This window comes from Nocardia flavorosea NBRC 108225 (assembly GCF_001613385.1).
GTDB lineage: Bacteria > Actinomycetota > Actinomycetes > Mycobacteriales > Mycobacteriaceae > Nocardia > Nocardia flavorosea.
The window spans coordinates 1-55,751 of the sequence record NZ_BDCG01000029.1; the positions used below are offsets into that span (position 1 = coordinate 1).

Below are 55,751 nucleotides of genomic sequence, written 5' to 3' on the forward strand. Positions count from 1 at the left end.
ATCCGCGTAGGCGCGCCACCAACCGCCCCCGTTGGTGGACGATGTGCGGATCTCCTGCGCCAGCGCGAGTAGGAGCCGTCGCTCGGTATCGGTGGCCTTGTAGGCGTTCGCGAGCGTGTTCAGCAGCATATCGGTGACCTTGGTGATGCGGCCGTCTTCGAGTCGGCCATAGGTCTGGGGACTCGTCTCGGCGATTCGGGAGGCCGCCGTTGCGGTGAACCCGTTGCGTTCACGAAGTTTTCGCAGCTGGCGGCCCAGAGCGCGCCGCGGAAGGGTGGATCCAGGGGGCATCGCTTCTTACCTTCGCTAATCGGATCGATGGAATATGGATGCGTCCATGGAGAAAAACCATGCTGTCGGCCATGGAAACTCCACGGTAGCTCTGTCGAAGTCGTTGCGGCAGAGATCTACTGAGGACGCACCCGGCGCAGGCCAGCCTCAGAAGTGCTGGGGGACACCGGTTCAACGCCCGGCGCGCCGCGAGCTGGTGGTCCGACATTCACAGTTCGGCTGCTGATGCACTGTCGGACCCTGCGCCGGGTGCATGCCAAGACTATTCCGGAAGCAGAGGATTGACCATGCCTGTCAAAGGATTACGGGGACTTCTTCCATCAGACGCGGCAGCACCGGATCGACTCGCCGCCCGTACGCCGGGAGTGGCCGGCGTTCCGGACGGTCCCGCGGCGATGCTACCGCCGATCGAACGGTTGGAACGTATCGCGTACGCCCTTCGGTGCTGGTGTGCCGAGCCGGGAGGTCCGCGTGGCGATTGCTGAACTTCCCGCCGCGATAGCTCTGATCCGGCGCGATGTGCCGATACCGGCCGTCGATTTGAGCGAGCTGGCGGCGCGGCAGGGGTATCGGCTCGTATTCACTGTTTTCACCGGAGCGGGCCCGTTCGTGACCGCGCTGGCTGTGGCCCGGCACGTGGAGGACTACGCCGCCGAGGCTGTGGTGGTTCCCGGTTTCGAGCATGCGGATGCGGTGCGGCAGTTCGTCACGGACCTTGCGGTGCTGATCACCCCGATGCGGTCGTACCCACGTGGTCACCGCTGGATCGGTGCCGACCGGCCGTGGGAGAGACCAGGGGATGGTTGATCTGGCGCTGGCCCAGTTGGTCCTGGGCCTGGCGGGCCTCACGGTCGCCCTGTGGTGGCCTGAATAGCTCCTGTGCGCCCCGGCCATGGACGTTGCGGTGGCGAGTCCGAGAGTCCGTGGTCGGGATCGCGGTGTCCTGCGTGAGCGTCGGTCCCAGTAGTCGGACACCGACGGAGGCCGAGGCCCGGCCATGGTGGCGCTGCACGGGAGTGCGACCTGTGCTAGTTATGCTCGAAGCGGACAGGATTGCTGCTTTGCGCGAAACAGCCGCCATGATCACTCGATTGTTCGCCGCCGAAGCTGCGCTTTCCCGCACCGGTTCCTCGACTCCGGTGGATCTGGGTGGGATTGCATGGCTATCGGAGTTCGACAGCGATGACCGACGAGTCCGATTTTTGTGGCGGTCGACGTTCCGCGAGAGAGCGACACGCCGCCTGACATTGCGGATACCCGACCCAGGTAGATATCACGGAAGCAACTGGAAGGCCGCCGTATGACGCGGCCGGACCGCGCCGAAGTGTCGCCGATCGACCGTGGCAATATGCTCGATACCCAGTCGCTCGGCCGCGGCAACTACTGAGGCGTCAGCCGTCCCCAGCGGCCAGTCGCGGTATCGGGCGACAAGCTCGGCGATGCGCAACCAGTCCTTGGGGTGTACCGGTTCCACCTCGAACAGGCCCTCGGCGAAATCGCCGAGAAAGCGCACCTCCGCTTCAGAACCGAGGCGGGTACCGATGAGGTAGGCCGCCTCGGTGATCACCAGCGTGGGGACGACCAATGGTCCGCGATGGTTCTGGAGCAACTCCAGGCAGCTGCGGTGATGTGCGTCGTCCGCATCGACGTAGGCATACAGTGGACCTGCGTCGACCATGAGCCGGGCTATCGGTCCCACTCCCCGCGTAAGATCTCCTCTACTCGCTCGGAGATATCCGACCGTCCACTACGGCCGGCGCCGGCCGCGCCGAACCTTCTTGCTCCAGCGTTCGGCAGGTGTGCTGCTAGTGCTTCCCGTGTCCAGTCGGAAACCGTCATATCCCGCCGAGCCGCTTCGTGGCGTATTCGGCCGTCCAGGTCATCTGGAAGTTTGATGGTCGTCCGCTTCATGGTATGCCAGCATACCCTTGAGTGTCGGCTCTGAGCCAGTGCCGCGGCCCGCGCACAAAAGTGAGTCGCCAGTGGTCGATCTTCGGAGGGGCGCCGTGCCGTCGGTGGTTACGGCCGGTCGAAGCGGCCGGACTCCGCGGCGGAAAGGAACGCGACCCACGCAATATCGGTGACATGATCCGGACGAACCGGATCGGAACCGCAACATCAGTACAGAAACGAGGCGTGATCAGCGTCTTCTGCCCGCAGGACATATCGTGTGCGAGGGTTGATCGCTATGCATGTGGTTCTACGGCGGTCGGCGACGAGCGCCGGAGGAATCCTGGAACGAGGAGAGCCTTGGTGGAAACAGCGTTGGATACCGCTGGTCTCGTGGGGTACCGCTATCGCGTACCCGACTACTACGAGGTGGGGCGGGAGAAGATTCGCGAATACGCACGGGCCGTCCAGGATCACCATCCGGCGCATTGGAGCGAGGATGCGGCGTGGGCGCTCGGGCACAGTGAACTGGTCGCGCCGACCACCTTCGTCTCGATCGCCGCGATGCTCGCCAACCGCAGGCTTTTCCAGGAGATCATCACCGGCTACGACGTATTCGTCCAGACCGATCAGGTCTTCGAATTGCATAAGCCGTTGCTCACCGGCGACCGGTTGACCGGCGATGTCGAACTCTCCTCGGTGCGCACCATAGCGGGCAAAGACCTGCTCACCGTTACCAATACCTTCACCGATCAATCCGGCGACGTCGTGCACATCATGCATACGACGGTGGTCGGCGTCGCCGGAGAAGAGGTGGACGTGGGTATCGGCGCCGCGATCGAGCGCGTGCTCATGCACGGTCTCGAGAGGTCGCCGTCCACATCGGCGACGCTTGACGGGGTGGACGGGCATCCGGTTCCGGACGGCGGACTGCGACTTTCCACGGTTTCTCGCACACGTGCTCCGCGCACCACACTCCGGTTCGAGGACGTCGCGGCCGGTGACGAACTCGCCCCGCGAACCGTGCGGCTGACGCGGGGAGATCTGGTGAATTACGCAGGGGTATCGGGTGACGCGAACCCGATTCATTGGCACGACGACATCGCCGCGCTCGCGGGCCTGCCGGATGTGATCGCCCACGGCATGCTCACGATGGGGCTGGGGGCAGGATTCGTCACCGAGTGGCTCGGCGACCCAGGTGCGATCATCAGGTACAAGGTACGGCTGTCGAACTACACGGTCGTCCAATCCGGTTCTACGGGCAGTCTCGAGTTCACCGGCCGAATCAAATCGGTCGACCCCGCGACCAGGAGCGCCGTCGTCGTCATCGTCGCGAAATCCGCGGGCCGCAAGATCTTCGGCCTCGCCACCGCGGACGTCCGTCTCTCATAGTCCACCGGACTGCAGGCCCGAATCCGAATCCGGGCCCGGATCCGAGGCGGGCCGTCGGTGATGGGTCACGGGGTCACCCGGACCGTACGGGCAGCGCACCCAGCAGCAAGGTCGGACTCGACCTCGATCCCGCGACCGCCGCCGCGGTATCGGTTGCTGGAAGCACTGCTGCGCGGGCGGTGGTTGCGGTAATCTCATTCCGGGTTAGCGCAGGCTAACCTTGTATCGGGCTGGATGAGGTCGAGCTGTGGAACTGAATAGGCGTCGTATCTTCAAGGTCGGCCTGGGTCTGGGTGCGGTGGTGCTGGTTGCCGGGTGCGGTGACGGTTCGTCACCTTCCGAGGGGACCGACGGCCCGCCACAGCGAGGGGGAACGCTGCGGGTCGGTGCGATCGGTAAATCGTCGAAGATCGAGCGTGACCCGCATCAGACATTGAGCAACGAGAGTGATTTCCTGATCGCCTCGCTCGTCTACGATGCGCTGACCGTTCCCGGCGCGGATCCCAATGTGGCTCCGCGGCTGGCGTCGGCATGGGAAGCCGATGCGCAGCAGCGGAGATGGACCTTCACGATCGCGGAGGGGGCGCGGTTCCACGACGGCCGCCCCGTGACCTCCGACGATGTCGTCTGGTCGCTGCGCCGGCTACGGGAGATCGCGGGCGAAACCAAGGTACCCGTACCGTCCCGCGACGCTATCCAGCCCGCCGGTGCGAACGCGGTGGTATTGACCTGTGCGGCACCGAACAGCCAGTTACCACTGCTGCTGCGGATGATGACGTTCGTGGTACCCGCGGGGACCACCGATTTCACCGCGGCCGTGGGCACCGGACCGTTCCGGCTGGAGTCTTACGACAACGGCAACGCACGCCTGGTGCGCAACGAGAACTGGTATCGGGAAGCCCCGTTGCTGGACGCCATCGAGGTCACGCTGTTCGAAAGCCCCGAATCGATGGCCAACGCGATCATGGCGGGCCAGATCGATCTCGCCTCCAGTGTGGGCGCGGTGGCCGGGCGGACGGCGGAAACTCGGGACGATCTGGAGGTCATCCGTCGTCCGGACGATGTCGCGGTGGCGATCGCGATGCGCACCTCCGACGGACCGTTCGCCGACCCCCGGGTGCGGGAGGCGTTGCGGCTCGCGGTGGATCGCGAAGCGATGGTGGCGCAGGTGCTGTCGGGGTACGGCAACGTGGCCAACGATATCCTCGGCACCGCCGACCCCGAATACGATACGTCGATCCCGCAGCGCGAACGCGACCTCGACCGCGCCCGGGCCCTGCTCGCCGACGCGAAATTCGATACCGCGAAGACGTATCGCCTGCTGACGAAACAGGAAGCGGTGGGCGAGGTCGAATCGGCGAAGGTTTTCGCGAGTCAGGCCGCCGAGATCGGGCTGAAGATCGAGGTCGTCGTCCAGGAGTCGAATGCCTTCTACGACGAGACCTGGCTGACGGCGCCGTTGTACACGGTGAACTGGGGCACCAACGATTCGGTGGTCTTCTTCGCCAGCAAGGTCATGTATTCGCGGACGAAATGGAACGAGACCGGCTTCCGCGACGCCGCGTTCGACAAGGCCTACACCGAGGCCCTCGCCGCACCGCCCGGCGCGGAGTACAGCGCCGCCTGCCGGAAGATCCAGCGGATCCAGCACGATCACGGCGGATACCTCGTGTGGGGGATGGCCGACGGGATCGATATCGCTGCCCGGTCCTTGCACGGCCTGCCGACACTGGGCGGATACGGTCGCGTGCAGCTCGAGCGGGCGTGGTTATCGCGTTGACCGTATTCGCCGTGACGGTGGCGCGTCGCATCGGACTGCTGATCGCCCTGCTCGCAGTGGTGTTCGTGGTCGTCGACCTGCTGCCCGGTAACGCGGCCCGGGCCGTGCTGGGGCGGGATGCGAGCGCGGAACGGGTCGCGGCCAAGGAGCACGAACTCGGCCTGGACCGGCCGCTACCGGCCCGCTTCTGGGAGTGGTTCAGTGGCGCGATCACGGGTGATTTCGGGACCACCGCGCGCGGGCAGCCGGTGAACGAGCTGCTGGCGGACAAGTTCCCGCAAACACTGCTGCTGGCTTCCCTCGCCCTGCTTGTCACGGTGACGGTCGCGCTGTTGCTGGGACTGTGGTGGGCTGCCCGGCCCGCCGGACGCTCCGCGCGGGTATTGCAGCCCGGTTCGGCCTTCGTGATCGCGGTCCCCGAATTCGTCATCGCGACCTTGCTCGTTCTCGTCTTCTCCCTATGGCTGGGCTGGTTGCCTGCGGTGACCTTCACGGACCGGTCCGGCTACCCGGCCGGTGTCGAAATGCTGATCCTGCCGGTGCTGGCCCTGGCGATACCGCAAGTGGGCTGGAACCTCCGGGTCGTCCGAGGCGCGGTGACCGATGCCGCCGCCGCGCCGCATGTGGAAAGCGCGGTCTTGAACGGTCTTCCGGAGAGGACGGTGCTGCTGCGTCATATCCTGCCGTTCGCGTGGCCGACCATCGCGATGTCGTTCGCCACCTCCGTCGGCACCCTGTTCGGCGGGGCGCTGGTCGTGGAGACGATCTTCAACTATCCGGGTATGGGCGCCGTGGTCGCCGGTTCCGTGTCGGATCGCGATACCGCGCTGGTCGCGGCCGTCGTTGCCGTCACCGGGACGACGATCATGGGCGTTCTGCTCGTGGCCGATGCCGTGCGGGCCTGGTCGAACCGAGGCCGCCCGTGACCCTGCCGATCACCGCTCGCCGGCTCCGGCCCGCCACCGCATACCTGCGGCTCGGGTTGCCCGCGCTGACCGCCGTCGTGGTGCTGGTCGTCGCGATACTCGGGCCGATGCTCGCGCCCCGCGCCGTCGACCATCCGGTCGGGATAACCTTCGCGGAACCGAGCGGGGAGGCGTGGCTGGGCGGTGACCGGCTCGGCCACGACGTATTCAGCCAGCTACTGCACGGCGGATGGGGACTGTTGCTGGTCGCCGTGATCATCGCGCTGCTGGTGACCGGATGCGCGGCGGTGCTCGGTTCTGTCGCCGCACTGTATCCGCGGGTGGGTGCGTGGATCGAACGGGCCGCGGACCTGGGCATGCTCCTACCGCCGGTGCTCGCGATGCTGCTGTTCATGCTTTCCTGGCCGGAATCCGGTGCGGTAGGTCTCGTGATCATCTGCGTTGTCGCCGGAACGCCGTATACCGCGCGTGTTTTCGCGGCCGCGGCCACCGGGGTGGCGGCCTCCGGTTTCATCGAGGCGGCTCGGGGCCGCGGGGAGGGCCCGGCGTATCTCGTGGTCCGGGAATTGCTGCCGAACCTGCGCGAAACACTGCTCACCCAGCTGGGTCTGCGTTTCGTGGAGGCGATGTATCTGGTGAGCACTGCCGCGTTTCTGCAGTTGCCGACCACGCTCGGCGATGCGAACTGGGCGGTCATGGTCCGCGAGAACGCCTCCGGAATCCTGCTCAATCCGGCCGCCGTCTTGGCCCCGAGCCTGGCCATCGGATTACTCGCGGTGAGCGTGAACAGTGCCGTAGCGGCCTTCGGGCGGGGGAGGCGCAGCGTATGACCACGGGTGTTGTGGTCGAGGAACTCTCGATCCGTGCACGTACCGGCGCCGAACTACTGGTGCCCACGTCGTTCCGGGTGGAGCCGGGCACGATCACGGCGATCACCGGACCGTCCGGCGCCGGGAAAACGACCCTGATGCGGGCTGTGCTCGGTCATCTGGCCGCGGGCACCATACGGGTGAGTGGTTCGGTTCATATCAGCGGACAGGACATCTTCGCCCTTGACCGTGCGGCGTTGCAAACCTTCCGTCGTGAGCACCTGGCCTATGTCGGCCAGGATCCGGGCGCCGCGCTGAACCCGGCCATGCGTATCCGTGCACTCCTCGCCGAGGCAGCGGGGCGGTCTGCTCCCGCCGAACCAGCCGCGGCGCTCGAACGGGTCGGGTTGCCGCAACATATGCTGCGCAGCCGGCCCGGGGAACTGTCCGGCGGCGAACAGCGCCGGGTGGCGCTCGCCTCGGCGCTCGTCCGCGGAGTCGCCGTGCTCGTCGTCGACGAACCGCTCGCCGGACTGCACGAACAACTGCGCAACGATATCGCGGCCCTGCTGCGATCGCTGGCCGCCGAGGAGAAGGTCGCCGTACTGGTATCCGGCCACGACACCGCGACCCTGCATCGGCTCGCCGACGAGGTGATCTGTCTGGGCGAGCCCCGGGCGGCGTTGCTCAGCCGGCTGCCGGCAACCGCGGTCCCAGGCCCGGTCGTGGATGAGGTCGCGCTGCGTGCTGAGGCCATAGCCGCGCGCGCGGGCAGCCGCCTCCTGCTGGAATCGGTCGACCTCACCGTCGGCGCAGGCGAATCGGTCGCGGTGGTCGGACCATCGGGGGCCGGAAAGACAACAATGGCGCGGGTACTCGCGGGCCTTCATCCCCAGGCGTCGGGGCGCCTCGAGGTGAACGGCCGCCGATTGGGGGTCGGAGCCGCCCGCCGTTCCCGCCGTGACCGCCGGCGTATCCAGCTCATACCCCAGAACCCACTGTCCACACTGAACCCGAAACACACTGTGTTACAGACGCTGTCCCGTCCATTGCGGCTGAGCGGAACGCGGTCGCGCGAGGTGGCCGGCCGCGCGGCAGCACTGCTGCAGCAGGTGGAACTGGACCCCGCGACGCTGCACCGCTACCCGGACGAGCTGTCGGGCGGCCAGCGGCAACGGGTGGCGATCGCCCGGGCGCTGGCCGCCGCGCCCGAGGTACTGATCTGCGACGAGATCACCTCCGCCCTCGACGCCGATACAGCCGCCGCGATCATGGGGGTGATCGACCGTACCCGCGCCGACCGCGGGATCAGTGTTCTCGTGATCAGCCACGATATGTCGGTGGTGGCCGGACACTGTCACCGGATATTCGTCCTCGCCGGCGGCCGGGTGGTGGAAGCCGGTGATACCGCTGCCGTACTCGCCGAGCCCAGCACTCCCCAGACGCGGGCCCTGCTGGCCTGAGCCAGAGCAGATCCCGGTGTTCCAGGACGGAGCAGGTAAGCGGTGTCGACGTGATACACCCTCGGGGCCCGGCAAGCGGAAACCCCGGGTGACTTCGCAACCGTCCCCTCACCGCAGCGTGACCGGCTCCTTTCCGGGGCGCTGGAGTGGTATCGGCGCTGAGCGCGAGCTGGGTTCAGGCGAGGCGGTCGAGGAGGGCAGCCAGTTCACGGGCCCGGAGGACGACACCGGCGTGGCCGGCGTCCAAGGTATGCACGTCGAACGGATTGCCGGGCGTGAGGCGGTCGGCGTCGGCGATCATCTTCGTGACCAGGGCGGGGGAGAGGACGTTGTCCTGGGCGAGACGGATGTAGCTGCGGGGTACGCGGCCCCAGGTCTCGGGCTGGACGCGGGTATCGGCGAACTGGGTGCGGGCGCCGTCCTCGTGCTGCATACCGAAATTCAGAATGGCCAGGGTCTGCTCCAGGGTGGCCTCGGGCATGTTGAGCATCCGGAAATCTTCGAGCGCTTCGATATCGGCCGACCGCAAGTTGAACCTGATGATGCCCGGCGGAACCGCCTCCAACCCGAGGAACAGCGAATGGTCCGGGTTCGCGGCCGGGATATCCTCGGCTGCTTCGGGAGTCTGCGCCAAGGCCATGGCGCTGGGGGCTTCCGGCGTGGAAGGGCAGAACGCGGAGAGGTAGACCAGCCGGTGGATCGCCTCGGGGATCTTGTTGGCGACCATACCGATCGTGACCCCGCCGAGGCTGTGCCCGATCAGGACCACCGGGCCGTGCCGCTGCACCTGCTGCACCACGTCGACCACATGGGCAACATTGTCCTCCACCGTTATTCCGGCCAATGGTGAATCCGCGGCGGTGAATGCGGCGAGGTCCTGCGGCGCCTGATACGACAGCGGAAACGGTGCGTCCAAGCCGTGGCCGGGGAGGTCGACCGCCAGACTCCGGTGGCCGAGCAGGGCCAGTTCGCGGACCACGGGTGTCCAATAGAAGCTGTTGCAGGTCAGGCCGTGCACGAAAACGAATGTCGGTGCGGCGGTGGCGGTTTCCGAACATCGTGCGGTCTCGGGCACGTATCCCCCAGAGTGAGAAGCGGTAGACAACGGATTCTTACCCGTCCGGAACCTCCGTCAACCCTTCACTGCTTCGGCTGCCCGCCCCGACACAGTGCGACCCACTCTTGTTGCTCGATTCGAGGCTGCTATTCGTCGGTCGCAACGTGCATGTCCGGTCGGACTGGTTCGTCGAACTAGCGTCGACATGCTTCCATTTGTAGTATGTATGCTACGAGCAGCAATAGTTGTTCGTAGATCGATAGGGGATAACCATGCCGAAGATCGGACGATTCACCAGCGACGAAGCGAAGGTCGAATACCTGCGCGTCTACGACGCCTTGGCGCAGCGGTGGCCGGTTCCCTCGACGGTCCTCGACATCGAAACGTCGTTCGGGACGACGCGTGTGCGCAAATCCGGAACCGGCGAAGGGGAACCGGTATTTCTGCTTCCCGGCATCATGGGCAACGGCTTGGTGTGGCACCGGTTCATCGAGGACTTCGCCCGGGACCGGGTGGTGTACACGCCGGATATCATCGGCTGGCCGGGCCGCTGTGTGCAGACCGCACCTGTGCGGGACGGTGCCGATGTGGCGAAGTGGGTGGTCGAGACACTCGACGGACTCGGCGAGGACCGAGTTCACCTGGCCGGAAATTCTCTCGGCGCGTGGCTGTCCGCCATGGTCGGCGTCCACTACTCCGATCGCTTGTCGAGTCTCACCATGTTCGAGCCCGGCGGCGCAACCTTCGCCAGGCCGAAGTGGAGTCTGTTGGTCAAGTTTCTCCTCGCCGGTATGCGCCCGACTCCCGAACGTATGCGCAAGCTCAACGCCTGGCTCACGCCTCGGGTGGAGTACACCGACGAGGAATTCGCGATGGTGATGGCGAGCTTGAAGTTCCGGACCGGGATGCCGTGGGATCGGTTGCTCACCGACGCGGAACTGGCGGCCATCGCCGTCCCGGTGCTGGTGCTGTTCGGCGCCGAAACGGTGGTCAACGATCCTGACATCGGGGCGGCTCGCGCCCGGAAGCAGATCCCGTCGGTCGATGTGGAGATCTATCCGAAAATCGGCCACGACCTGCTGTGGGCGAACCAGGAGGTGGTGATCCCCCGGTTCCTGGAATTCGCCGATAAGCACGATCGGTTCCGGAGGTGACCGTCACGGAGTACGGCGATGCCGGGTCAGGTGGTGGGGAAGAGCTGGTCGAGGTGGTAGCGCACGAGTTCGGTGGCGGCGGCGGTGGTGTGCTGGCCGGCGAGTAGGCCGGTGCCGAGGCCGTTGGCCAAGGCGACCAGCCGGGCGGCTTCCTGTCGGGGGTCGAGGCCGGGGACGAGCTCGCCGTGGTCGGCGGCGCGGATGAGAGCGTCGGTGAGTTGTTGCTGGAGGCGGCCGATTCCGGCGGCGAAATCGGGGGTGGCCAGCTCCGGGTCGGTGAGGGCGAGCATGGCGTAGGAGGTGCCGACCAGGTGGAAGGCGCGGCTGGGTTCGTCGGTCGGCAGGGCCTCGGTGAGGAAGGCTTCGACGAACGCGCGCGGCGGGACCGGGTCCGGCAGGCCGGCGAGTCGTTCGGCCCAGCGGCGATGGGATTGTTGTTCCAGGTGGTGCAGGGCGCCGGTCAGGAGTCCGGATTTGGTGTGGAAGTAGTACTGCACCAGGCGAAGTGAGACCCCGGCTTCGGTGGCGACCGAGCGCATGGTGGCCGCGTGCAGGCCGTCGCGGGCGGCGACCCGGACGAGCGCGTCGGCGATCTGCGCGCGGCGGGCGGTGTGGTCGGCGGTTCTGGGCACCGGGTTCTCCTGCTCTCCAGAAGTTGATACATTCGTATACGGTACATATGTATCATAATGGAGGTAGGTATGCGGGTCGGCCAGGATCGTGCGGTACCCGGTATCCCCGATTCGGTGCGGGGAGCCGCGGTGCTGACCGTTGTGTGCGCGGCGCAGTTCATGGTGGTGCTCGATATCTCGGTGGTGAACGTGGCACTGCCGTCGATCCGCACCTCGCTCGGGTTGAGTGACGTCGCGCTGGGCTGGGTCGTCAACGCGTATGCACTGGTATTCGCGGGTCTGCTGCTACTGGGTGGACGGCTGGCCGATCTGTTCGGGCGCCGGCGCATGCTGCTGGCCGGTCTCGGCGCGTTCGCTGCGGCGAGCCTGGCGGGTGGGCTGGCGGATTCGGGGGCGTGGCTCATCGGTGCGCGCGCGGTGCAAGGCCTGGGCGCGGCGGTAACGGCGCCGGTAACACTGGCGATTCTGACCGCGACCTTCGCGGAAGGGCGGGCCCGGACCCGGACGCTGGCAGTGTGGACCGCACTCGGTCTGGCGGGCGGTACCGCAGGCAATCTGCTCGGTGGCGTACTGACCGAATGGGGGACGTGGCGATCGACCTTACTGATCAATGTGCCGATCGCGCTGGCCGCGATCATCGTCGCGGGGCGGGTGATCGCCGTGGACCGCCCCGTGGCGCCGCCCCGGCTGGATATCGCGGGGGCGGTGCTGGTCACCGGCGGGCTCGTAGCCCTCGCGTACGGCATCGGCGAAGCCGCCACCCACGGCTGGGCCGCGGCCCCGGCAGTGGCCGGGATCGGTGTGGGTGCGCTGTTGTCGATGGCGTTCCTTCTGGTGGAGGCCGGATACGCGGTATCGCCGCTGATTCCGGTGCGGCTATGGCGGATCCGGTCAGTGGTCGCGGGCAACGTACTACTGCTCCTGGCAGGTGCCTGTTTGAATCCGATGTGGTTCCTCCTCACCCTGTCGATGCAGGCGGGACTCGGCTACGGTCCGCTGCAGACCGGTCTCGCGTTCCTGCCGCATACCGTGGTCGCGATCGTGATCGGCGTGTGGGTCACACCGTGGCTGATGCGTCGTGTCGAGGGGCGGGCGCTGATCGCGCTGGGCGCTCTCATGGCCGCTGCCGGGTTCGTGTGGCAGGCGCAGCTGACTCCGGACAGCGCCTATATCGTCGGGATACTGGGCCCGGCAGTCGTTTTCAGCGTCGGTGCCGGACTGCTGAACACTCCTGTCACGGCTGCGGTGATGTCGGGCGTCGCCCAGGGGGATGCCGGTGCGGCGGCCGGGTTGATGAACACGTCCAAACAGATCGGGGCCGCCCTCGGTCTGGCCGTGCTGATCACGGTGGCCACACCGGGCACCCTCGCCGGCTACAACCACGCCTTCGTGGCGATTGCGGCGGTCATGGTGGTCGTCGCGGCGGCTGCGGCATTACTCCCCGCTGCGCGTGACAGCCGTACTCGGTGATGCGGTGGGGGCCCCACATCACCGAGTGGTGGCGCCCTCAGGCCTCGGTGGAAGTGTCGAAGCCTGAGGGGGCCGGAAGTCGGCGGCGTGGTCGTCGATCCAGTGTCGATAACCACGCGGTGCCTCGTCGTCGTAATCGGTAGGGACGGGGGTGGGGTGAATGGGCTCTGCCAGCGCGTGTTCGTAATACCGGAGCAATGATTCCGCTATCCGCGGCGGTAGCCCCTGGGCGATCATGAGTTCCCGGCCCGTAGCGGGATCGACCTCCTCGAATCGGATGTCCGAACCGATCGCCCGGCCGATCAGGTGCGCCTGCTCGGCCGGAGTGCGCAGTTCCGGACCGGTCAGTACGGGAGCAGTGGCGAGTAGGTCGTCGGAGGTCAGGGCGCGGACGGCGGCCGCCGCGAGATCCCGCTCGTGCAGCGGAGCGATCGGGACATGTCCGTGGGCGGCCCGCACGACGCCTTCGCTGCGGATGGTGGTCGCCCACTGCCGGGTGTTCGCCGCGAACATGCCTGCCCGCAGGAACGTCCATTCCAGTCCGGTGGCCGCGACGTGCTGTTCGAGATCGCGGTGGAGGATGCCGGTGTAGTTCGCGGGATGGTCGTCGAGGACCGATGACGATGAGAGCACTACGATTCGGCGCACGCCCGCGGAGGCCGCCTGGTGGAGGAACTCTTCCGCGCGATCGTGCACCGCGGCGGGGTTCAGGAATATCGCCCGCACGCCCGCGAAGGTCTCCGCGCCGGTGGTGGCGGGCACGATATCGGTTCCTGCCGGCAGCGCGGCTGTGGCCGGATTCCTGCTGGTGGCGCGGACCGCGGTGCCCATCGTGAGCAAGCTCGTCACGATATGCGCGCCGACGTTTCCCGTGGCCCCGGTAACCAGATACATTTCTTCGCTCCTTCGGATTTCGGCACATCGGGCAGCGGATGTCCTCATCGGGCGCGTTCTTCCAGCCGTGATCCACGCCGTGGGGACAGTGACAGGAGATCGGTGGGGCCGTCGAGTTCGATCCGATGCAGCCGATCGCGGGGCACGATGCACGCTTGACCGGCCGCCAGGGCGAGCGGTCCTCCTCGGCGCCGGTACTTTCCGGGTGGAAGTACATGCGTATCCCGCCGGCGAGCACGGCCACCAATTCGTCACCCGACGGGTGGACCTCCCAGTGGTCTCCGTGGGCGTCGGCGGTGGTTTCCAGGTGGAAGGCGGTCAGCGTCCAGCCGTCGATATCGCCGATCATCCGGCGGGGTTCATCGAACATCGTGCCGTCGCGCAGAACGCGGACGCCGCGCTGGAAAAGGTCGATCGGTATGGGTGGCATCTTTTTCTCCATCTCGTCCTCGCCGTGCGCCGGGGACGCTCGTTTTTATACGTGTATAAAAACTAGCGGAGCCGCGCCCCGCTTGTCGAGGGGTCGTGCCAAGATGGCTGGGTGACCACTCGCACCGGACGCCCACCACGCTTGTCACGGGCCCAGATCCTGACGGCAGCCGGCGAGCTGATCGACAAAGACGGCGCGGACGCGCTGACCATGCGGCGGCTAGCGGCCCGGTTGGGCGTCACGCCGATGGCGGTCTATCACCATGTCCGGAACAAAGAAGAGTTGCTGCTACTTCTGTTGGACGAGGTTGCCGCGGGCATCCGGCGTCCGGAGCTGCCCGGAAACCCGCGGGAGCGAATGGTGCTCGCGGCGCGGGCCATGCACGACACCCTGGTGCAGGTTCCGTGGGCGGTCGAGGTGCTGACCGCCGATGACCTACTGTCTCCGGCTGCTCTGTGGTACCCGGAGCAGATCATCGACGGGGCTGTCACCTGCGGTCTGTCCACCGAGGACGCCGTATACGCGTACCGGACGATCTGGTACTACACCGCGGGGGAGATCCTGGTCCGTGCCGCCGCATCGCGGCGCCGTGCGGCCGATGACCGGCCGACGATGCGCGACAAGATATTCGGCTCACTGGACCACTCCGAATGGCCTCGTTTGGCCACCGTGGCCGACCGCTGGGCCGAACTCACCGAAGCCGATATCTACGAACAGGGCCTGCGTGCCCTGATCGACGGCCTGTTGACGGATCACTGAGGGCCGACCGTCCCGGATGCAGCGAGACGCCGACACCGGGCGGCGTTTTCTGCCGGGCGCTGTTCCGGCCGACACATCCGGGTACCGGCGGGCGATATAGGAGATGGGTCGGGAAATATGCCCGAGATCGATCCGCTGGAAGGAGGTGGGAGCGATGGGTTCCTTCGGCCTCGATGTCGGTGTGGGTATCGACCTGTTCCTCAGGTGGCTCGCCGTCATGTTCGGGCTCGATATCGGCATCAGCTGATATACGAGTCCGGTGTCACGCCGACGGCAGCTGTCCCTTGCCGGATAGTTGCTTCTGGGGGAGCGGGGACCGCGGTGGCCGCCGGGGTGCCATCGCTCGACCGCTCTCAGTCCTTGTTCACGTAAAACACGATGCGCTCGCGCCGAGTGCGTAGTGCTCGGCGCGAGCGCATGCACCTGCCGTCCGCGGCGCCGCGGACGTCCGCGGTGACGGCGCACCGCCTGCCGCCTCGAGTGTTCCTGTACTTGACCTTCGCACTGTGACAAGGTCTTGACTGGTTGTCGGAGGTGGTACCCATCAATACGACACACAGGAACTCTCGATACATACGAGTGCTCGGCGCGTTGGCCGCCCCGGACGCGTCGACGCGGCTGCGGGCGGCGCTGGCCGCCGGCACACATCCCGCGCCGGAACTCGTCGACGCGCTGGTGCAGCGGTGCGCGACCGAACCGGACTTCTTCGTCCGTGACATGCTCACCTGGGCGCTGACCCGGCTTCCGGCGCAGATCACGCTTCCGAAACTCCGCGCAGAGCTCACTTCCGATTGCGCACAGGCGCGCAGTCAGGCCCTGCATACGTTGTCGAAGATTGGTGACCGCGCCGTCTGGCCCGCGCTCACGCGCTCCCTGCTGCGTGACCCCGACGACGAGGTCGCGCGGAGTGCCTGGCGCGCCGCCGTCGTACTGGCGCCGGAGGAGGAGAAGGACGCGCTGGCCGGGGAACTGGCCACACAATTGGGCCGCGGCGACCGAGAAGTCCAGCTCAGTCTCAGCCGGGCCTTCGTCGCGCTCGGTGAGCCGGCCGAACCCGTACTCGACGCCGCGGCGGTCGCGCGAGATCCGGCGGTGCGGGCACATGCGAACGCCACACGGCGCCTCCTGCGCGATCCGGACGCCGGTTTCGACCTCGCCGTCGACGCTGCCCGGCGGGTGGTGGCGCTCGGACCGGACGGTGAGGAGGCCGCATGCTGATCGGTGAGGTCGCACGACGCTCGGGGGTGAGCACCCGGATGCTCCGGCATTACGACTCCCTTGGGCTCGTGCGCCCCACCGGCCGCACCGTGGGCGGCTACCGCGAATACTCGCCCGAGGACATCCGGCGGATCTTCCATGTGGAGGGCCTACGGTCGCTGGGATTGTCGCTGCGTGAGATCGGGCGGGCCCTAGACGATCCCGGTTTCACCCCGTCCGCGCTGGTCGGCGACCTGATCCGGAAGACCGGCGAACGACTGAACCGGGAGCAGGAGCTCCTCGACCGGCTGCGCACCGTCGATGCCGCCGGCCCCGCCGGCTGGCAGGATGTCCTGCGTATCGTCGAACTCCTGCACGGACTCGGCTCGCCGTATGCCGCGCGGCGCCAGCAGGCGATCCTGGCTCCGCCCGAGGATGTGCCGCCGCCCGCCGAACTCCTGGCTGCCGCCGTCCTCGCCGAATCCGATCCGAACGTCGCCGGTTCGCTGCGCTGGGCCCTCGCCCGGGCCGAGGGGGATGCGGTGGATGGTCTCGCGTCGGGTCTGCGCTCGGACGACGCCGATATCCGCCGGCGTGCGATCCACGCGCTCGCCGAGCTGCCCGAGGCCACCGCGGTGCTGACCGAGGCGCTCACGGATCAAGACCCGGCGGTCCGCCGGTATGCGGCTCTCGCGCTCGGTGCGCGGGGAGTGACCACGGCCGTGCCGCAGCTCATTCGCACAGTCGTCGAGGGTCCGAACGATGTCGAGGCGGCCGAACTTCTGGGCAGGTTGGCCGCGGACGCGGTATGGGCCGACCGGATCATGACCGCGCTGGCCGCCGAATTCGCCGCGCACCCGGCCGATCCCGCGGTCCGGACGCGGCTCACCCAGGCGCTCGCCGAGATGCCGGGAACTCTCGCGCTGAATCTCCTTCGGCAATTGGCCCAGGACGACGAACGGGCTGTCGCACTGCTCGCGTCGGCACTTGTGCGGGCGGTCGAGGAACGGTCAGCCGCGGATACGTGAGTCGCGGTCGATCCTTGATCTGGCGTATCCGGTCGGCCGCGCCGATGCCGCGGCGCGAACGTGTCCGCGATGATCACCTGGGCCGAGGGGCCGGCGGCGCGACCGTCCGACGGGTTGTGCAGTGCCACCGAACCGTGGCCGGCGAGGAGTTTGTCAGGAAGTGGCCCCGAATACTTTGTTGCGCAGGAACACCCCGGTCAACCGCATCGCCTCACGGCCTTCGGGCAGTAACGCGTCGAGAACGGGGAAGGCGTGTACCTGACCACGCCAGATATGCGTTTCGACGATGCGTCCGGCGCCGGCGAGGAGCCGGGTGAAATCCCGGATATCGGCTTCGAACATCTCCCGCCGTGCCGCGGTGAGGAAGGCCGGGGGGAACACTGCGGGATCGACCTCCAGCATCGAGCGCGCGCCGCGCGGGGCCACCGGGCCGCGCGCCCATTTCCGTTTCGCCCGCCGGTAGGCCGAAACGGGCATGAGGGCGTCGTGCCCGATGGTTTCGTGGTCGCGCCGATCGGCGTCGAGGTCCACGTGCGGGGAGTAGCCGATCAAGGCGGCGGGCGCGGGCAGTCCGTCGGCCGCGGCGAGTTCGCAGGTTTTGGCGGCGAGGAAACCGCCCGACGAATCACCCGCGAGGACTACTTTGCCGGGATCCGGGCAGCGCTCGAGCAGGGCTCGATAGGCGGTGTAGGCGTCGTGTACCGCGGACCCCACCCCGCCATGGGGGAGCTGCCGGTAGAGCACGGAGTACACGGGGACGGCCAGAGCTTGTGCCATTCTGCTCGCCACCCGGCGGTGCGTACCGGCGCCGCAGAAGGTGAAGCCGCCGCCGTGCAGGTACAGCACGGTCGCGCCGGCCGAGCCGTCCTGTGCGGTGGTCGCGGGCCGGTACTCCTCGACGGGTACCGAGCCCAGTTCGGTGACCGAGCATGCGACGCCGGGCAGTCGCGGCAGCCGGCCGATCGCGGTGTCGAGCAACGCGAGCGCGCGGATACCGGGATCGTTCAGCGGCCAGACCCGATAGCCCTGCTTGGCGATCAGGCGGGCCAGGACATACGTCACCCGCGTGCCGAGACCGGCATCATCGTGGAGGTTCAGCACAGGCTCCGAAATCCGTGGTGGGGGAGCGGCGGGTGTGGTTTCACTGGTCACGACGTGTCCCTGGGGTCGACGGCTTTATCTGACATGTACACTTGTCAGATGATGTCGGCCAGTATGGCACGACCACACCGCGAACCGGAAGGAACGACGATGGCCGCCGCACGAGACCCGGGTGCGGGCCGCCGCTATTCCGGTATGGACGCCGCCGAGCGCACCCGGGCCCGGCGGGCGGCGATCCTCGGGTCGGCACTGGAACTGTTCGGTACCACCGGTTTCGCGGCGACCTCGGTCAAGCAGATCTGCGTCGCCGCCGGTCTGACCGAACGATATTTCTACGAATCCTTCCGCGACCGCCATGCCGTCCTGGCCGGTGTGTACGGCGAAATCGTCGCCGAGCTTCGGCTCTCCACACAGGTCGCGATCGACGCGGCGGACGGCGATATCGGCACCGCCGCGCACGACGGGCTGGCCGCGTTCGTCGGTTACCTCACCGCGGACCCGCGCCGCGCCCGGATCGTGCTCATCGAGGTCGTCGGCGTATCGCCCGAAATCGAGGAATTACGTCACGGGGTACTCCGCGCCTTCGCCGACCTGATCGCCTCCGTATGGTCGGCGGATCACGGCGTCGACTCGGCCGACGAACGGTCGCGGCTCACCGCGATCGCGCTCTCGGGTGCCGTCAACAATCTGCTCGTGGATTGGATGATGACGGGTACGCGGCAATCACCCGAAGTACTTGTCGAGGTGTGTACCACGCTGTTTCTCGCTGCCCTGGAAGGCCTGAAGCGTTAGCTCGGATCTCCGGCTCGGCGCGCGATTTTCCTTGCCTGCAACCACGCCGTACCGCACACTTCATCTGACACGAATACATGTCAAATAACCGGAAAGGAGCTATCCGTGCGCTCGACGAATGAGCTGAGGGGCCGAGTGATCGCGGTGACCGGCGCCGCCCGCGGGATCGGCCTGGCCATCGCCGCCGAGCTCGCCGCGGCGGGCGCGCGCGTAGCGATCGGTGACCTGGACGGACAGCACGCCGCGACCGCTGCCGGCCGATTGCCCGGTGAAGCCGCGGGATTCGCAGTGGATGTCGGGGACCAAGCATCCTTCACCCGATTCCTCGACGCGGTCGAACAGCGCTGGCAGCGGATCGACGTGCTGGTCAACAACGCAGGCGTGATGTGGGCCGGCCGGTTCGACGAGGAACCCGAACGGGCAACCCAGCGACAGCTCGAGGTCAACCTGCACGGTGTGATCCGCGGCGTCCGCCTGGCCGCGCCCCGGATGCGCGCCCGCGGCCGCGGGCATATCGTCACCGTCGCCTCCGCGGCTTCCAAACTCGCCCCCGCCGGTGAGGCGACCTACGCGGCGACCAAACACGGTGTGTACGGCTACCTGAGTGCGGTCCGCACCGAGCTCCGCGGCAGCGGCGTCGAACTGTCGGTGGTGATGCCGACCGTGGTCGATACCGAGCTTGCGGCCGGCACCTCGTCGGGGCCGGTCGCGATGCTCACTCCCCATGATGTCGCCCGGGCGGTGGCCGGTGTCATCGCCCGCCCCCGGTTCGAGGTGACCATCCCACGCTATGTGGGCCCGCTGGTCCGCGCCGTGGGGATTCTGCCCGACGCGCTGCGGACGGTGGTCTTCCGGCGAATGGTCCCGGATCAAGTCGCGGCATTGGGCTCGGACCGTTCCTCGCGGGCGGAATACGAACGCGGCGCACTCACCCCCACCGACACCCCAGGAGATGAACAATGACCACCGGAACCGAGAACCGCGGGACCGATCGGATGCGCCAGATTCCCGAATTCGACGGCGTGCACGATATCTGGCCCCGCGGCGAACGCCTCGCCGCAATCCGCGAGGCCGCCACCCGCTACCGCGCCAGCTTCCTCACCCAAGGACAGGTGCGGGCCGTGCAGAGTTTCGATATCGCCGCGGCGCCGTACCCCGCACGATTCGCCTTCCAAGGCTATTCGCTCAATCTGAACCGATGATCTCGATCGTCAACCGGATGTTCGTGATCCAGTTCGAAGGCTTCGACGGCACCCTGAAAACCCTGGCCTCACCCTCGCCTCGCGACCCACGCTGGCTGCAGATCATCCCGTCCTCGGAATGCGCGCCGTGGAAACGCCAATGGCCCGTCGTGCCCACCTACAGTCACGGTGGGCTCGACTACGGCACCATCGTCGCCCCGGACCGGACGCCCGCGTAATGCGAGACGTCAGTTCGCGCCGAGGGAGTCGATAGCGGCACGGAGTTTCGTCGCCGCCTCGGCGGCGACGGGATTCAGCGCGGGTTCGGCGGTGACCTCGACCATGATGTCGGGATTCATCGCCTCGACGATGACGGTATCGGCGGCGGTGGGGTCGCGGCGGACCACCACGTTGCACGGCAACAGCAGACCGATCCGCCGGTCCACGCCGACGGCTCGATGCGCCAGCGGCGGGTTGCAGGCGCCGAGGATCAGGTACTCCTCCATCTCCTCGCCGAGTTTGGCCTTCAGGGTGGCCTGCATATCGATCTCGGTCAGCACCCCGAAGCCCTGTTCGGACAGTGCGGTGCGGGTCCTTTCGACGGCCTCGTCGAAGCCGGTGTGCAGGGTCGTCGACAGTGCGATGTTCACGGTATGTCCTTTCTGTTCGTTTTCCGGGCGAGGGGTGGGCGGCGGCGCACCGTTCAGGCGAGGGCGAGAAAGAGCTTCTCCAGTTCGGCCTCGGTCATCGGCTCGGAGCCGTTCTCTCCGTCCTCGGTCATACATTCGCGCAAGCCGGTAGCGATGATCTTGAACCCGGCGCGGTCCAGCGCCCGCGAGACCGCCGCGAGCTGCGTGACGACATCCTTGCAGTCACGACCCTGTTCGATCATCGAGATCACCCCGGCGAGCTGCCCGTGTGCCCGGCGCAGCCGGTTGAGCACCTGGGCAATCGTCTCTTCGTTGCCGACCATCGCATTGTCCTTTCCTGGAACTCACCACTCACAATACCCCTGGGGGTATCTATCGGGTAGGTGCTGTGACGCATCACCGGTGTGCGAAGCTGATCGCCGGTAATGCCCTGCGCAGCCACGCCGGAGACCACCAGGCCGCGTGCCCGGTCAACCGGAGCAGCGCCGGCAGTAGCACCAGGCGCACCAGCACCGCGTCGAGCAGCACCGCGACACCGAGAATGATGCCCATTTCCTTGGGGGGCAGCCGTTCGGCGAGCGCGAAAGTGAAGAATACGGCCACCATCACCGCCGCCGCGGCGAAGATCACCCGCCCTGAATTCGCCAGCCCGTCGATCTGCGCCGTCGCCGGATCGCCGGATCGCTCGTACTGTTCCTTGGCGGTGGCCAGCAGGAACACGGTGTAATCCATCGCGATGGCGAAGATCATGGCGAAGAAGAACACCGGCCCCCAGCCGTCGAGGAATCCCTGCGGGGTGAAACCGAGCAGACCGGCACCGTGGCCGTCCTGGAAGATCAGTTTCGCCACCCCGAACGTCGCGGCGGTCGACAACAGGCTGACCAGGGTGCCGAGGGCGGCGATCAGCGGTGCCCGCAGCGCTACCAGCAGCAGCGCGAAGCCGAGCACCAGGATCACCCCGACAACAACCGGGAAGTAATCGTTCAGCGCCTGCTGCAGGTCGAGATTCTCCGCGGGCGCGCCACCGACCAGGGCTACGTCCGGTAATGCCCCGCGCAGACCGGACAGGATATCGCCCATACGCGGATCGGACGGGTCGACCTCGGGTACGGCCTGCATCAGCACCGAGTCACTACCGTCTCCGGCGGTCTGTGGCGGAGTGACCATGGCGACTCCCGCCACGCTCTGCGCGACCCGGGCGACCTGCTCGGCGTCCGCGGCCGGGGCGACGATCTGCAGCATGCCCGGCGCCCCGTCACCCATTCGAGCCTGGACGAGTTCATAGCCTTGCCGGACAGGTGCGTCGGACGGGACGACCCCGATCGAGGGCATGGCGACCTTCAGCCCGAGCACCGGTACCGCCAGCGCGACGAGCACCGCGGCCGCACCGACCGCGAACGGCCACGGATGAGCGTGCAGGATCCGGCCCCAGGCGGCGAACCGCGGTGAACGGTGCTGTTGACGTTTGGCATAGGGCAGGGAGCCGGCGTCGACCCGGCCGCCCAAGGCGCCAAGGGCCGCCGGGAGCAGCGTCATCGTGGCCGCCAGTACGAAGACCACGGCGAACATGATGCCGACCGCCATGGTCCGCACCGCCGGTGCCGGCACGATCAGCACCGCCGACAGGCTGACCAGGACGGTGAGCCCGGACAACAGTACCGCTTTGCCCGCGGTGTCCATGGTCTCGGCGACCGCGGCCCGCGCATCCGTGGCCCCACGGAGTGCGTCACGGAAACGCGCGACCAGGAACAGGGCGTAGTCGATCCCCAGGGCCAGCGCAAACATCATCGCGAAATTCATCGCCCACACCGAGATGGGCGTGACCTCGTTCAGTAGTACCAGGCCACCGGCCGAAGCCACCAGGCCGACCATGGTCAGCAGCAGCGGCAGCCCCGCGGCGACCAATGACCCGAAGGCCAGCACCATGATCGCCAAAGTGACCGGCCACGAGAACATTTCGGCCTTGATCATCGCCGAGTGATTGGCCTCGTTGAAATCGCTCCACAATGCCGAAGCGCCCGTGGGGTACACCTGCACGCCGTCGTCCGACAGGGCGGTCAGCGCGTCCTTGTGTTCGTCGACGGCCCGGACCATCTCATCGGTGGAAGCGTTCGCGCCCGCGATGAGGATGCCGGTATGCCCGTCCGGGCTGATCGATCGGCCCGGCTGCGGCGGCACCACCGCTCCGAATCGGTCGTCACCAGCGAAGACCGCGGTGATCTCGCCGAGTACCGCCTGGACCGGCGGGCTTTCCACCGGCCGGTCCTCGGAATGGACCACGACCTGCACCGCAGCCGAGGAGTTTCCGCCGAAATGCTGCTGGGCCAGCTCGCGCACCTGCACCGACTCCGAGCCGTCGGCCTGCCAGCCGGCTCCGGCCAATGCGGTGAACACGCTCGGAGCGGCGGCGCCCAGCACGACCGATACGAGCAGCCACACGCCGAACACGATGCGCACATGTCCCGCCATCAGTGCTCCGAACCTGCCGAGCACGCCACCGTGTATGCCCGTGTGCGTGGCGTCCCGTCCCGGTGGACGGACGGCTGAACTGACCATCTTCTCCTCCTCGATATACCCCTGGGGGTATTTATGTTCGATATCGAACGATACCCCCGGGGGTATTGTCGGAAAAGGTGTCGCCGAGCACACCGGCCGATACCGGCGGGCCAGACCGCGTCGGCGGGAGTATCAGGCGGAGATCGGAGTGCTGTCGGCCTTCCTGGCGATACTCGTCGTAACGCCGGACGTATTCGAAGGAGACGCCTTTGTCCGGCGCTGCGACCGATTGAGGACGGAAACTGACTTGAATTCGAGGCACACTCGGATCATGAGCGAAACCGAAGCGACCGCGGGTCAGCCTGATCAGGCCGATATCACCGACTACAACGATCCGAACGCGCCGTGGAACCAGTCCTGGGACCAGGAGGGCAGCATCGCCAACTGGAACGATGACGTGATCAAGGAGTTCCGGGAGAACTCGGGCAAAGTGGGTGGCGCTTACGCGGGCGGTGACCTCATCCTGCTCACCACCACGGGAGCCAAGAGCGGCAAGCGGCACACGACTCCGCTGGGGCCGTTGTACCGGGGCGACACCATGTACGTGAGCTCGTTCATCGAAGACAAGTACCCGGCCTGGTGGTACAACATCAAGGCGAACCCCCAGGTCACCATCGAACTCCGGGCCAAGACCTACCAGGCGACCGGCAAGGTGCTCGAAGGCGTGGACTACGACGAGTTCGCGGCCTGGGTACTGGCCGACAACCCCCTGCTGGCGGACTTCCAGTCCAAGATCGACCGCCCCATGCCGCTGGTCGTGCTCACCCTCGAGGGCGAGGTCTGAACCCTCCCAAGAGCCTCCCGGCCCGAATTCGGGTGCGTCTCTGCCCCACAGTGCGGATCCCCATCCTGCGCCGACACGGCGAGCCCATCCCGAACACGGCCGAGCTCGGGTGATCGCCCGAAACCAGGCCAGGCAGACTGAAACAGGCACACATCGATGACACAACCCGCGCCGAGGCCACCGATATGTGGCTCGACCGGATGCCGCCGTCGGTCTCTTCGGCCGACAGTGGAGCAGCACTCGACATGTACCGCACGATGGAAGACTGGCGCGGAATAACGATGACCACAGAGACCGTGCCCCGCTTCATATCCGAAGACCCGAACCGTCTGGAACACTGGGTCGACTGGTACGACACGCGCCTCTCCCGTAACCCCGAGCCGTGGCCCGATATCCCGAAAGACGAACTCCGCACGATACTCCGCGGATGGGCCGAATAGGCGTGCACGAGCCGGGCCCGGCACCCACGAGGGCCTGAGGGGACCGGAAAGTCGTGTCCCGGCCCTGCCGCCCCGATGGCTAGGCTCCGCTCATGACCGTGCTGCGTTCCATCCTGTTGTTCGCCCTGGCTGCCGTCGCGGAAATCGGCGGGGCGTGGCTGGTTTGGCAGGGTGTGCGCGAACACCGCGGCTGGGCCTGGATCGGGGCCGGTGTCATCGCACTCGGCCTCTACGGTTTCGTTGCCACCCTCCAGCCCGACGCCCACTTCGGCCGCATCCTCGCCGCCTACGGTGGTGTGTTCGTTGCCGGATCACTGCTGTGGGGTATGGCGCTCGACGGTTTCCGCCCCGACCGGTGGGACGTCGCCGGCGCCACGATCTGCCTCATCGGAGTCGCCGTCATCATGTACGCACCCCGGCCCGCCTGAGCGACGTCATTCGCGGTGTGCGGGTTTCCAGTTCCGCCAACGCGGAATCCACCAGCAGTTCCCGTTGTCCAGGGCAGACGCGACGCGTTCGGCTTCCCGCCACACCGCATCGGCCTGGCCGGGTGTGAGGCGACCACAGGCAACCTGTTCCGCGACATCCTCGCGGTCCTTCCACTGCCACGTACCGTCCCGGGCGACGATATCGAGCCCGTGATCGTCGGTATCGAAGTAGCCGTCGCCCCGGCGGTAAGGCATTTCGAAATTGATGTACCAGTGATCGAACCGGCCACGGCGGAAGAACGCCCACACCGAATAGGCGTCGCCGGGGCGATACAGCTGCAGCACACTGCTGCCGGTCCACCGGTCGTTTCCCGACCACGGATGCGGACCGAACGGATGTGGCACAAACGTGAAGGGAGTGCCGTCGTCGATCCAGACAGCAAGCACCTCGTCGTCCGCGACGACTTGCACCGGCATCGTCATCCACACCTGGCCGTGCAGCACTTCGCGCCGCTGCACCGTGGATCCGGCCACGAATCTGCACATGGTTGCCAAGGTTAGCTTTCGGTTCGCGCCCCTGAGGCGGCGAAAGGATCAGCCCTCCGGTGTTCCGGCGCGCAATTTCCCGGCGCGTTCGCGTGGATCGTAATCGCGGCCGACCCCCTCGATCAGCAGGAGGTCGCCGTCGATGTGATCGGCGCGCAGGGCCAGTATCTCCTGGTATGCGGGCGAGTGGTACCAGTCGCGGGCTTGATTCATATCCGGGAACTCGATCAGTACCATGCTTCCCGGCCAGTCACCTTCCAGGATTTCGGCCGGAGGGCCGTGGATGACGAATCGGCCACCGAAAGGGTCCAGCGTGGCCTGGATGCGCTCCAGATATTCGATTATGTCGGGGTGCGGTCTGCGGTTACGTAGATGGGCAAAGCCGTAGGCGGACATGGTGTGACGGTAGGTCGGGCTGTGCCGGGCGGCAATTACCGCCGAGGTAAAGACGCGATCGGTCGGTCAGTGCGTTTCGGTGGCGCCGAGTGCGGCGGATATGACGCAACGCAGTGGAGGGACTGCCTGGATCGCATCCAGCAACGGTGAGCCCGTGACAGTGCAAGCCGGGCCCTCACGGGGTGGTCGAACAGGTTGCGTTCCGGAGGTGCCGGCCGGTGGCGTGGAGCGCGGCCAGATAACCGAAAACGATGGCCGGGCCGATGGTGGCTCCTGGGCCGGCATAGGTGTGGCCCATGACGGGGGCGCTGGTGTTGCCGGCTGCGTAGAGGCCGGGGATGACGGTGCCGTCGGCCCGTTGAACACGGGCGTCGATATCGGTTACCAGACCGCCTTTGGTGCCGAGGTCGCCGGGGACGAGTCGCGCGGCGTAGAAGGGCCCGGTTTCCAAGGCGCCCAGGTTCGGGTTCGGGCGTTGGCGTGGGTCTCCGTAGTAGCGGTCGTAGGCTCCGGTGCCGCGGCCGAAATCCTCGTCGGTACCGGAATGGGCGAAGGTATTGAACCGGGCGACCGTGGCGGCGAGATGATCCGCCGGCACCCCGATCTTGTCCGCGAGTTCGCTGACCGCATCTGCGCGGGAGAGTACGCCGGTGTCGAACCAGCGCCGAGGCAGCGGTTGCCGGGGTGGCAGGCCGGCGAAGAGATAACGGTTGCGGTAGCGCTGGTCGAAGATCAGCCAGGCCGGGATGTTGGTGCCGGGGCCGTCGCCCTGCCCGTATTCCCCGCCGTACATGCGATGGGTGGCCTCGACATAGGGCAGTGATTCGTTCATGAACCGCACACCACGGTCGTTGACTATCAGACTGCCGGGCAGGTTTCGCTCGGCCAGGCAGAACCAGGGCATGCGGGGGAGCGGGATCGAGGGGCCCCACCAGGCGTCGTCCATGAATGCGGTGGCCGCGCCGATGGCCTGGCTCGCGCGGATACCGTCGCCGGTGTTGGCTGCCGCGCCGACGGTCCATTCGGTGCCGATCGGTTCACGCTGGTACTGCTTACGCATGGTGTCGTTTTTCTCGAAACCGCCGCAGGCCAGGATCACTCCGTGTCGTGCGGTAATTGCGTGGTCGATGCCCTCGCGGCGGATCACGACACCGGTGACCCGTTCGCCGGTCGTCCGGAGTTCCACCAGCGCGGTGTCCAGCAGTAGCGGCACACCGGCATCGCGCATGCCGACGCGCAGCATGGCGCTCAAGGCCTGACCGCGCGCGAGTAGATGCCGCCCGCGTAGGCGGCCCGCGGCCCAGCGTGCCCCGATCCGGAACACGCGGAACGGGGCCCGTGGATTGCGCAGCCCGAGATGGATCTGCCGGAAATCGGCCTGGGTCAGCACGAAATTACGCGGGGCCTTGGAGTAGTCGGGTTCCATGGTGGCGAGTTCGGCACCGAGTGTGCGGGCGTCGAAGGGTTCCGGTTCGACCGATCGGCCGTGCGACCGCCCGCCCGGGGCTTCGGGGTAGTAGTCGCTGTATCCGGGCACCCAGCGCATTGCCAGCGGTGCGTGCCGGGCGAGGAACTCGAATGCCTCCGCACCGCGGTCGATATAGGTGTCGATCATCTCCGGTGCGACCCCGTCGCCGATGATGGCGGTGAGGTAGGCGCGGGCCGCGTCGATATCGTCGGCGGGCGCCTCGCGGCGGAGTACCGGATTGCCGGGAATCCAGACGCCGCCGCCGGAGCGGGCGGTGGAACCGCCCCATCGGCTCGCTTTCTCCACCACCACCGTGGACAGGCCGTGCCGGGCCGCGGTGATCGCCGCGGTCATACCCGCCGCTCCCGAGCCGACGATCACGACGTCGACCGAATCCGGAATAACGGTGTCCTGCTTCATGGGAGCCTTCTCTGCTTCGAATCGTGGGCGATGGGCGTCAGCGACGTTTCCGCCATCGGTCGTCGAGGACCGCGGCGACTGCCGCCTCGACGCAGACGGGTAGGGATGCCGAGTGATTTCTGGTGCTGCGCAACCACTGCAGGTACCCGAACTCGGCGGCCGCGAGCATGAGGTGCACCAGCAGGCCGGGGCTGCTGTCGGTCACCGGATCGGTGCCCATGCGCCGGGCTGCCAACTCCACCAGTCGCTTTCGATGGTCTGCCGGGACCAGGGCGACCCGGTCGAGCAGGTGTGGTGCGGTAGCGAATGCTGCCCGCCACTGTTCGAGTTCGTCTGTGGCGAGGGCGCCGGAACGGGCGAGGATGGATTGTGCGAGTGCGATATCGGCGGGCTCTTCCGCCGGCCGGCCTTCGAGCAGGGCCGCGATTCCCGCGCCGCCTTCCCGCACGGGGTCGAGGAGGAGGTCCTCTTTGCTGCGCACATGCCGGAAGTACGTGCTGGGGGATACCCCTGCGGCCGCGGCGATCTGTTCTGTGGTCACCGCATCGAATCCGGAGCGCGCGAACAACGTGAATGCCGCGCTCTGGATTTCCGCGCGAACCTGCCGCCGCTGACGCTCCCGCAAGGACACCGCGCACCTCCTGTTGGTCAGTCCACTGATGGAACTGTCTAACGGAAGTCTCTACCTATGTGACAGTAACTGTCAAGAAGGTAGGTTCTTTCTGCGGTGTGCGCGACGCCGGAACCACCACGCCGCTGCCCCGATGACCAGGCACAGTACCAGCACGAAGATGTTCGACACCTGCCCGCCGAGTTCGGCCACACCCGTCTCGATCCGGTACTGGTCGGCGATGGACAGGATGCCGCCGGCTTCCGGGTCGCGGGCCACGAACAGCAGGAGAACGCCGAGGGCGGTGGACAGCAGGCCGGAGATGATCGCGTGCCAGCTGTTCGTCCAGCGGCCGACCGTGAGTTCCCGTGGGGTGAGCGCGGCGCGGAGTCCGGTCGACCATCGCTTCCACATCAGGGCGAGCACCAGCAGCGGTAGAGCCATTCCGGCCGCGTAGACCGCGAGCAGGATGGCCCCGTAGGCGGGGCTCGCGCCGACCGCGGCGATCATCAGGACGGAGCCGAGAATGGGGCCGGTGCAGACGCCCGCGACCCCGTATGCCGTGCCGAGAATGTAGACGGTCCAGGCGCGGCCGGCGTCGCTGCCCGGCCGGGAAGTGCGGGACAAACCCGGAATCGGGATCCCGGCCAGCTGGATGACACCGAACAGGATCACCACGCCGGCGACGAGGGTGAGCAGCACACCGCGGTTCTCGTTGAGAAACGCCCCGACGGTACCGGCGAAGACGCCCAGCGGTACGAGGGTGGTGATCAGTCCGAGGTAGAAGACCCCGGTGCGCGCGACGAGCGTGGCGGGGTCGGAGAACGCGTAGGCGAAGAACGCGGGCAGCAGCATGACCGAACACGGTGACAAGAGGCTGAGTATGCCGCCGAGGAAGGCGCCGGCGTAGCCGATATCCATCAGTCCACTTCCTCGAGCTGTGCGTCGATGACCTGCCGGAAAGCGTCGACGGGCTGCGCGCCTTGGAGTATCTGGTCGCCCACGACGAAGGTGGGCGTCCCCGATACCCCGAGATTCCGGGAATCGTCGGCCTCCTGGTCCACGGCTGCCGCCAGTGCGGGATCGTCCAATGCGGCGGTGAACGCCGCGGTATCGAGACCCGCGACCTTGCCTGCGATGTCGATCAGGGTTTCGCGCTGATAGTCCTTGGGACCGGAATAGGTGTGCGCGAACAGCTCTCGTGAGAACTCCCAGAACAGGTCCTGTTCCGCCGCTGCTCGTCCGGCGATCGCCGTTTCGACGGAGTGCTCGGTGAGGATGGGGGTATCGCGCCATTCGATACGAACGTGACCGGCCTCGACGTACTCCTCGAGGAGCGCCGGGAGGGTGTTGACCGCGAAGGCACTGCAGTAGGGGCACGTGAAATCGGCGTACTCGATGACGACGACCGGGGCGTCGACGGCGCCGATGGCGAACGGGTCGTTGTCGTCGCGGCGCGCCAGGTCCAGCAGGGCGCTGTTTCCTTCGGTGGCCGGCGACGCGGCCGGGGATCGATCGTTGCCGGTACTCATGCTGATCGCGGCGCCGATGGACAGCAGTGCGACGGCTATCGCGCCGAGCGCAATGGCCTTCCATGGAAGCGAGCGAGTGGGAGTGTCCTGCGAGGAAATCGTCGTGCTCCTTACTGGTCGGAGGGTGCTGCCGCCCGGCGCGCTACACCGGCATCGGGTGGTCGGGTGGTGGGCGTCTCGACTATCTCGGATAGTCGACTATGCAAGATAGTCGACTATCCGGCATAGTAAAACTGTGCGTCGGATCGAACAGTGGGTGAGTCGCCGGAAAGCGTCGCTGGGTCTCGCGGCGCAGGCGTTGGTTGCGTGGAGTCCTCGGCAGCTGGGCCTGGCCGCGACGGCGGCTGTGGTGGTCGGTGTGGTGGTCGGTCTCGTCACCGTCCTGATTCCGAACCCGGTCTTCGGGCGGGAGATACCGCCCGAGCCGTGGAACTACCCGGTGTGGATTGTCACGTCCGCTCTCACCGGGATCTTGTTCGCCACCTACGTTCGCCCGGGCGCCGCAGCGACTTCCCGGTCCGACGAACCGGCGGCAGCCGGTGACGGTTCGGACCGGCGCAGCGCCCGGCTCGGCGGATTCGCCGCGGTGCTGGCCTGGTTCGCGGTCGGCTGCCCGGTCTGCAACAAGATCGCGCTACTCGCCCTCGGCTACACCGGGGCCCTCACCTGGTTCGCGCCCGCCCAGCCGGTTCTGGCCGCGACCGCGCTCGTGCTGTTCGCGGTCGCCGTCGTGCGGCGACTCCAGGGCCAGGTCGTATGCCCGGTGCCTGCAGTACGGTAGGGAGGTCATGGTGTCCGGGAAGAAGCGCGATCAGCAGTCCGAGCCGGTGCGGCTGGGGGCCCTCGAACAACAGGTGATGGACGTGCTGTGGGATCACGGAGCCGCCACGATCCGGCAGGTGATCACCCGGCTCGGCGGTGACCTCGCCTACACCACCATCGCCACCGTGCTGACCAACCTCGAACGCAAACAACTCGTCACCCCCGAACGGGAAGGCCGGTCCGTGCGCTACGCGCCGCGCCACACCCGGGAGAAACACGCCGCCCAGCTCATGAAACAGGCGCTGTCCACCAGCAACGACCCGATGGCGTCGATCCTGCATTTCATCGACGATATCGATCAGCGTGACCTGCGGCTGCTCCGCGACTACCTCGACCGGAGCGGGCACAGCGGATGAACGCACTGATCGTCCCGGCCGTTCTGGCGCTCGGACTGGCCGCGTCCTCGGTGGGCGGGCCCGGGCTTGTCCGTGCCGCCGCACCGGCGCTCACGCGGGTACCCCGGACAGCCGTACTCGTCCTCACCGGCAGTCTGCTGCTGTGGGTCCTCGCCGTCGCGTCACTGAGCCTGATGGCGGCGTGGCTGGTCACCGGTCCGAGTGTGCTTCCCGCGCCGTTCGCCGAAGCGTGCCGGCAGTGCCTGGATGCCGCCAGCCCGTTTGCCCCGACCACCGTGGACACGGCGATACCCGTCGTGATGCTTCTGCTGCTACCGGCGTTCGCGTCGGTCGCCCTGCTGGGGCTGGGGATACCGCGGTGGCTGCGCCGCCACCGCGCCACCCGGTCGGCCGCGCGGGCGCTCGCGGACCGAGCCCGCACGGCGTGCATCGGCGGGCATCGCGTCCTGGTGATCGACGATCCACGGCCGGTGGCGTTCTCCCTGCCGCGCCGGTACGGCGGGATCGTCGTCTCCGACGGACTGTATGCCTCGCTGGAGTCCGATGAGCTCGCGGCGGTCCTCGAGCACGAAAGCGCCCACCTGCGCCAGCACCACCATGTGATCCTGACGCTGCTCGGTACGCTGACCTGGCCGTTGCGCTGGGTGCCGTTGGTATCGGCCATCGCCGACGCGATCCCGCACTATCTCGAGATCGCGGCGGACAACGCGGCCCGCGATCACGCGGGCACACCGGCATTGGCGAGCGCACTGCTCAAACTCGGTACGCCCGGAAGCCACCCCACCGCAGCTCCGGGTCCACCTCTGGCGGATCTACTGCTCCATGCCGCGGGGCCCGACCGGATCGGCCACCTGGTATCGCCCACCCGAGCCCGTTCGGCAGTGCTCCCGGCATCGACGCTGGGCATTCAGTTTCTCGTTTTCGCCGTGGTGGTGGTGGCCGTCCATGGGCCCTATCTGTATGTCGTGCTGTCCGGGTGTGCGACGGGATTCTGAGAACGGAAAGCATGACCGACACCGCCCACGCCGACGGTCTGACCGTCGGTCAGGCCGCGACACGACTGGGTGTGACGGTTCGCGCACTGCACCACTGGGATGAGATCGGCCTGGCGCGGCCCTCGCTGCGTACGGCCGCCGGGTACCGGCTGTACACGGCGCACGACCTCGAACGCCTGCACCGCATCGTCGTCTACCGAGAACTCGGTCTCGGTTTGGACCGGATCCAGCGCATCATGGACGACCCGGACGCCGATGTGGCCGAAGCGTTGCGCGCCCAGCGAGCCCAGGTCGCCGAACGTATCGACCGCCTCCAGCGGCTCGGCGCCGGCCTCGACCGGATGATCGAAGCCCACGAACGCGGCCCACTGCTCACCGCCGACCAGCAGGCCGAGGTCTTCGGGCCCCGATGGAACCCGGACTGGCCGGCCCGAGCCCGGGAACGCTACGGCGATACCGCGCAATGGCAGCAATACGCCGAACGCTCGGCGGCCCGGAATCCGGAACAATGGCAGGCCGTCGCCGACAGCGTCACCGCCCTCGACCGCGCGCTCGCCGACGCGATGGACGCGGGTATCGACCCCGGCAGTCCGGAAGCGAATCGGCTCGTCGAGCGGCACCGCGAAGTGTTCGGTTCCGCGTACTTTCCCCTCAGCAGGCAGATGCAGGTCTGCCTGGGCCGCATGTACGAAGACGATCCGGGCTTCGCCGCCCACTACGACGGGATCCGCGCCGGCCTCGCCACCTGGTTCCGCCGCATCGTCGACGCCGCCGCCCGCGCGCACGGCATCGACCCCGATTCCGCAACCTGGCAGTAGCCCGGAAACCCACAGCGCATCTGGAGATTCTCGTCCGCTCCAGGGGTTTCGATGGAATGCTCACGTAGTCGAGGGGACAACCAGAGGGTCGATAGCCGATTACCGGCTGAGCAGGGAGGCGCATGGTGCGGGTTCGTAATCCGTTCGCGGTCGACGGGAGGTTCCCCGATATCGTCGTCACAGCGGTGGCGGCCTCGACCTCTCTCGCCGGAGATATCGATGCGACCTGGACCGGCCTACTGGAAGGGGCCTCCGGCATCGGGCGCCTGGAGGAGAGCTGGGTCCGGGAATACGACCTCCCCGTGCGGATCGGCGGGCCGTTGAAGGTCCGGCCGGAAACGCATCTGACCCGGGTGGAATTGCGGCGTCTGGCCTATGTGGAACGCCTGGCCACGGTGCTCGGGCGGGAAATCTGGCGCAACGCGGGTAGCCCGGAGGTCGACCGGGAGCGGCTCGCGGTGGCGATCGGCACCGGTCAGGGCGGCGGTGATGCCGTCGTGGAATCGCGTGACACTCTCGAAAGTGGCGGGTACCGGCGGGTTTCGCCACTGGCGGTCCAGATGATGATGCCCAACGGCCCGGCAGCCGTGGTCGGCCTCGAACTCCAGGCCCGCGCCGGCGTGGTGACCCCGGTATCGGCGTGCTCGTCCGGTTCCGAAGCGATCGCACGGGCCTGGCAGATGATCGCGATGGGCGACGCCGATATGGTGGTCGCCGGAGGTGTCGAAGGCTATATCGATCCCGTGCCGATCGCGGCGTTCACGATGATGCGGGCGATGAGTACCCGCAACGACGACCCGCAAGGGGCCTCGCGCCCCTTCGACGCCGACCGCGACGGTTTCGTCTTCGGCGAAGCGGGCGCCCTGCTGATCCTCGAAACCGAGGAACACGCCCGAGCCCGCGGCGCCACCGTCCTCGCCCGCTTGCTCGGTGCCGGAATCACCTCCGACGGTTTCCATCTCGTCGCGCCCGACCCCCAGGGCGCCGGCGCGGCGCGCGCGATCACCCGTGCGATACAGACCGCGGGCCTGACCGAACAAGACATCACCCATGTCAACGCGCACGCCACCGCGACCCCGATCGGCGATACCGCCGAAGCGTCCGCGATCAACCAGGCCATCGGCACCCATCCCGCGGTGTACGCGCCGAAATCGGCGCTGGGCCATTCGATCGGAGCCGCCGGCGCACTGGAATCGGTACTGACAGTTCTCACCCTTCGCGACGAGGTCATCCCACCGACCCTGAACCTGGATCATCAGGACCCCGCGATCGACCTCGATATCGTCGCCGGCGCGCCCCGCCGCGGTCGAATCGACTACGCGATCAACAATTCGTTCGGGTTCGGGGGACACAATGTCGCACTCGCCTTCGGCCGGAAATGACGCCTCTACGCCGCGAAAACCGTCCGGGAGGCCGGACCGCGCGGTGTGATCGCCCGAGGCCTCGGGCGCAGCTACGGTGATCCGGCGCAGAACAGCGGCGGTGTGGTCGTCGATATGACGGCCTCCCGGGCTCGGCGATTATCGCCGGGAGGCCACGGACCGTAGCTTGCGGTGACTCGGCGGGCCGAGACCTCGGTCCTTCGCTGGATGCGCGGTGCGCAAGACTGAGGTGGTGACGCAGGGGACTGTCGACGACTTCGAGCGGCAACGCGGGCGGTTGTTCGGGTTGGCGTACCGGATGCTCGGGTCTGCCGCGGACGCGGAAGATATCGTGCAGGACACCTTCCTGCGTTGGCAGCGCGTCGAGCCGGGCACGGTCGCGAAGCCGGATGCGTGGCTCGTGAAGGTTGCGACGAATCTCTGCCTGAACCTACTGGGATCGGCCAGGTATCGGCGGGAGACCTATATCGGTCCCTGGCTGCCGGAACCGGTGCTGACCGGTGACGGTGTACTCGATCCGCTGGAGACCGCCGAGCAGCGCGACACCGTGTCGCTGGGGTTCCTGCTGCTCGCCGAGCGGCTCACCCCGGCCGAGCGCGCGGTATTCGTGCTTCGCGAAGCGTTCGGGTACAGCCACAGTGAGGTGGCCGCGGTGCTCGAGCTGTCGGACTCGAACTGCCGTCAATTGCATCATCGGGCGCGCAACCGGCTCACCGGCACCGGGCAACGCTCCGGCGCCGGGGATATGCGTGCACACCGGGAGCTGGTCGAGCGGTTCCTCGACGCGGCGCAAGGCGGCGACCTGGCCGCCTTGGAGCTGATGCTGGCCGAGGATGCGATATCCGTCGCGGACGGTAACGGCGCCCCGGGAGTGGCGCGGCGCCCGGTTCGCGGTGCGGCGAAGGTCGCCCGATACCTGGCATCGATCACCGTCCGCTTCGGTGCCGGTCTGACCGTGTCCATTCATGAGGTGAACGGCGCACCGGCCGGTATTGCCCGGTTCTCCGCGACACTGATCGGGGTATTCGTACCGGAGATCGTGGACGGCCGGCTCACGGATATCCGGATCATCGTCAACCCGGACAAGCTTCGGTTCGCCGGCCGGCAGCTGGACGGGCTGTCACATTCCGAAGGGCTGCCCGGTTCCTAGTGGTGTATGTCGAGAAGAAATCTCGCCGACCACGGAGGAGTTATGGCGGAATCGAAGACAGTACTGGTCACCGGGGGCACCGGGCGGCTGGGGCGCGCGCTGGTACCACGGCTGCTCGATGCCGGGCACCGGGTGCGGGTGCTCACCCGGAAGACCCGGGAACCGGCAGCGCAGGAGTGGGTGATCGGCGATCTGCGCACGCGCGGCGGGCCGGCCGATGCGGTCGCCGGTGTCGACACGATCGTGCATTTGGCGACGACCAACGGTAAAGGCGACGTGGCCGCCACCGGCAATCTGATCGAGGCCGCGCGGGCGGCCGGCGCCCCGCACCTCGTGTATGTCTCCATCGTCGGAATCGAAAACGTCGAGTTCGGCTACTACCGCGTCAAGCTCGCCTGCGAACACCTGGTCGAGGAGTCGGGCCTGCCGTGGACGATTCTGCGCACCACACAGTTCCACGACCTGGTCACGGCGATCTGCGATGCGCAGCGCTTATCGCCGGTCACGATCGTGCCGGCCGGGATGTGCGTGCAGCCGATCGACGTGACCGAGGTGGCGGACCGGCTCGTCACGATCGTCGCCGGCCAGGCCGTGAACCGGGTACCGGATCTGGGTGGGCCGCAAGTGCGTGACCTGGCCGAACTGGCCCGCACCTACCACCGGATGGTCGGGCGTCGACGCCTGGTATGTCCGGTTCGGTTGCCGGGCAAGGTATTTCGCGACTACCGTGCGGGCAACCATCTCACCCCGGACCGCGCGGTCGGGCGCATCACGTTCGACGAATTCCTTGGAAGTCGCCCGGCTCGTGCAGGAGACCGGTGATGTGGGCCGGGATTCGCGCAGGCATCGGGTTCCTCGCCGCCGTCCAAATAGTCGTCGGTATCTGGGCCCTGTTCTTTCCCGTCCGTTTCTTCGCATTCGCCGTGGTCGGCATGGGTATGGCCTACAACGAGCATCTGATGCGTGATTACGGCGCCATGACGCTCGCCAGCGCCGTGGTCCTCGGCGCGGCAACGGTGCACGGCGGCCGGTGGGCGGTTCGAACTGCCCTGGTCATGTATCTGACCTGGTCGGTTCCGCACTTTCTGGTGCACTGGACCATGCTCGACCACCTCGCCCCGGCGACGGGTGCGCTACTGATGGTCGCGCTTGCCGGAGCTATCGCATTACCGGCCGCGTTACTGCTGCTGAGCACCCGAACGCGCCGCACCGGATAGCCGCCGGGCGGGACTCCGAGTGTTCCTGCGTTCTAGGTCAGCCAGGACCGTTCGAACGCGGGTGCCGGAACCGAGGTGTGGGCCAACGAATGAAGTGTTGGCCCACAACATTTTCGGCGGGCAGCTGTGTTCATATGCGCGCGCTCGGAGTCGGCGGTCAGATGCCCACCTGCGATCATGTCGAGGTGACCAGTCCAACCTCTGTGCAGCAGATCCGCGTCGCAACGTTCAATGTCCTCACGCCTCTGCTCGCCGACTGGCCCGCTCGGCGGCGAGCAGTTGCCGCTCAGATCGAACAAGCGCGCCCGGACATCATTGCTCTCCAGGAAGTGGATGCCGGCCCCGATCGCGACGAGGCATTGCACGATCTCCTCGGTCCCGGATGGCATACCGCCTGGCATTCACACACCACTCCGGACGGCATCGGATTGGTCCTGGCCGGCCGTTGGCCGTTCGGCGAGATCCGCGAACACGGGTTGGGCGTAACCGACCGGGCCGCAGCTGCCCCGTGGTCGGCGGTGGTGCTCGCCGAAGTTCTCGCACCCGCACCGCTGGGCCCGGTGTTCATCGCCCACCACAAGCCGGTCTTTCCCTTCGACCATGAACATGAGCGCGAACTCCAAGCGGTCGAGGCGGCACGATTCATCCGAAGTGAGATTCCTTCCCCGGATGAGCACGTCATCTTGCTGGGAGATTTCGATGCGGCCCCGGACTCCGCCGGCATCCGTTTCCTGACCGGTCGCCAGTCGTTGTCGGGTATGAGCGTCTGCTATCACGATGTCTGGGAGGCGGTTCATCCCGGCGATCCGGGACACACCTTCACTCCACAAAACCCGCTCGTGGCTGCGGGCGACATGTTCTCGGCGCCAGGGCGGCGGATCGACTACGTGATGGTCCGTGGCGCAAGTTTCGGCCCGACCCTCCAAGCTCGGTCCGCCGAACGCTTCGGTGTTGCGGGCGTGGACGGCGTTCAAGCGAGTGACCACTACGGCGTCGTCGCCGAACTCGAGGTCCCGCCGCGGCGCCCCGGCACGTGGAGTTGATCCTCAGTGTTCACCCTATGAACTGAAGAGGTCGGAATGAGAATCGCTACCGGTAGGCTCAATCCGCCGTACCGGGTGGGACTGTGAGGCAGAAGGGGTGCCCCGACGGATCGATCAGCACCCGCCAGCGGTCGGGTGCAGGCTGATAGCCGGCCTTGACTGCGCCACACTCGATCGCTGCTCGTTCCGCCGTATCCAGATCATCGACGAAGAGATCGAGATGCATTTGCTTGGGGACCTCGTCGCCGGGCCAGTCGGGCGGTCGGTGGTTTTCCACGAGTTCGATCGTCAGCATCACCCCTTGGCCCCGGAGAACGACCAGTTCGTCGGATTCGTACCGGACTTCGAAATCCAACAGCACTCGATAGAACTGCCCTAACCGGTGCGGATCCCGGCTATCGAGTGACACTGCACCGAATCCGGCTATCGCGGTCATAGCTCCCCCTGCTCATCGCCCCAGTCATGTGCCGGGGCACGTACCTGCCATGGTTACCACAGTCCAACTCGACTGCCGGCCACAGGTAAAGCCGATCGGTGGGTCGATCGACGGGGTGTGGGCTATCGCGACTGGCGTCGGGTGGACTGATCACCGGGGAGGGTTGCGAAGGCTGCCCAGCCGTCGGTGGCACTCGGGAAGGAGGGGGACCATCGGGTTGCTTCCCGGAATTTCGCGTTGCTGACGCGCAGCGATCGGGCCAAGGAGGTGGTGCGGGCGCCCAGGAGTGCCGCGAGGCGGCCGGGTGCGCGGACGTAGTGGGTGCGGCCGGCGGCATGAGCGATCGCGTCGGCGTACCGATACTTGGTGATCGGATGATCGTCGACCACGTTGTAGACACCGGCCGGGACTTCGAGGGCAGCCGCGACGGCCTCGCCCGCGTCGGCGAGGTGGATGGAGGATACGAAGCTGTCACCTCGCCCGAACATCGGGGCGATACCCCGGCGGGCCATCGTCAGGAATTCGCGGCTGTGGACGGATTCGGGACCGTAGAACAGCCCGAACCGCAGAACGACGCCGGTTCCGCCCGCATCCATGAACCGTTGCGTGTTCGCTTCCGCGGCATGGTTGGTGCGCGCCAACGGAAAGTCATCGGTGGCCCACTGCTCGTCGATCCACCGGTCCGCCCTGTCGCGGTAGATCATGCAGACCGACTCCTGGAGCAGCCGGTCGACACCCGCTGCGCCGGCCGCTGCCGCTACTGCTGCCGACCCTTCCGTGCGTACTCGCGCGTTCTCCGTCCACGCTCGACTGTCGAGGAACTTCGACGAGGGCGGCAGCGCGGTGGCGAGATTGGCCACCGCGTCGTGGCCGATGAATACTTCGGCCAACCCGTCACGGTCGAATAGCGACACGGTGACCGGCTCGGCTCCTTGCGCGCGTAGAGCTGCCGCTTTCGCTGGATTGCGGGCCAGCGCGGTGACCGTATGTCCGGCACGAATCAGAGCCGGCACGGTGTGGGAGCCGAGCGCCCCGGTGGCGCCGGTAACGAAGATCTTCATCGGTCGGGTCGCTCCATTCGGCTCGGCAGCGTTGTGCACGCGAAGGATTGCTTGCCGGTCGTTGGTGCGTGCGGGTAACCGTCGCGCGGCTACTCGGCGAGCACCTCGTGGATATCGGCGGCGGAGATGGCTCGGTCGAACCAGCGGTCGAGCACGTCCAGGTCCGTACAAGTCTGCATATGCTCCCGGGCCGAATCGGGGATATCGATTCCGCGTGCTTCCAGTAGCCGCAGGGTTTTATCGATCACCTCTTCGACGCGGCCCTCGACCCGGCCTTCGACGCGTCCTTCGAACAGGCCCTCGGTGCGTCCTTCGACCCGGCCCTCGGCGCGTCCTTCGGCACGTCCTTCGGCGCGCAGGCGCTGGGACGTACGTGAACGGTAGAACGACAGATCCACGCTCATCAGTTTGCTCCAGGTTTTCGCGGCTCGGGTCGCGCCGAGGCCGAGTTCGGTGAGTTCGGCGAAGACGTGAAAATCTTCCTCGTCTTCGAGTTCGTGCAGGGCGTCGGCGAGTGTTTTCAGTATCGCATCAATACTGCGGTCCTTGGCGTGGGTGATCGCCGACAGTACGGCCAAGGGGATATCGGCAGCCGCCGCTGCCGGGTCGGTGACGATGGGGACGTAGCCCCGGCTGGTCGGTATCTCTTGTCTCCTGTTGCTCGGGGCGCGTGGCCGAATCGGCTGCGACTGGGCACTCGAATAATTACAGTACGTACTGTACTGTAATGGAGTGACTGTCAATGCCTGGCCCGATGCCCTGGGAGTGACCCAGGTCAGATTCGCCCGTCCGACCGATCGCCTCGAGGAGGTGACCCGGTTCTATGTGGACGGGCTCGGCTTGAACGAGTTGTACCGGTTCGAGAACCACGCCGGTTACGACGGTGTGATGCTCGGGCTTCCGGGCGCGGATTACCACCTCGAATTCACCAGCCACGCCGACGGCAGTCCGGGCGACGCGCCGAGCAACGACAATCTGCTCGTGCTGTATTTCTCCTCCGAAGCCCGCATGTACGAAACGGTGGAGCGGCTGGGGGAGTTCGGGGTCGAACCGGTCGCGACCGAGAATCCGTATTGGGCGGCGAACGGGGCGATCGCGTTTCCGGACCCGGACGGCTGGCAGGTGGTTCTCGTGCCGCGGCCGGTGTTCTGATGGCGGGCCGTACCCGGGACGACCGAATCGATACGGCCGTGCTGGCGGCGGCGCGCGCCGTACTCGACGCCGAGGGATATGCGGGAATGACTATCGGCCGCGTCGCTACCGAATCGGGTATCCATCGCCCGGCGATCTATCGGCGATGGCCGTCCAAACGTCACCTGGTGGTCGATATCGTCGCCGATCTGCTCGGGCTCGATCCGACAGCCGATACCGGCGATCTGCGGGCGGATCTCATCGCATCCATGCGGGAACTCGTCGGGGCTGTGCGCGATACCTCGCTGGGGCGGGTTCTGCCCGCACTGGTGGCCGATCTCTCCGCCGATCCGGAACTACGCGAACAGCTGTGGTCCAGGGTGTTCGGGCCCCGGCGGGACACCACGGCCCGCGCGCTGCAAGCGGCGATCGATCGCGGCGAGATCGACCCGGAGATCGATATCGGATTCGTGCTGGACGCGGTGGCCGCCCCCATCTATTTCCGCGCGCTTTTCCGGCATCTGCCGCTGCCGGACGAGCTCGCCGAACAGTCGGTGGATACGGTCCTGGCAGCGATCCGCGGTAGGCCGTGACCCGGTCTGCGGCGGTGCGCCCGGCGGCGGATCGGCAGTCGCGGTGCCAGTTCTCGTGCCGGCCACGGCTAACCCCGCCTGTGGTGTGGGGCTCGCCGTGGTCAGTGCGGTGCTTCCGCCGGTAGGGGCGTCGTCAGGCGTCGCTGTTGCGGTAGGCGTCGAGCCGGAGGGTCGCGGTCGCTTCATGGGCGGCCATACCCTCGTACTGCGAGATCGTCTCGACCGCACCTGCGGCCTCGGGTGTGGCGGACCGTTCCACCCGCTGGTATGTCAGCGGTTTGAGGAAACGGGAGACCGAAAGGCCCGCACTGTGTTTGGCGCCGCCCGCAGTCGGCAGCACATGATTCGTGCCTGCCATGCCCTTGTCGGAATAGGCGACCGTGCTCCAGCGGCCCAGGAAGATCGAACCGTAATTGCGCAAGGCGTTGTGATAGTAGTCGTCGTCGGCCGTCTGGATTTCCAGATGTTCGGGTGCGAGATCGTCCATCAGCGCCGCCGCGGTCGCGGGGTCTTTCGCCCAGGTCACCGAGCCGTAATCGCGCCAGGCGGGGCCGGCGATATCGCGGGTCTTCAGCGTTTCGAGCTGCCGGTCGGCCTCGGCGACAACCGCTTCGCCCAACTGGCGCGAGGTGGTGACCAGGGCCGCGGGGGACTCGGTGCCGTGTTCGGCCTGTCCCAGGAGATCGGCGGCGACGGTGACGGGATCGGCGGTGTCGTCGGCGATCACCGCGACCTCCGAGGGCCCGGCGAGCAGGTCGATCGCGACCTTGCCGAAGAGTTGCCGCTTGGCCTCGGCCACATAGGCGTTACCGGCGCCGACCAGCATATCCACCGACGGCTCACCGAGCAGGCCGAAGGCCATGGCTGCCAGGGCCTGGACGCCGCCGAGGACGTACACCCGGTCGGCGCCGGAGAGGTAGCAGGAGTAGAGGACGGCGGGGTCGGCGGTGCCGTCGCGGCGTGGTGGAGTGCAGGCGAGGACGGTCGGTACCCCCGCGACCTTCGCCACGCCGACGGTCATGAACGCACCGGCGAGTAGCGGGAAGCGTCCGGCGGGAACGTAGGCGCCTACCCGGGAAATCGGTACATAGCGCACGCCGGTGGTCAGGCCGGGAGCGAGCTGAGTTTCGAAATCGACCAGATGCGAGCGGGTTTCGCGCGCGAATGCGCTGGTCCGGTCGTGGCCGAGCTCGAGTGCGGCGCGTAGTTCCGGTGTGAGGGCGTCCCCGGACCGCGCCAGTTCGGCGGAACCGAGCTCGACCTGGGTGGACTGGAATCCGTCGAGCGCGCGGGCATAGGACAGCACCGCGTCGAAGCCGCCCTTTTCGATCGTGGACAGCATTTCCGATACCTTCGCGATCACCGCGGGATCCCGCTGGGCGGCGGGGCGGTCGAGGGCGGGACGTTTGAGGATCTGGAACGAGCCTTCGAGTTCGGCGAGGCGAGCGGGGGTGAACTTCATGAAAATGACGGTATGGCGGTCTACGGCAATGGACAACCCACAGAAAACCTGACCGTATCAAAGGAAAACCCTATGGATTCCGATCGGCTGCGGGCGGTGCGGCTTCCGGCTGCGAGGCTTAGTGCTATCGGACGGCTGCGGCCGGGCCCCGCTATGAGCGCGTGTGGCCGATTCCCGGTGCCCGGACCGGTTCGGCCACGACGGCTTCTACTGCCGCGGCCACTGCCAGTGCCCGGCTGTCCCGGCCGGGGGCCGCGGTCACCGTGAGTCCCACGGGCATTCCGTTCACGGTGCCGATCGGAACCTGCACCGACGGCGCCCCGGTATTCGAGCTGATCCCGGCTGCTGCTGTCCCGGCCCGGTCCGGGCGTGCGATATCGGCTGCGGTGGGGTACACCAGCACATCGATACCGCGGCGGGTGAGCAGGTCTGTCAGAGCGCGGCTGCCGGCTCGTTGTCTGGCCGACGCGGCGTCGTGGGCGGCGTTCGGGAGCGGGTCCGCTGCGAGCCAGCGCTCGACCGTGGCACGGTCGAGCGCTGTTGTGGACACCAGGTCGGCGAAGGTCGGGCGGGTGTCCACGCCCGGCTCGTGCCGCGCCGGAGTCCGGGCGAGAAACAGATCGATCGACGTGCGTGCATCCGTCCACCCGCTGTCGGTGAGGATGTCGCGGGCGAAGTCCGCGTCGAGTTCGGGCAGTTCGGTGCGGTGGATCCGGAAATCGCGAACAAGCGCCGCAACGGTCGCGTCGGCGAGTGCCCGCAGTTGCGCCGAATCCTCCGCGCAGCCGTCGGCGGTATCGAAGGGCCAGGTCAGGTAGGTGAAAGTGAGGTTCGCTGGATCGGTGGCCTGCGCTGTCGTGAACCAGGAGTGCCGACCGCCTGTCATGAGATCGGCGAATTCCGCGATATCGCGGACGGTCCGGCCGATCGGCCCGACGACGTCCTGCGCCGGGGACAGCGGTACCACCCCGTCCCGACTCACCGCGGCACTCGACGGCCGGAACCCGACCAGCCCCGCGTGCACTGCCGGGCCCACCACGGACCCGCAGGAATCGGTACCGAGGGCGATCGGCGCGAAACCCGCGGCCACGGCGACCGAACTGCCCCCGCTCGACCCGCCGGCGCTGCACGCGGTATCGAAGATATTGGCGGTGGTGCCGCGGATCGAGCTGGTGGTGAACGTGCCGTGCCACGCGAACTCCGACATATTCGCCGTGGCCAGGACGATACCGCCCGCCGCGCGGAGTTCCCGGACGACGGGCGCGTCGATCGAGGGGCGGTAGCCGGCGAGGCCGTGATTACCCGCGGTGGTCGGGACACCGGCCGCGCAGATATTCGTTTTGACGACGAACGGAATACCGTGCAGGGGTCCGCGGAGACGGCCCGACCGGCGTTCGTGATCACGGGCGCGAGCATGATCGATCGCTGCGGGGTCGATATCGACGATCGCGTTCAGTGGGCGAGGGCCGGCGCTGTCGTAGCGCTGGATTCTGTCCAGATAGGCCCGGGTGATCTGCTCACTGGTGAGTTCTCGTTCGTCCATGAGTCGGCGCAGATCGGCGACGGTGTAGGACTGCCAGGGTGAGATCTCCACCGGGGTGGACTTCTGTCGGGAGAGCAGCGGGTTCATCGGGGGCGGCCTTGTCGGTCTCGGGTGTGCGGCGTAGTCGGGGTGGTGCGCGGTCCGGAAGTGGAGTGGCAGCGGGGTCGGGTAAGATGATGGAATACCCGGGTAGGTTCTGTCATTCGCATAGGATCACCCTGTGACTCTTCGGCAGCTGCGCGCATTTCTGGCCACCGCCCGCGCAGGTACATTCACCGCCGCGGCGAAATCGCTGGGTATCGCGCAGGCCTCGGTCTCCGAACTGGTCCGGACGCTCGAAGACGAGTACGGCACGACCTTGTTCGTCCGGGGTGGGCGGAAACTGGTGCTGACCGCCGCCGGGGTAGCGCTGCTTCCGCATGCCGAACAGTCGCTGGCCTCGGCCGACGGCGGTGTCAAAGCTCTGAAATCGGTGCGGTCGCTGACCGGTGGAGTCGCCACATTCGGCGTGCTCCGCAACGCGTCGTACTATCTGCTGTCCGATCTGGCCGAAGAATTCCACCGCCGTTTTCCGGAGGTGCGGATCCGGCTGGTGGGAATGAATTCGGTGGAGGTCGCCGCGGAAGTTTCCGGGGGGCGGCTCGAAGCCGGTCTCGTGGTTCTGCCCGTCGACGCCGAAGGGCTGCGGGTGACTCCGCTGGTACGTGACGAGGTGCTCTACGCCTCCACTGACCCGGAACGGGTGGCGCTGCCGGTCACTATCGAACGATTCGCGCAATCCACCACGATCCTCTACGACGCGCACTACGGCTGGAAGGAACCCACGCGGCGTCAGCTGGCCGAACGAGCCCAGATCGCGGGTCATAAACTCGAACCTCTCATCGAGGTGGAGCAGGTGGAATCGGCACTCGGATTGGTGCGCCGGGGGATAGGCGACACGATCGTCTCCCGTGCGGTGGCGACGAGTTCGGCCTGCCCGCCCGAAGTGCGGGTGGCGAGTTTCGATCCGCCGCTCTACGACACCATCGCCTTGGTGCAGCGGGAATCGGGAGTGCTGTCCCCGGCGACACGAGAGCTGGCGCGGATGGCGCAGCAGATGCTGCTGCGGAACCGGGTCACCGTCACGCCGCGGCGTGACGGTGACCCGGTGGCCACTCAGTAGATGTTCTGGCTCACGTAGGGTTCGTCCCCGCGGTGGGCGTAGATCTGCGAGCGGGTGGCGATATCGTCGTAGATCCGGGTTTCTTTGACGATTTTTCCCGACTGCACCAGGAACTGGGAGATGCCCAGGATCTCGACCGGTGAACCGGTGAGCGGGCCGTAATCGGCGATGCCGTTGTACTTTCCGGTGAACTTCCAGGTGACCGCGATCCGCAGGCCGCCGTAGCGCGGTGCGTCGTTGGCCGCGATATCGCGAATATCGAAGGTGCCACCCGGGAACGGCCGCAGCATGCGCAGCAGTGCGCGGCGGTAGCCCTCGGGGCGGGCGATGGTGCGATCGTCGATGGTGTTGAGCCACAGATCGCGGATCCAGAAATGTTCGACCCGTTCGAGTTCGCGTTTGTTCCAGACCGAGTCGATGAATTCGAGCACCATTTCGACCTCGGGCCGGAATTGGTCGGGGCGGGGGCCGCTGCCGCCTTCGGTGATCACATCGGCGGGGGCGGGCGCGGCCATGGAGCCGCTGTATCCGCGGAAGGCTTGGCGGCGGGCGAGTTCGTCGGGGTCCTGGCCGAGCTGGCGGGCCACCGACAGGGCGTCGCGGACGACCCATTCCTCGACCATCCGGCCGCGCCGGTACAGGCAGTTGGCGATATTGCGGCTGCGGTACTCGAGGTTTTCCCGGTCGGTGCCGAGCACCAGGTGCGAGCTGAGGAACGCGTCGTCACCGCGGGCTTCCCAGACGATGTCCTCGGCTTGGCCCACCCGGTTCGGGGTGGTGGAGATGCGCATGAGCGTGCCCTCGATCACCTCGGCGGCGGTGGTGGAGGTGCCGTAGACGCCGTGCACGATCGAGTCGGGCTCGTAGTTGTCGTTGATATGACCGATCGCGCGCTCGATCCAGATGTGGTCGGTGACCTCGCGGATGAAGTCGTCGGGATCGGCGTAGGGCTGATATGCGATGGGATCGAGTGGCATGAGGATGAGAGTACATACGTATTCAGAGTCAGGGAAGGGCGGTTCGTCATCTGATCTCGACAATATCTGCCGAGGGCGTGCCGGGAAGGGAAGCCGTTCCGGACCCGTGGACAGCACAATGCGCCGGCCGGGTCATGTCCCGGCCGGCACATCGAAAATCAGAAGGTCAGGCTGCCAGGCGAGCGCCGGTTCCCGGGTGGAACAGATGAACCTCGGCATGGTTGCGGACACCGACTCGTACCGTCTGCCCGATCCGCGGCGGAGTGCGGCCGTCGACACGGACATTGACGCGATGGGCCCCCGACGGACTCAGTACGGTGCCGTAGACATACGCATCCGCGCCCAGTTCCTCGACGAGTTCGACGGTGAGCGCGAAGCCCTCGTCGGCCTCGCCGACCAGCCGCAGCGTCTCCGGCCGGATACCGCAGACGATTTCGCGCAGATCGGAGGTTGCCGCCCGCGCCACCGGTACCGTGCACTCACCCAGTTCGACACCGCCGTCGCCGATATTGAGCGTCGTGAGATTCATCCCGGGAGACCCGATGAACCCCGCGACGAACGCATTGGCCGGACGATCGTAGAGTTCGCGCGGCGTCGCCGCCTGTTGCAGCACACCGTCTTTCAGCACCGCGACGCGATGGCCCATCGTCATGGCCTCCACCTGGTCGTGGGTGACGTAGACCGTGGTGGTGGCCAGCCGCTGCTGTAACGAGGCGATATTGGCGCGTGTTTCCACGCGCAGTTTGGCGTCGAGGTTCGACAGCGGCTCGTCCATCAGGAACACGGCCGGATCGCGGACGATCGCGCGGCCCATGGCCACCCGCTGCCGCTGCCCGCCCGAGAGCGCTTTCGGCTTGCGGTCGAGGAATTGGGTGAGATCGAGCATCTTCGCCGCATCGGCGACCTTCTGCCGGACCGTCTCCTTCGGCACACCTTTGAGTTTCAACGCGAAACCCATATTGTCGCCGACCGACATATGCGGGTAGAGCGCGTAGGACTGGAACACCATGGCGATATCGCGGTCCTTGGGCGGTACGAAGGTGACATCGCGGGTGCCGATGGAGATCGACCCTTCGTCGACATCTTCGAGACCGGCCAGCATCCGCAGTGCGGTGGTCTTACCGGAACCCGACGGCCCTACGAGGACCAGGAATTCGCCGTCGGCGATATCGAGATCGAGACCGTCGACCGCGGCGGTATCGGCCCCGGCGTAGCGGCGGGTCGCCTGTTCGTAACGGACTTCTGCCATGTCACTGCCTTTCCGGAGAAGATTCGGCCGCCGTCTCGGCGGGTTCGTCGCCGCGCGCGCGAGCGATCTGAGCCAGCACCGCGAGCTGGTCGTATACCCGCCACTCCTCGACGATGCGTCCGTTGCGCAGCAGGAACTGCGAGGATCCGAGGATTTCCACCCGAGAGCCGGTGGCCGGCCCGAATACGGGGAGCCCCGAATACGTACCGGTGAGCCACCAGACGACACCTATCCGGAGACCGCCGTGCGCCGCCGAATCGTTGGCCACGATATCGCGGACCTCGATCCGGGCGTCCGGGAAGGGCGCGAGCACGTCCATCCACGATTCCTGATAGTTGCGTGGACGGGTGAGGGTGCGGTTGCCGACCGTGTGGCAGGTGATATCGCGGGCGATGTAATCCTCGATCCGCTGGAACATCGACTGTCCGAGCACGGTGTCGAACATGTCGAGGACGAAGGAGCATTCGTCACCGTGGCTGTCCGGACGGGGGCCGGTATCGCCGGCGGTCAGCGGATCGACGGCTTGTGTACGCGTGGCCGAGCCGGTCCAGCCGCGGAACGCCAGTGCCCGTGCCACCTCGAACGGATCGAGTCCGAGATCCTGGACCACCGCGAGTTCGTCGCGGATCACCCATTCCTCGATCATCACACCGTTGCGGTAGAGGCAGTTCGCGATGGACCGGTGCGAGAACCGGCGGTGCGTCGGCGGGCCGTAGATCGTGTGCTTGGAATTGGTACCGCTGCTGAAGATGCGATGCGAACTCAGGAAGGCATCGTCGCCGCGGGCTTCCCACACCACATCCTCGGCCTGGCCCACGCGATCGGGGAAGGCGCTGATCTTGGCCAGGGTCGAGGCGATCACCGGATCGACGCCGACTCCGGTCCCGTACGCGCCGTGCACGATGGCGTCCGGGGCGTAGTTCTCGCGGATCAGCCCCACGCCACGCTGCACCCAGATGCGGTCGGTCCATTCGACGATGAACTCTTCCGGATCGGCGTAGGGCAGGTATGCGCTGTCTTTCAATGTCATGTTCTCGGCTTTCTGAAGATACGAGTGCCGGACACTCAGTCGAGTTCGGCGATCCGGTGCGCCGCATCGGTGAGCTGGGCCCGCACATCGGCGCCATTGGCCATATTGCTGATCGCGACGGCGAGGACATCCATGATTCGGGGCCAATCGAGGCTCATGGGAATGGCGCGGCCGGATTGCAATGCCTCGTACTGGAGTTCGGGCAGATCGTTGTTGACCGCATTGACCTCCGGGTCGAGCATGTTCGAGTCGTGCATGGTGATGCCGGTACTCGTTGCCGGATCGGATTTGTCGAGCGCGATCCTGCGTTCGGTGTCGGCGTTCGTCATCCATTTGACGTACTCCCAGGCCGCGCCCTGGTGGTGGGAGGTGTTGAGCACCCCGGCCAGCCAGGTGTAGGCGTAGCTCTGCTCGTCGTGACCGGGGAAGGCGGGCATCGGCGCGACGCCCACGTTCTCGGCCAGTTCGGGGGCTGCCTTCGTCGGGTTGACGAAATCTTCGAGATGCCACGACCAGGTGAACACGGTGGCGGCGTCACCGTTCAGGAATGCCTGGGTGGATTCGAGCTCACCCCAGTTCGAGGATTCCGGCGGGGTGTAACCGGCGCGGATGGTCTGCAGATATTGTTCTGTGGCCTCGATACCCGCCGGGGTGTCGAACGCGGGCGCCCCGTTCTCGTCGAGGAGTTCGCCCCCGTTGCTCCACAGCATGGACAGCCAGGTGTTCAGGTTCTGGCCGTTGCGCCGGCCGAACTGGCCCGCCACGGGATGCTCGGGCGTGCCGTTCTTGATGATCTCGAGCTGGCGGTAGTACTCCGCCCAGGTGGTGGGCGGTTCCAGCCCGAGCTTCGCGTAGATGTCCTTGCGATAGAACAGGTTGTAGGAGAACCCGCGAATGGGCATACCGTAGGTCGAGTTCTCCGCCCCGGCGGACGCGGCTTCCCGGAACGGGCCGGAGAAATCGTCCATGGTCACACCGTGGGCGGCCATCACCTCGTCCAGCGGCTGCACCCCGATCTTCAACGACGGGCCCCAGGCGTCCGGCCAGATCAGCGCGTCGTAGGTACCGCCGCCGATGGCGCTTTCGGCCACGATCTTCTGCAGGAACGCCGCATACGGGATGTTCGACCATTCGACCCGGATACCGGTGCGTTCGGTGAAATCCGCGGTTCGCTGGTCCAGGGCGGCGAACTGCGGAACGGTCGCACAGCAGGTGAGGAAGCGAATGGTGGTGCCGTCGTAGGGTTTACCGTCGAGCAGCCCGTCCGGACCGACCGGCGCGTCGGCCACCTGGTCGGTGAGGCTCCTCGTCTCGGGCGCGCCGGTGCAGCCGCCGGCCAGGACGGCCACGACGGTGGCGAAAACCAGGGCGAGGATGCCGCGCCTGCGGGTCGTACGGTCCGGTCGTCGGGACAGGGCCCTCACTTGACTGCTCCTAGGGTCATGCCCTGCGCGAAGTGCTTACGCACCAGCGTCGCCAGGACGATCATCGGCACCATCACCAGCAGGCCGGCGGCGGCCATCTGCCCCCACAGCACACCGTCGGGCTGGTCCAGCGTCATCAGGGAAACCGGCAGCGTGATCGCGTTGCTGCGGGCCAGGAAGGTCGGGAAGAGGAATTCGTTCCAGGCGAGCAGGAAGGAGAACACGACCGCCACGAAGATTCCGGGCGCGGCCAGCGGGGTGATCACTCGCCACAGCAGGGTCAGCTGGCCGCAGCCGTCGAGGCGGCCGGCCTCCTCGATCTCGAGCGGCAGGCTGTCGACGAAACCCTTCAGCAGCCAGGTGTTGTAGGGCACCACGATCGCGAGGTTGGTGACGATCAGCGCGAGATGGGTGTCGAGCAATCCCAGATCGCGGTACATGGTGAGGAACGGCAGCGCGATCGCGACACCGGGGATGAACTGGGTGGCCACGATGCCGAGCAGGATCGGTTTCGCGCCCGGGAATTTGTACCGGGAGAACCCGTAAGCGGCCAGCATCGACAGCGGCACCGCGATCACCGTGGTGACCACGGCGACGATGATGCTGTTCCACATCGGGCCGATGAGATCGTTCTGGCCGCCGATGATCGCCCGGAAGTTGTCCAGGGAGGGAGTGAACACCACCGAGGTGGAGAACACTTCGCGATCCGGCTTGAAGGCGGTGAGGGTGAGCCACAGGATCGGGAACATCACGAAGAACAGGATCGCGAGGGTGCCCAGCAGCCGGAGTGCCGCGCCCGCGCGGGCCAGCGGCGAGACAGTACGCCGGTTGGTGCGCCGCGCCCGGACGGCGGGCTCGGTGGCGGTTTCGAGTGTGTCGGTCATTTCTGCTCCTGGCGACCCATGAGGATCAGGTATCCGGTGGCGAGTACGCCCAGCACGATGACGAGGATCCACGAGACAGCGGAGGCGTAGCCGATATCGAGGAAGGTGAAGCCCTGTTCGTAGGCGAAGAAGTTCAGGGTCTCGGTGGCCCGGCCCGGACCGCCGCCGGTGGTGGTGACGACCTGGTCGAACATCTTCACCGACCAGACGGCCTTGAGGAACACAACGATCAAGATCAACGGCCGCAGCAGTGGGAAACTGATCCGCCAGAACTCCTGCCAGGGGTTGGCGCCGTCGACGCGGGCCGCGTCGCGGATCTCCGGTGAGATGGCGCCGAGCCCGCCCAGGAACATCAGCGCGATGAGTGGCGCCCAGCCCCAGATCTCGCTGAGGGTCACCACGACGAGGGCCCAGAACGGTTCGCCCAGCCAGTTGATATCGCGGGTGAACGGCAGCAGCGTATCGAGCATCGTGTCGTAGACGCCGTAGTCGGGGTTGAACATGAATCGCCAGGAGTAGCCCTTCAGCGCGGGGGCGATGGCGAACGGGAGGATGAGCAAGGCCTTGGTCAGGCCGTTGAGCCAGGTCGCTTTGTTGAGCACCAGCGCGATCCCCAGGCCCAGGCCGACCGACAGCACCACGGACAGCACCGTGAACAGCACTGTCACCCAGACCGCATTGTGGAACGTGTCATCGGTGAGCGCCTTCGTGTACTGGTCGAAGCCGACGAACTGCTGGGGTTCGCGGGTTTCGTTCACCCGCCAGTGGCGGAAGCTGTTCACCAGCGCGATGCCGAGCGGGTAGATCGTGGTGAGGACGATGGCGATCAGTGCCGGCGCGAGGTGGGCATACGGAACACCGATCCGGCGCCATGCGGAATGCCCGCGCCGGACGGCGGGGCCGCTGTTCGCGGCTTTCGTGGCGGTCATCGCCGCATCCGGTGCCGGAGCGGGCAGGAGGTCGGGCGCCCCGGCTGGGCGAGTGACTCGGCCCCGTATGGGCTGCTCGGCTTCACTCTGAACTCCTTCGATAGTGATCCCCACAGGACGGGGAGGAGGGAGGCGAGGCGGCGAGATGTAACGCGGCTCTCACAGTGTCCGGTGAGTGTATGCGTATGTATTCGGTAAAGACAAGGGTTCAGTGCGGATCGACGACGGTGGAAACCTGGCGGTAACCGTGCCCTTATCGCTCGTACGTGCGCAGATGAGGTTCCGAACGGTCGTGCAGGCAGGTGTCGGGGCCGAACGTGCCGGCCGGTCAGAATTTACGTATGCACGCGGTGGTGGTGATCCGCGACCGGTCAGGCCGGTGGCGGGGCGACCGTGGCGCGTTCGACCAGCTGCGGGGCCATGACGACGCGCTGCGGGCGATCCTCGCCGCTCGTGTTCTCCAGGCGTTCGACGAGCAGGCGGGCGGCCGCCGCCGCCATCGCGTCGAGGTCGTGGCCGATCGTGGTCAGGCGGAATGCTTCCCATTCGGCCATCGGAATGTTGTCGAAGCCGACCAGGCTCAATTCTCCGGGAATGTCGACGCCTCTGGACAGGGCGGCGTTGAGTGCTCCGATCGCCACCACATCATTACCGCAGAACACCGCGGTCGGGCGCGGGTCGGTGCCGAGAAGTTCCAGCATTGCGTGATAGCCGGTGTCGAACTCGAACGGACCCCGGTGGGTGAACGCTCCGGGCAGGGCGATACCCGATTCGGCGAGCGCTGCCCGGAATCCCAGCTCCCGGTCGCGGCCGGTGCTGGTGGTGTCGGGGCCGAAGATACCGGCGATGCGCCGGTGGCCGATATCGGTGAGATGGGCGGCGGCCAGCCGCCCGCCCAGTTCGTTGTCCACCACCGCGGCATCGGCGGTATGCGGGGAACTCTCGCGGTTGAGGAAAACGAAGGGGAGGCGGCGGCGCTGGAGTTCGGCCGGTAACCGCGAGTCGAGATTGCTGGTCAGCAGTACCGCGCCGTCGATCGATCCGTCCACGAGCTGTTCCAGGGGTACCTGGTTGTCCGACCGCTCGGTGAACACCATCATCCGGTACGAATGCTTTTCCAGTTCGTCGTGCAACGGGCCGAGTAGATGCGGATAGAAAGGGTTGGTGAGATCGCTGACGACGATGCCGATCCGCTTGGTTCGCCGGGTCACCAGGCTGCGCCCGGCCTCGCTGGGCACATAGCCCAGGGCTTCGACGGCTTCCTGGACCCGGGCGCGGGTTTCCGCGGCGACCCGGGGGTCGCCGCGCAGGGCGCGCGAGACGGTCGGCTGCGATACGCCCGCCAGGCGGGCGACGTCGCGACTCGTGATCGGCATGGAACCCCCTGATCGGCTACGTGGTCGCCGGGTGGCGGCCGCGCCGGAACTGCTCCGGTGGTGTGAATACGAATCTTAGTCCATCGCGCTGCGTACTCGGCCGGGTCCGGCGCTTCGTGGCCGTCCGCTGGTCCGAGGTAGTGAACTGCCCGGTCGGGCACGTGAAAACGGCGTCCAGGCATGGATCCGGCGCGGCATCCGTTGACATGGCGCCACCGTTCCTGCACGATGCATACGTATAAATGCTCTGTGTCGTGCCCGATTTCCCGTGGATGCGCCGCCGCCCCGCGCGTGCCGAGCGCCCACCGTGCGAAAAACCACCGTGAAAAGAGGACAGATGTCTCCCGAAATCACCGTCACCGCCGCGGACCTCGACCGGTACACCATCCGGCGCAGCGATTTCGTGTCCTGCAACCAGGCGTTCATCGACTGCCGGACCCCCGGATCCGACCGCAAAGAGAACTACTCGATGATCGGCCGCGGCGTCACCCAGAGCTCCGGCCAGGTGGTCAACCTGCAGGAGCCGCACGGTTTCCAGATCGGCGCCGCGGCCATGCCCAACGGGGTCACCAACAATCTGCATCTGCACTTCACGGCAGAAGTATTCCTCTGCTTCCGCGGTGAGTACCTGCTGCGCTGGGGTGCCCACGGTGAACAGGGTGAACTGGTTCTGCGCGAAGGGGAAATCGCCTCGATTCCCACCTGGATCTTCCGCGGATTCACCAATATCGGACCCGACGACGGATTCCTGTTCACGGCACTGGGCATGGACGACACCGGCGGAATCATCTGGGGCCCGGCAGTCCTCGAGGAAGCCAAGGGGCACGGTCTGCACCTGACCGCGGACAACAAACTCATCGACACCGTGGCCGGGGACGAACTACCCGACGGTATCGAACTGGTCGAACCGATCAGCGCTGAACAGATCGCCGCGCTGCGCCCGTTCACCGCAGAACAGATGGCCGAACGTATCGCGACCCAGGAAAATATCCAGTGGTCGCGCCGTGCCCTGCTGGATTCCGCGCTGTCCGGCGGCGGTGTCGAACTCGGGCTGGTGATCGGGTACGGCATGACCGAAGACGTCACCCAGGTCCCGCGGATCCACAACCCGCACGGGCACAACATCGCCTGGCTCCGCGCCGACCCCGGCGCCGGGGTCTCATCGCACCGGCATGCGGAACGCCAGGTCCTGATGGTCAAGGACGGTGAATGGGCGGTGACCGTCAATCGCGGCGCCGACGCCCGCACGGTGCGTCTGGGTCCCTGGGACATGCTGTCGGTTCCCGCCGGCGCCTACCGGGCGATCCGGAATGTGGGCGGCGAGACCGCGCTCATGCTCGTCGTCAACAGCGGCGACGGCCGGGTCCGGCTCACTTGGGACGACGAAGTGGTGAAAGCGGCCGCCGACGCCGGTGACGCCCTCGACCACAACGGATACCTCGCGCCCTACGCGCTGGTCCCGCGCCGGAAGCGGTGAGATGGGCGACGAACTACCCCTCGTCCTCGTCCCCGGAATGCTGTGCGATGCGCAGCTGTGGGCGGAACTGACACCGCGGCCCGATATCCGGACGGTGCACGCCGCGATCGATGCGCCGTCGATCGCGGGAATGGCCGAACAGGTGCTCGCTTCCACCGACGGTCCCTTCGTGCTGGCCGGACTCAGTCTCGGCGCGATCGTCGGCTTTGAAGTGCTGCGCCGCGCCCCGGAACGCGTGCTGGGGTTCTGTGCGATCTCGACCAACCCGCACGCGCCGGTCGCCGCGCAGTACCGGGGCTGGCACGATATGGCGTTCCGCACCCTGCGCGGCGAGTTCGAGACCGTTGTCCGCGACACCATCGCTCCCACCATGTTCGCCGAGCGGTACCGTACCGCCGAGCGGATCGAGCAGGTGGTGGCCATGGCCCGCCGTATCGGACCCGACCGCTTCCAGAATCAGCTGCGGGCCCAGGCCGAACGTATCGACTCGGTCCCGTCGCTGGCCGCCGTCGACTGTCCCGCGTTGATCATCTCCGCGGACGAAGACGCACTGTGCCCCCGCGAGTTCCACCGGGCCGTCGCCGACGCGATCGAGGGTTCCCGCCTCGAAACGATCGCCGATGCCGGACACCTGTGCACCTGGGAAGTGCCGCACCGAATTTCCGACCTCATGAGCCATTGGCTGCAGGCCGTCGCCCCAGACCGAATCACCCGACAGGAGTCGTCATGCCCCTAGTTCTGAAGAAACCGATCCCGGCCGAGGCGGTCCGCCGGGACCGCACCGATGTGAGCGAACGCGTTTCCGCGATCCTCGAGGACATCCGGGTCGGCGGGGACGGCGCGGTGCGCAAATACTCGGAACAGTTCGATACCTGGAGCCCCGAATCGTTCCGGCTTTCGCCGGCCCGGATCGACGAGATCCTCGACACCCTGCCCGCGCAGGTCGTCGAGGATATCGAGTTCGTTCAGCGGCAGGTACGCACGTTCGCACAGCATCAGCGGGATTCGCTCACCGACTTCGAGGTCGAAACGCTTCCGGGTGTGCACCTCGGGCAGAAGCATATTCCGATCGGCCGGGTGGGCGCCTACGTCCCGGGCGGGCGCTACCCCCTCACCGCATCGGCGCATATGACCATCGTGACCGCCAAGGTCGCCGGT

62 protein-coding genes (1 of these 62 running past the window's edge) are annotated in these 55,751 nt (G+C 66.9%); 34 read left to right on the plus strand and 28 right to left on the minus strand.

The features are described 5' to 3' along the window. Positions 1–291: helix-turn-helix domain-containing protein (locus tag NFL01S_RS32400; RefSeq protein WP_157117247.1), on the minus strand; the 291-nt coding region annotated here is incomplete at its 3' end. 471 nt (positions 292–762) lie between these two features. On the opposite strand from NFL01S_RS32400, the gene NFL01S_RS32405 reads away from it, so the two are divergent. Next, positions 763–1,098 (plus strand): hypothetical protein, encoded by a 336-nt coding sequence (locus NFL01S_RS32405; RefSeq protein WP_245670986.1) that lies wholly within the window; start codon positions 763–765, stop codon positions 1,096–1,098. A 466-nt stretch (positions 1,099–1,564) separates the two neighbouring features. Here the strand turns inward: NFL01S_RS32405 and NFL01S_RS32410 are convergent, their stop codons facing one another. Both NFL01S_RS32410 and NFL01S_RS37750 read right to left on the minus strand, forming a co-directional pair. Then, positions 1,565–1,990 (minus strand): type II toxin-antitoxin system VapC family toxin, encoded by a 426-nt coding sequence (locus tag NFL01S_RS32410; RefSeq protein ID WP_245670987.1) that lies wholly within the window; start codon positions 1,988–1,990, stop codon positions 1,565–1,567. Then, entirely contained in the window at positions 1,978–2,202 is a 225-nt protein-coding gene (locus tag NFL01S_RS37750) for a ribbon-helix-helix domain-containing protein (RefSeq protein WP_084493443.1), read from the minus strand. Before NFL01S_RS37750 ends, NFL01S_RS32410 begins: the two co-directional genes overlap by 13 nt. A 342-nt stretch (positions 2,203–2,544) precedes the next feature. On the opposite strand from NFL01S_RS37750, the gene NFL01S_RS32415 reads away from it, so the two are divergent. From NFL01S_RS32415 to NFL01S_RS32435, 5 genes are all read left to right on the plus strand, one after another. After that, positions 2,545–3,573, plus strand: a complete 1,029-nt coding sequence (locus NFL01S_RS32415; protein ID WP_062980143.1) for a fused (3R)-hydroxyacyl-ACP dehydratase subunits HadA/HadB — start codon at positions 2,545–2,547, stop codon at positions 3,571–3,573. A gap of 247 nt (positions 3,574–3,820) precedes the next feature. Beyond that, on the plus strand, positions 3,821–5,353 hold the full coding sequence (locus tag NFL01S_RS32420; protein ID WP_062980144.1) for an ABC transporter substrate-binding protein: 1,533 nt from the start codon (positions 3,821–3,823) through the stop codon (positions 5,351–5,353). Further along, entirely contained in the window at positions 5,350–6,279 is a 930-nt protein-coding gene (locus NFL01S_RS32425; protein WP_062980208.1) for an ABC transporter permease, read from the plus strand. The genes NFL01S_RS32420 and NFL01S_RS32425 overlap by 4 nt, the downstream gene beginning before the upstream one ends. Next, the gene (locus NFL01S_RS32430; RefSeq protein WP_245670989.1) at positions 6,276–7,109 is read left to right on the plus strand and encodes an ABC transporter permease; all 834 of its coding nucleotides are present in this window, start codon (positions 6,276–6,278) and stop codon (positions 7,107–7,109) included. Before NFL01S_RS32425 ends, NFL01S_RS32430 begins: the two co-directional genes overlap by 4 nt. Continuing rightward, positions 7,106–8,551, plus strand: a complete 1,446-nt coding sequence (locus tag NFL01S_RS32435) for an ABC transporter ATP-binding protein (protein ID WP_062980145.1) — start codon at positions 7,106–7,108, stop codon at positions 8,549–8,551. The genes NFL01S_RS32430 and NFL01S_RS32435 overlap by 4 nt, the downstream gene beginning before the upstream one ends. 175 nt (positions 8,552–8,726) lie before the next feature. On the opposite strand, the gene NFL01S_RS32440 is transcribed toward NFL01S_RS32435, so the two are convergent. Then, positions 8,727–9,626 (minus strand): alpha/beta hydrolase, encoded by a 900-nt coding sequence (locus NFL01S_RS32440; protein WP_062980146.1) that lies wholly within the window; start codon positions 9,624–9,626, stop codon positions 8,727–8,729. 254 nt (positions 9,627–9,880) lie between these two features. Here NFL01S_RS32440 and NFL01S_RS32445 point away from each other — a divergent pair, with 254 nt between their 5' ends. After that, on the plus strand, positions 9,881–10,762 hold the full coding sequence (locus NFL01S_RS32445) for an alpha/beta fold hydrolase (RefSeq protein WP_062980147.1): 882 nt from the start codon (positions 9,881–9,883) through the stop codon (positions 10,760–10,762). Between the two features lie 26 nt (positions 10,763–10,788). Here NFL01S_RS32445 and NFL01S_RS32450 read toward each other — a convergent pair whose 3' ends face one another. Further along, the gene (locus NFL01S_RS32450) at positions 10,789–11,394 is read right to left on the minus strand and encodes a TetR/AcrR family transcriptional regulator (RefSeq protein ID WP_062980148.1); all 606 of its coding nucleotides are present in this window, start codon (positions 11,392–11,394) and stop codon (positions 10,789–10,791) included. Between the two features lie 69 nt (positions 11,395–11,463). Between NFL01S_RS32450 and NFL01S_RS32455 the strand changes: the two genes are divergently transcribed. Next, the gene (locus NFL01S_RS32455) at positions 11,464–12,864 is read left to right on the plus strand and encodes an MFS transporter (protein WP_084493451.1); all 1,401 of its coding nucleotides are present in this window, start codon (positions 11,464–11,466) and stop codon (positions 12,862–12,864) included. 18 nt (positions 12,865–12,882) lie between these two features. Here the strand turns inward: NFL01S_RS32455 and NFL01S_RS32460 are convergent, their stop codons facing one another. Then, the gene (locus NFL01S_RS32460) at positions 12,883–13,758 is read right to left on the minus strand and encodes an SDR family oxidoreductase (protein WP_062980149.1); all 876 of its coding nucleotides are present in this window, start codon (positions 13,756–13,758) and stop codon (positions 12,883–12,885) included. A 205-nt stretch (positions 13,759–13,963) separates the two neighbouring features. Here NFL01S_RS32460 and NFL01S_RS32465 point away from each other — a divergent pair, with 205 nt between their 5' ends. From NFL01S_RS32465 to NFL01S_RS32480, 4 genes are all read left to right on the plus strand, one after another. Next, on the plus strand, positions 13,964–14,254 hold the full coding sequence (locus tag NFL01S_RS32465; protein ID WP_062980150.1) for a hypothetical protein: 291 nt from the start codon (positions 13,964–13,966) through the stop codon (positions 14,252–14,254). A gap of 45 nt (positions 14,255–14,299) precedes the next feature. Then, on the plus strand, positions 14,300–14,947 hold the full coding sequence (locus NFL01S_RS32470) for a TetR/AcrR family transcriptional regulator (protein WP_062980151.1): 648 nt from the start codon (positions 14,300–14,302) through the stop codon (positions 14,945–14,947). Positions 14,948–15,481: 534 nt separating this feature from the next. Further along, positions 15,482–16,165: a HEAT repeat domain-containing protein gene (locus tag NFL01S_RS32475; protein WP_371851879.1), complete on the plus strand. Its 684-nt coding sequence runs from the start codon at positions 15,482–15,484 to the stop codon at positions 16,163–16,165. Then, complete coding sequence (locus tag NFL01S_RS32480) at positions 16,159–17,172, plus strand: MerR family transcriptional regulator (RefSeq protein WP_062980153.1); 1,014 nt, start codon at positions 16,159–16,161, stop codon at positions 17,170–17,172. The genes NFL01S_RS32475 and NFL01S_RS32480 overlap by 7 nt, the downstream gene beginning before the upstream one ends. 153 nt (positions 17,173–17,325) lie before the next feature. Here the strand turns inward: NFL01S_RS32480 and NFL01S_RS32485 are convergent, their stop codons facing one another. Next, entirely contained in the window at positions 17,326–18,324 is a 999-nt protein-coding gene (locus NFL01S_RS32485) for an alpha/beta hydrolase (protein ID WP_084493446.1), read from the minus strand. 99 nt (positions 18,325–18,423) lie between these two features. On the opposite strand from NFL01S_RS32485, the gene NFL01S_RS32490 reads away from it, so the two are divergent. The 4 genes from NFL01S_RS32490 (at position 18,424) to NFL01S_RS36630 (ending at position 20,485) form a co-directional block, all read left to right on the plus strand. Next, positions 18,424–19,065, plus strand: a complete 642-nt coding sequence (locus NFL01S_RS32490) for a TetR/AcrR family transcriptional regulator (RefSeq protein ID WP_062980211.1) — start codon at positions 18,424–18,426, stop codon at positions 19,063–19,065. Between the two features lie 105 nt (positions 19,066–19,170). After that, on the plus strand, positions 19,171–20,028 hold the full coding sequence (locus NFL01S_RS32495; protein ID WP_062980155.1) for an SDR family oxidoreductase: 858 nt from the start codon (positions 19,171–19,173) through the stop codon (positions 20,026–20,028). Further along, positions 20,025–20,267: a hypothetical protein gene (locus NFL01S_RS36625; protein ID WP_062980156.1), complete on the plus strand. Its 243-nt coding sequence runs from the start codon at positions 20,025–20,027 to the stop codon at positions 20,265–20,267. The genes NFL01S_RS32495 and NFL01S_RS36625 overlap by 4 nt, the downstream gene beginning before the upstream one ends. Then, positions 20,264–20,485 carry a hypothetical protein gene (locus tag NFL01S_RS36630; RefSeq protein WP_062980157.1) on the plus strand — a complete coding sequence of 74 codons (222 nt, stop codon included), beginning with the start codon at positions 20,264–20,266 and terminating at the stop codon, positions 20,483–20,485. The genes NFL01S_RS36625 and NFL01S_RS36630 overlap by 4 nt, the downstream gene beginning before the upstream one ends. A gap of 9 nt (positions 20,486–20,494) precedes the next feature. Here NFL01S_RS36630 and NFL01S_RS32510 read toward each other — a convergent pair whose 3' ends face one another. From NFL01S_RS32510 to NFL01S_RS32520, 3 genes are all read right to left on the minus strand, one after another. Further along, positions 20,495–20,896: a DUF302 domain-containing protein gene (locus NFL01S_RS32510; protein WP_062980158.1), complete on the minus strand. Its 402-nt coding sequence runs from the start codon at positions 20,894–20,896 to the stop codon at positions 20,495–20,497. Positions 20,897–20,949: 53 nt separating this feature from the next. Then, a complete protein-coding gene (locus NFL01S_RS32515; protein ID WP_062980159.1) occupies positions 20,950–21,219 on the minus strand; it encodes a metal-sensitive transcriptional regulator in 270 nt (89 codons plus the stop codon). A 73-nt stretch (positions 21,220–21,292) separates the two neighbouring features. Next, positions 21,293–23,452: an MMPL family transporter gene (locus NFL01S_RS32520; protein ID WP_084493452.1), complete on the minus strand. Its 2,160-nt coding sequence runs from the start codon at positions 23,450–23,452 to the stop codon at positions 21,293–21,295. A gap of 271 nt (positions 23,453–23,723) precedes the next feature. Between NFL01S_RS32520 and NFL01S_RS32525 the strand changes: the two genes are divergently transcribed. The 3 genes from NFL01S_RS32525 (at position 23,724) to NFL01S_RS32535 (ending at position 25,104) form a co-directional block, all read left to right on the plus strand. Beyond that, on the plus strand, positions 23,724–24,236 hold the full coding sequence (locus tag NFL01S_RS32525) for a nitroreductase/quinone reductase family protein (protein ID WP_062980161.1): 513 nt from the start codon (positions 23,724–23,726) through the stop codon (positions 24,234–24,236). Between the two features lie 281 nt (positions 24,237–24,517). Beyond that, positions 24,518–24,676, plus strand: a complete 159-nt coding sequence (locus NFL01S_RS35975) for a hypothetical protein (protein ID WP_157117249.1) — start codon at positions 24,518–24,520, stop codon at positions 24,674–24,676. A gap of 92 nt (positions 24,677–24,768) precedes the next feature. Next, a complete protein-coding gene (locus NFL01S_RS32535) occupies positions 24,769–25,104 on the plus strand; it encodes a YnfA family protein (protein ID WP_062980163.1) in 336 nt (111 codons plus the stop codon). 6 nt (positions 25,105–25,110) lie between these two features. On the opposite strand, the gene NFL01S_RS32540 is transcribed toward NFL01S_RS32535, so the two are convergent. From NFL01S_RS32540 to NFL01S_RS32565, 6 genes are all read right to left on the minus strand, one after another. Next, on the minus strand, positions 25,111–25,650 hold the full coding sequence (locus tag NFL01S_RS32540) for a ribonuclease FAU-1 family protein (protein ID WP_062980164.1): 540 nt from the start codon (positions 25,648–25,650) through the stop codon (positions 25,111–25,113). Positions 25,651–25,698: 48 nt separating this feature from the next. Beyond that, a complete protein-coding gene (locus NFL01S_RS32545; protein WP_062980165.1) occupies positions 25,699–26,046 on the minus strand; it encodes a DUF1330 domain-containing protein in 348 nt (115 codons plus the stop codon). Between the two features lie 175 nt (positions 26,047–26,221). Further along, a complete protein-coding gene (kstD, locus tag NFL01S_RS32550; RefSeq protein ID WP_062980166.1) occupies positions 26,222–27,934 on the minus strand; it encodes a 3-oxosteroid 1-dehydrogenase in 1,713 nt (570 codons plus the stop codon). A 37-nt stretch (positions 27,935–27,971) separates the two neighbouring features. Then, entirely contained in the window at positions 27,972–28,565 is a 594-nt protein-coding gene (locus NFL01S_RS32555) for a TetR/AcrR family transcriptional regulator (protein ID WP_062980167.1), read from the minus strand. Between the two features lie 72 nt (positions 28,566–28,637). After that, complete coding sequence (locus NFL01S_RS32560) at positions 28,638–29,465, minus strand: cytochrome c biogenesis CcdA family protein (RefSeq protein WP_062980168.1); 828 nt, start codon at positions 29,463–29,465, stop codon at positions 28,638–28,640. Then, positions 29,465–30,076, minus strand: coding sequence for a DsbA family protein (locus NFL01S_RS32565; RefSeq protein ID WP_062980169.1), 612 nt, complete (start codon positions 30,074–30,076; stop codon positions 29,465–29,467). The genes NFL01S_RS32560 and NFL01S_RS32565 overlap by 1 nt, the downstream gene beginning before the upstream one ends. A 235-nt stretch (positions 30,077–30,311) precedes the next feature. Here NFL01S_RS32565 and NFL01S_RS32570 point away from each other — a divergent pair, with 235 nt between their 5' ends. The 9 genes from NFL01S_RS32570 (at position 30,312) to NFL01S_RS32610 (ending at position 37,859) form a co-directional block, all read left to right on the plus strand. Continuing rightward, positions 30,312–30,857, plus strand: a complete 546-nt coding sequence (locus tag NFL01S_RS32570) for a hypothetical protein (RefSeq protein ID WP_062980170.1) — start codon at positions 30,312–30,314, stop codon at positions 30,855–30,857. Positions 30,858–30,867: 10 nt separating this feature from the next. After that, positions 30,868–31,254, plus strand: a complete 387-nt coding sequence (locus tag NFL01S_RS32575) for a BlaI/MecI/CopY family transcriptional regulator (RefSeq protein WP_281181565.1) — start codon at positions 30,868–30,870, stop codon at positions 31,252–31,254. Then, positions 31,251–32,249 carry a M56 family metallopeptidase gene (locus NFL01S_RS32580; protein ID WP_062980172.1) on the plus strand — a complete coding sequence of 333 codons (999 nt, stop codon included), beginning with the start codon at positions 31,251–31,253 and terminating at the stop codon, positions 32,247–32,249. Before NFL01S_RS32575 ends, NFL01S_RS32580 begins: the two co-directional genes overlap by 4 nt. 11 nt (positions 32,250–32,260) lie before the next feature. After that, a complete protein-coding gene (locus NFL01S_RS32585; protein ID WP_062980173.1) occupies positions 32,261–33,067 on the plus strand; it encodes a MerR family transcriptional regulator in 807 nt (268 codons plus the stop codon). A 122-nt stretch (positions 33,068–33,189) separates the two neighbouring features. Next, the gene (locus NFL01S_RS32590; protein WP_062980174.1) at positions 33,190–34,449 is read left to right on the plus strand and encodes a KasA/KasB family beta-ketoacyl-ACP synthase; all 1,260 of its coding nucleotides are present in this window, start codon (positions 33,190–33,192) and stop codon (positions 34,447–34,449) included. Positions 34,450–34,663: 214 nt separating this feature from the next. Continuing rightward, a complete protein-coding gene (gene sigJ / locus NFL01S_RS32595) occupies positions 34,664–35,599 on the plus strand; it encodes an RNA polymerase sigma factor SigJ (protein ID WP_245670990.1) in 936 nt (311 codons plus the stop codon). Positions 35,600–35,641: 42 nt separating this feature from the next. Further along, entirely contained in the window at positions 35,642–36,421 is a 780-nt protein-coding gene (locus NFL01S_RS32600; RefSeq protein WP_062980175.1) for an SDR family oxidoreductase, read from the plus strand. Beyond that, entirely contained in the window at positions 36,421–36,816 is a 396-nt protein-coding gene (locus NFL01S_RS32605) for a hypothetical protein (protein WP_062980176.1), read from the plus strand. Before NFL01S_RS32600 ends, NFL01S_RS32605 begins: the two co-directional genes overlap by 1 nt. Positions 36,817–37,001: 185 nt before the next feature. Then, the gene (locus tag NFL01S_RS32610; protein WP_168433980.1) at positions 37,002–37,859 is read left to right on the plus strand and encodes an endonuclease/exonuclease/phosphatase family protein; all 858 of its coding nucleotides are present in this window, start codon (positions 37,002–37,004) and stop codon (positions 37,857–37,859) included. Between the two features lie 58 nt (positions 37,860–37,917). Here the strand turns inward: NFL01S_RS32610 and NFL01S_RS32615 are convergent, their stop codons facing one another. From NFL01S_RS32615 to NFL01S_RS35980, 3 genes are all read right to left on the minus strand, one after another. Beyond that, on the minus strand, positions 37,918–38,295 hold the full coding sequence (locus NFL01S_RS32615; RefSeq protein WP_062980178.1) for a VOC family protein: 378 nt from the start codon (positions 38,293–38,295) through the stop codon (positions 37,918–37,920). Between the two features lie 122 nt (positions 38,296–38,417). After that, entirely contained in the window at positions 38,418–39,356 is a 939-nt protein-coding gene (locus NFL01S_RS32620; RefSeq protein WP_062980179.1) for an NAD-dependent epimerase/dehydratase family protein, read from the minus strand. 89 nt (positions 39,357–39,445) lie between these two features. After that, positions 39,446–39,934: an RpnC/YadD family protein gene (locus NFL01S_RS35980; protein WP_062980180.1), complete on the minus strand. Its 489-nt coding sequence runs from the start codon at positions 39,932–39,934 to the stop codon at positions 39,446–39,448. A 154-nt stretch (positions 39,935–40,088) separates the two neighbouring features. Here NFL01S_RS35980 and NFL01S_RS32630 point away from each other — a divergent pair, with 154 nt between their 5' ends. Together NFL01S_RS32630 and NFL01S_RS32635 are read left to right on the plus strand one after the other, a co-directional pair. Next, the gene (locus tag NFL01S_RS32630; protein WP_062980181.1) at positions 40,089–40,508 is read left to right on the plus strand and encodes a VOC family protein; all 420 of its coding nucleotides are present in this window, start codon (positions 40,089–40,091) and stop codon (positions 40,506–40,508) included. After that, positions 40,508–41,080 (plus strand): TetR/AcrR family transcriptional regulator, encoded by a 573-nt coding sequence (locus tag NFL01S_RS32635; RefSeq protein ID WP_062980182.1) that lies wholly within the window; start codon positions 40,508–40,510, stop codon positions 41,078–41,080. The genes NFL01S_RS32630 and NFL01S_RS32635 overlap by 1 nt, the downstream gene beginning before the upstream one ends. A gap of 133 nt (positions 41,081–41,213) precedes the next feature. Here NFL01S_RS32635 and hisD (NFL01S_RS32640) read toward each other — a convergent pair whose 3' ends face one another. Next, complete coding sequence (gene hisD / locus NFL01S_RS32640) at positions 41,214–42,542, minus strand: histidinol dehydrogenase (protein WP_062980183.1); 1,329 nt, start codon at positions 42,540–42,542, stop codon at positions 41,214–41,216. 151 nt (positions 42,543–42,693) lie between these two features. Continuing rightward, positions 42,694–44,172, minus strand: coding sequence for an amidase family protein (locus NFL01S_RS32645; protein WP_062980184.1), 1,479 nt, complete (start codon positions 44,170–44,172; stop codon positions 42,694–42,696). Positions 44,173–44,305: 133 nt separating this feature from the next. On the opposite strand from NFL01S_RS32645, the gene NFL01S_RS32650 reads away from it, so the two are divergent. Continuing rightward, on the plus strand, positions 44,306–45,247 hold the full coding sequence (locus tag NFL01S_RS32650) for a LysR family transcriptional regulator (RefSeq protein ID WP_062980185.1): 942 nt from the start codon (positions 44,306–44,308) through the stop codon (positions 45,245–45,247). Here the strand turns inward: NFL01S_RS32650 and NFL01S_RS32655 are convergent. From NFL01S_RS32655 to NFL01S_RS32685, 7 genes are all read right to left on the minus strand, one after another. Next, complete coding sequence (locus tag NFL01S_RS32655; RefSeq protein WP_062980186.1) at positions 45,241–46,224, minus strand: ester cyclase; 984 nt, start codon at positions 46,222–46,224, stop codon at positions 45,241–45,243. The two genes, NFL01S_RS32650 and NFL01S_RS32655, sit on opposite strands and share 7 nt — an antisense overlap. 166 nt (positions 46,225–46,390) lie before the next feature. Continuing rightward, the gene (locus NFL01S_RS32660; protein ID WP_062980187.1) at positions 46,391–47,473 is read right to left on the minus strand and encodes an ABC transporter ATP-binding protein; all 1,083 of its coding nucleotides are present in this window, start codon (positions 47,471–47,473) and stop codon (positions 46,391–46,393) included. A gap of 1 nt (position 47,474) precedes the next feature. Next, complete coding sequence (locus NFL01S_RS32665; RefSeq protein ID WP_062980188.1) at positions 47,475–48,503, minus strand: ester cyclase; 1,029 nt, start codon at positions 48,501–48,503, stop codon at positions 47,475–47,477. 35 nt (positions 48,504–48,538) lie between these two features. Then, complete coding sequence (locus tag NFL01S_RS32670) at positions 48,539–49,927, minus strand: ABC transporter substrate-binding protein (protein ID WP_062980189.1); 1,389 nt, start codon at positions 49,925–49,927, stop codon at positions 48,539–48,541. Then, entirely contained in the window at positions 49,924–50,811 is an 888-nt protein-coding gene (locus tag NFL01S_RS32675) for a carbohydrate ABC transporter permease (RefSeq protein WP_062980190.1), read from the minus strand. Before NFL01S_RS32675 ends, NFL01S_RS32670 begins: the two co-directional genes overlap by 4 nt. Continuing rightward, entirely contained in the window at positions 50,808–51,740 is a 933-nt protein-coding gene (locus tag NFL01S_RS32680) for a carbohydrate ABC transporter permease (RefSeq protein ID WP_062980191.1), read from the minus strand. The genes NFL01S_RS32675 and NFL01S_RS32680 overlap by 4 nt, the downstream gene beginning before the upstream one ends. Before the next feature lie 371 nt (positions 51,741–52,111). Next, positions 52,112–53,116: a LacI family DNA-binding transcriptional regulator gene (locus NFL01S_RS32685; protein ID WP_062980192.1), complete on the minus strand. Its 1,005-nt coding sequence runs from the start codon at positions 53,114–53,116 to the stop codon at positions 52,112–52,114. Positions 53,117–53,453: 337 nt separating this feature from the next. Between NFL01S_RS32685 and NFL01S_RS32690 the strand changes: the two genes are divergently transcribed. The 3 genes in view from NFL01S_RS32690 to hisD (NFL01S_RS32700) are tightly spaced (at most 1 nt apart) and all read left to right on the plus strand, a layout consistent with a single transcriptional unit that may run on beyond the window. Beyond that, complete coding sequence (locus tag NFL01S_RS32690) at positions 53,454–54,593, plus strand: cupin domain-containing protein (protein WP_062980193.1); 1,140 nt, start codon at positions 53,454–53,456, stop codon at positions 54,591–54,593. Position 54,594: 1 nt separating this feature from the next. Then, on the plus strand, positions 54,595–55,329 hold the full coding sequence (locus tag NFL01S_RS32695; protein ID WP_062980194.1) for an alpha/beta fold hydrolase: 735 nt from the start codon (positions 54,595–54,597) through the stop codon (positions 55,327–55,329). Continuing rightward, positions 55,320–55,751: the start of a histidinol dehydrogenase gene (gene hisD, locus NFL01S_RS32700; RefSeq protein ID WP_062980195.1), read on the plus strand. 891 nt of this gene lie beyond the right edge of the window; only the first 432 of its 1,323 coding nucleotides appear in the window; its start codon is at positions 55,320–55,322; its stop codon lies off the right edge, out of view. Before NFL01S_RS32695 ends, hisD (NFL01S_RS32700) begins: the two co-directional genes overlap by 10 nt.

Bases quoted from the DNA above. Each gene is read 5' to 3' on its own strand.
- NFL01S_RS37750 (WP_084493443.1), bottom strand. From the start codon at position 2,202: ATGAAGCGGACGACCATCAAACTTCCAGATGACCTGGACGGCCGAATA.
- NFL01S_RS32435 (WP_062980145.1), top strand. From the start codon at position 7,106: ATGACCACGGGTGTTGTGGTCGAGGAACTCTCGATCCGTGCACGTACC.
- NFL01S_RS32445 (WP_062980147.1), top strand. From the start codon at position 9,881: ATGCCGAAGATCGGACGATTCACCAGCGACGAAGCGAAGGTCGAATAC.
- NFL01S_RS32455 (WP_084493451.1), top strand. From the start codon at position 11,464: ATGCGGGTCGGCCAGGATCGTGCGGTACCCGGTATCCCCGATTCGGTG.
- NFL01S_RS32460 (WP_062980149.1), bottom strand. From the start codon at position 13,758: ATGTATCTGGTTACCGGGGCCACGGGAAACGTCGGCGCGCATATCGTG.
- NFL01S_RS32480 (WP_062980153.1), top strand. From the start codon at position 16,159: ATGCTGATCGGTGAGGTCGCACGACGCTCGGGGGTGAGCACCCGGATG.
- NFL01S_RS32490 (WP_062980211.1), top strand. From the start codon at position 18,424: ATGGCCGCCGCACGAGACCCGGGTGCGGGCCGCCGCTATTCCGGTATG.
- NFL01S_RS36625 (WP_062980156.1), top strand. From the start codon at position 20,025: ATGACCACCGGAACCGAGAACCGCGGGACCGATCGGATGCGCCAGATT.
- NFL01S_RS36630 (WP_062980157.1), top strand. From the start codon at position 20,264: ATGATCTCGATCGTCAACCGGATGTTCGTGATCCAGTTCGAAGGCTTC.
- NFL01S_RS32515 (WP_062980159.1), bottom strand. From the start codon at position 21,219: ATGGTCGGCAACGAAGAGACGATTGCCCAGGTGCTCAACCGGCTGCGC.
- NFL01S_RS32520 (WP_084493452.1), bottom strand. From the start codon at position 23,452: ATGGTCAGTTCAGCCGTCCGTCCACCGGGACGGGACGCCACGCACACG.
- NFL01S_RS32525 (WP_062980161.1), top strand. From the start codon at position 23,724: ATGAGCGAAACCGAAGCGACCGCGGGTCAGCCTGATCAGGCCGATATC.
- NFL01S_RS35975 (WP_157117249.1), top strand. From the start codon at position 24,518: ATGACCACAGAGACCGTGCCCCGCTTCATATCCGAAGACCCGAACCGT.
- NFL01S_RS32535 (WP_062980163.1), top strand. From the start codon at position 24,769: ATGACCGTGCTGCGTTCCATCCTGTTGTTCGCCCTGGCTGCCGTCGCG.
- NFL01S_RS32540 (WP_062980164.1), bottom strand. From the start codon at position 25,650: ATGTGCAGATTCGTGGCCGGATCCACGGTGCAGCGGCGCGAAGTGCTG.
- NFL01S_RS32545 (WP_062980165.1), bottom strand. From the start codon at position 26,046: ATGTCCGCCTACGGCTTTGCCCATCTACGTAACCGCAGACCGCACCCC.
- kstD (WP_062980166.1), bottom strand. From the start codon at position 27,934: ATGAAGCAGGACACCGTTATTCCGGATTCGGTCGACGTCGTGATCGTC.
- NFL01S_RS32560 (WP_062980168.1), bottom strand. From the start codon at position 29,465: ATGGATATCGGCTACGCCGGCGCCTTCCTCGGCGGCATACTCAGCCTC.
- NFL01S_RS32565 (WP_062980169.1), bottom strand. From the start codon at position 30,076: ATGAGTACCGGCAACGATCGATCCCCGGCCGCGTCGCCGGCCACCGAA.
- NFL01S_RS32580 (WP_062980172.1), top strand. From the start codon at position 31,251: ATGAACGCACTGATCGTCCCGGCCGTTCTGGCGCTCGGACTGGCCGCG.
- NFL01S_RS32585 (WP_062980173.1), top strand. From the start codon at position 32,261: ATGACCGACACCGCCCACGCCGACGGTCTGACCGTCGGTCAGGCCGCG.
- NFL01S_RS32590 (WP_062980174.1), top strand. From the start codon at position 33,190: ATGGTGCGGGTTCGTAATCCGTTCGCGGTCGACGGGAGGTTCCCCGAT.
- NFL01S_RS32600 (WP_062980175.1), top strand. From the start codon at position 35,642: ATGGCGGAATCGAAGACAGTACTGGTCACCGGGGGCACCGGGCGGCTG.
- NFL01S_RS32605 (WP_062980176.1), top strand. From the start codon at position 36,421: ATGTGGGCCGGGATTCGCGCAGGCATCGGGTTCCTCGCCGCCGTCCAA.
- NFL01S_RS32615 (WP_062980178.1), bottom strand. From the start codon at position 38,295: ATGACCGCGATAGCCGGATTCGGTGCAGTGTCACTCGATAGCCGGGAT.
- NFL01S_RS32620 (WP_062980179.1), bottom strand. From the start codon at position 39,356: ATGAAGATCTTCGTTACCGGCGCCACCGGGGCGCTCGGCTCCCACACC.
- NFL01S_RS32635 (WP_062980182.1), top strand. From the start codon at position 40,508: ATGGCGGGCCGTACCCGGGACGACCGAATCGATACGGCCGTGCTGGCG.
- hisD (WP_062980183.1), bottom strand. From the start codon at position 42,542: ATGAAGTTCACCCCCGCTCGCCTCGCCGAACTCGAAGGCTCGTTCCAG.
- NFL01S_RS32645 (WP_062980184.1), bottom strand. From the start codon at position 44,172: ATGAACCCGCTGCTCTCCCGACAGAAGTCCACCCCGGTGGAGATCTCA.
- NFL01S_RS32655 (WP_062980186.1), bottom strand. From the start codon at position 46,224: ATGCCACTCGATCCCATCGCATATCAGCCCTACGCCGATCCCGACGAC.
- NFL01S_RS32660 (WP_062980187.1), bottom strand. From the start codon at position 47,473: ATGGCAGAAGTCCGTTACGAACAGGCGACCCGCCGCTACGCCGGGGCC.
- NFL01S_RS32665 (WP_062980188.1), bottom strand. From the start codon at position 48,503: ATGACATTGAAAGACAGCGCATACCTGCCCTACGCCGATCCGGAAGAG.
- NFL01S_RS32675 (WP_062980190.1), bottom strand. From the start codon at position 50,811: ATGACCGACACACTCGAAACCGCCACCGAGCCCGCCGTCCGGGCGCGG.
- NFL01S_RS32680 (WP_062980191.1), bottom strand. From the start codon at position 51,740: ATGACCGCCACGAAAGCCGCGAACAGCGGCCCCGCCGTCCGGCGCGGG.
- NFL01S_RS32685 (WP_062980192.1), bottom strand. From the start codon at position 53,116: ATGCCGATCACGAGTCGCGACGTCGCCCGCCTGGCGGGCGTATCGCAG.
- NFL01S_RS32690 (WP_062980193.1), top strand. From the start codon at position 53,454: ATGTCTCCCGAAATCACCGTCACCGCCGCGGACCTCGACCGGTACACC.
- NFL01S_RS32695 (WP_062980194.1), top strand. From the start codon at position 54,595: ATGGGCGACGAACTACCCCTCGTCCTCGTCCCCGGAATGCTGTGCGAT.